Raw genomic sequence first — 54,700 nt, 5'->3', positions numbered from 1 at the left:
CTCCCAAGGGGATCCCGGCGAAAGAAAGCCGCTGGCGCGACCGGAGGGAGAAACTTGACCAGATGGCGGGCCGCGTCAACCATTAGAGCGCCGGGCGCAACCCCGAACGCGCAAAGGGCGCCCCAGCACCTAGATTTTGCGAAGAACAAATGCGTGGCGGCGGCAGCCGTGCGGGTGCTGCGCAAACTCCGGCTTTGACAATTTCCGCCGACTTGATATCATTTGCATACGAATGAATTTAAGCCGGGCCCGGACGCCGGCAAGTTCCCTCGGAAAGGCCCTTTTTCTGGGAAGGCAAAGCGTGATCCGTTACGCGAAACCCACCACGGTCGACGAGGCGCTCGCCCTGCTTGGCGAAGCTTCGTGGCGCATCCTTGCCGGCGGCACCGACTTCTACCCGGCGCAAGGCAACAAGCCTTTCCGCGACAATGTGCTCGACGTCAACGGGCTGGCCGCGCTGCGCGGCATTGCGGAAACGGAAACGCACTGGCAGATCGGGGCGCGCACCAGCTGGACCGATATCGTTCGCCATCCCTTGCCGCCGGCCTTCGATGCGCTGAAAGCGGCCGCGCGGGAGGTCGGGTCCGTTCAGATCCAGAATGTCGCCTCGATCGCCGGCAATCTCTGCAACGCTTCGCCGGCCGCGGATGGCGTGCCGGCGCTGCTGGTGCTCGACGCCGAGATAGAACTGCGCTCGGCGCAAGCGGTGCGCCACCTGCCGCTCCGGGAATTCATCCTCGGCAATCGCCGCACGGACCTGCGGCCCGGCGAGATGGTAACCGCCATCCGCGTGCCGAAAGCGGCCGGCGCGGGTATGTCGGCTTTCGTCAAGCTCGGCGCGCGGCGCTATCTCGTCATCTCGATCGCCATGGTGGGGGCACGCCTAGTCGTGCAGGACGGCATCGTCGAGCAAGCGGCGGTCGCCGTCGGTTCCTGCTCGGCTGTTGCAAAGCGGCTCGGCGGGGTCGAGGCGGCCCTGCGCGGACTGGCGGCGGATCATGGGCTGGCTACAGCGGTCCTCGCCGCGCCGATGGAAGAGCTGTCGCCGATCGGCGACGTGCGCGGCAGCGCCGAATACCGGCAGGACGCGGCGCGCGAAATCGTTGTCCGCGCCGTGCTTGCGGCGGCGGGGCCGATGAGCGGTGACAGGGTGGCGGCATGAACAAAGCTCAGCCTCACATCAGCCAGGCTCGACCCGGCGGGGCCCTATCCGGCAGTGATGCAGTTGGCCTGGCACGCGCGGAGATCACCTTCGCGGTCAACGGCGCCGCCGTCTCGGTCAACGTGCCGCCGCTGCGCCGGCTGTCTGCGGTGCTGCGCGATGAATTGCTGCTGACCGGGACCAAGGTCGGCTGCGACGCCGGCGACTGCGGCGCCTGCACGGTGCTGGTCGATGGCGATCCGGTCTGCGCCTGCCTGATGCCTGCGGCGTCGGCCGCCGGAGCGTCGGTAACGACGGTCGAAGGGCTCGCCAATGGCCGGCTGTCGGCACTACAGGCCTCCTTCCTGGCGCATGGTGCGGCGCAGTGCGGCATCTGCACGCCGGGCCTGCTGGTGGCGGCGACGGCCCTGCTGGAGAAGAAAGCCAGGCCGAGCGAGATCGAAGTGCAGGACGCGCTTGGTGGTGTCCTCTGCCGTTGCACCGGGTACCGGAAGATCGTCGCTGCTGTGATGGATGCGTCCGCCCAGGCTGCAAGCCTGGATTTCCGTCTGCCTCGGTCCGGTCACGCCATTGGTTCCTCCCCGATCCGGCTCGATGGCGTGCCGAAGGTGACCGGCGGTGAGAAATTCGGCGGCGATTCGTTCCCGGCCGATGCGCTGGCGGTGCTGGTAATCCGCTCGCCGCACTACCATGCCAGCTTCGCCTTCGGCGACCTCGATGGCTGGGCAAAAGCTCGTCCCGGCATCGCCGGTATCTTCACGGCGGCCGATATCCCGGGAAAGAACTGTTTCGGCGTCATCGGTCCGTTCGCCGACCAGCCGGCTCTCGCCGAAGGCTTGGCGCGGTTTCGCGGCGAGGCGGTGGCGCTTGTTGCCGGCGAGCGCGAGGCGATGCTCGATCTCGACCTGTCGGATTTCCCGATCCGCTGGACCGAATTGCCACACCTGTTGCAGCCTTGCGAGGCACAGGCCGAAGGAGCGGCGCTGATCCATGCGAACCGTCCGGCCAACCTTCTGACCAAGGGCTTCGTCGAACGCGGCGATCCCGAGACGGCGCTTGCCGATGCCGCTGTCACCGTGACCGGTGCGATCGAGACGTCCTATGTCGAGCATGCCTATATCGAGCCGGAAGCCGGCCATGCCTATATGGATGGCGACACGCTGGTCGTCGTCGCCTGCACGCAGGCGCCCTATATGGACCGCGACGACACGGCGAAGGTGCTGGGCCTGCCCGTCGACAAGGTGCGCATCGTGCCGACCGCGACGGGCGGCGGTTTTGGTTCCAAACTCGACGTGTCCCTGCAACCGCTGGTCGGCCTGGTGGCGATGAGGACCGGGCGGCCGGCGGCGCTTGCCTACACGCGCAATGAATCGATGATGTCGACCACCAAGCGCCACCCGGCGCAGATGCAAGCGACCATTGGCGCCGACGCCGAGGGCCATGTCACGGGCATGATTTTCTCAGGCGATTTCAACACCGGGGCGTACGCGAGCTGGGGACCGACCGTCGCCAACCGCGTGCCGGTGCATGCCTCGGGTCCCTATGCCACCCCGAACTACCGCGCGGAAGGCCGCGCCGTGCATACGCATGGGCCGATTTCCGGCGCTTTCCGGGGCTTCGGCGTGCCGCAGGCGACGATCATGCAGGAGACCTTGTACGACGAGCTGGCCGGCAAGCTCGGCATCGACCGGCTCGACTTCCGCTTGAGAAACTGCCTTCGTAACGGATCCGAAACAGTCACCGGACAGAGACTGGAATCGGGCGTCGGCATTGCCGAATGCCTCGATGCCCTGCGGCCGCATTGGGCGCGTGCAGTGGCTGACGCGGATGCCTTCAACAGTGCCAACGTGGATAAAAAGCGCGGCGTCGGCATCGCCTCCTGCTGGTATGGCTGCGGCAACACCTCGCTGCCCAATCCGTCGACCATCCGGGTCGGCATCGCGGCTTCAGGCGAGATCATCCTGCACCAGGGCGCGGTCGATATCGGCCAGGGCTCCAACACCGTCATCACGCAAATCTGCGCCGACGCGCTCGGCCTGCCCCTGGAAAGGTTCCGGCTGAAAAACGCCGACACCGCGATTACTCCCGATGCCGGCAAGACCTCGGCCTCGCGCCAGACCTTCGTCACCGGCAAGGCGGCCGAGAAGGCCGGCCGCGCCTTGCGCGAAAAAATCCTGCGCTTTGCCAATGTCTCGGAAAAAGCGTCGCTTCAGCTCGAAGGTCCGGCGATCGTCATCCGTGAGGGCGAGGCGGTCCGCCGTGTCGATCTTGGCACACTCGAAGCGGATATCCACGGCTTCGTCTTCCGCGCCGAGGAGACCTACGACCCGCCGACGCTGCCGCTCGACGCCAAGGGCCAGGGCAAGCCCTATGCGGTCTATGGTTACGGCGCGCAGATCGCCGAGCTCGAGGTCGACCTCAAGCTCGGCACGGTCAAGCTGGTCAAGATCACAGCCGCGCACGATGTCGGCAAGGCGATCAACCCGCTGCTGGTCGAGGGTCAGATCGAGGGCGGCATCGCGCAAGGCATCGGCATGGCGCTGATGGAAGAGTACATTCCCGGCCGCACCGAGAATTTGCACGATTATCTCATTCCGACCATCGGCGACGTGCCGCCGATCGAGACGATATTGATCGAGGTGCCAGACCCGGAAGGGCCATTCGGCGCCAAGGGCCTGGGCGAACATGTGCTGATCCCGACGGCGCCGGCGATCCTCAACGCCATCCGCCATGCCACTGGTGTGCTGGTCACCAAAGTTCCGGCGACGCCGACTCGCATCCGCGCCGCCATCCGCGAGAAGGAGGCATGCCGATGAGCGAGCTTGCCGAACGCTTCGAAACCCATGATCCCGGCGAGAAGCTGGTGGCGGAGAAGATCCGCTGCGATGCCTGCCCTGTGATGTGCTACATATCAGATGGCCGCACCGGCGCTTGCGACCGCTACGGCAATGCCGGCGGCCGGATCGTGCGCATGGACCCGCTGACCATTCTCGATCATACCGCCGAGATCGGCGGCGCTGTCGTGCCCTTCGTCGCCGAGGGCGAGGCCTGGGACGGCGAACTGGTCAACACCGGCCGCCGCTTCGTCACGGCGATCGGGGCAGGAACCACCTATCCCGACTACAAGCCGGCGCCCTTCATCGTCAGCCAGCAGGTCGAGGGCGTCGATCTCGTCACCGTCGTCACGGAGGGCATCTTCTCCTATTGCGGCGTCAAGGTGAAGATCGACACCGACCGTCATATCGGACCCGAAACGGCTGTCGTGCGGTCGCAAGGCGAGGCGATCGGTCATGTCACGACAGGCGAATATGGCTCGCAGATGCTGTCGCTGGGCGGCGTGCATCATCTGACCGGCGGCTCCAAGGCCGAAGGCCGCGCCACCTGCGATGCGCTGCTCGATCTGTGCAACCGCAAGCCAGTAGAACTGAGCATCGACGGCGGAGCCACGATAACAGTCGAAGCCGGCAAACCGCCTGTCATCGACGGCAAGCAGGAGCACCGCATGCGGGTCGGCTGCGGGTCGGCGACCATCGGCATGTTCGCCACCCAATGGCGCGGCCTGGTCGACGAGGTGGTGGTGGTCGACGACCACATCACCGGCGTCATCTCCGAGCATCAGGCCGGCAAGGTGCTGGGCTGGCAGGACACGGGGATAAAGATCATCGGCCGCCGCTCGACGCCCGGCCGCTACTTCAAGGTGTCCGAGCCCGGCCCCGGCTGGGGCGGCACCAGCATATCCGACCCGCTGTCGATCCTGGGCGAATGGAACGCCAAGAAGGGCGCGCGGCCCGGCCTGTCGCTGCTGATGGTTTCGACCACCGGCGAACAGTTCGCCTATTACGAACTCGACGACCAGTTGAAGCCTGTCGAAAAGCCGTTCCCGGAACGGTTGCAAAAGTCGGTCAGGCTGATCGAGGATAATTGCGAACCGGCGCTGTGCACCGTGCTGTTCATCGGCGGCGCCGGCGGTTCGCTGCGCGCCGGCGTCACCGAAAACCCCGTCAACCTGACGCGTTCCGTGCAGGGCCTGACCACTTATGTGACGGTCGGCGGCGCGCCGGTCTATGTCTGGCCGGGCGGCGGCATCACGCTGATGGTGGATGTGACGCGCGTGCCGGAAGGCGCCTTCGGCTATGTGCCTACGCCGGCGCTGGTGGCGCCCATCGAATTCACGCTGCGCCGCGACGACTATGTCAGGCTCGGCGGCTACGACGCCGAGATCCGCAGCGTCGAGGATGTCGTTGCCAAGGGTGGCGAGTACCTGAACGCGCGTCGGGGCGACGGTGCGCCGGCCGGCAACCCATGGCCGCCGCTGGCGCAATTGCGGCGCACGCCCGCGAACGGGGCCGCGTGACGATGAACGGCCCGCAAGCGCATTGGCTCGGGGATGGCAAGCGGCTGCACCTCAATCACGGGCCGATCGACCTGATCGTCGAGGCCTTTGGGACGCCAGGCGAATGCCGGCGAGCTTATGAGCAGGCCGTGGCGCGATTCCAGACCATCCTGCCGGAACTGGTGGAGGAATTGCCCGAGTTGCGCCGGCCGGCCACGTTGCGCCCCCGCGCCTTCGCCGGCTCGACGGCGCGGCGCATGGAAGCGGCAGTTACCCCATTGGCGGACGACTTCATCACGCCGATGGCAGCCGTCGCCGGTTCGGTAGCCGACGAAATACTTGCCGCACTGATTGCCGGGCGAAAACTCGATCGCGCCTATGCCAACAACGGTGGCGACAGCGCGCTTCATCTCGGTGCCGGCCAATCGATCACTCTTGCCATTGCCGGCACCGGCCATGGCCTTGCCGACCGCATCGTCATCAGCGCCGAGGACGGCGTGCAAGGCGTTGCCACCAGTGGCTGGCGCGGGCGCTCGTTTTCGCTCGGCATCGCCGACGCCGTCACCGTGCTGGCGAGGACCGGCGCAGAGGCCGATGCCGCGGCGACGCTGATCGCCAATGCCGTCGACTTGGCCAACCATCCCGCTATTCGGCGTGTGCCCGCGCATGATCTGGCGCCGGACAACGACCTTGGCGACAGACTGGTGACGCAGGAGGTCGGGCCGCTTTCTGCCGAAGAGATTGCCACGGCGCTGGACAGCGGACTTGCCGTCGCCGAAGATTTCCGCCGCAGGGGGCTGATCGCCGCGTCGGCGCTGTTCCTCGCCGGCAAGACCCGCATCGAGGGCTCCATGGCGCTTGCCGCGCCCGACAAAAGTCCAGGGAAGGAAGTTGCCCATGCCTGAGTTTCCGCTCCGCAAGATCGTGGTGCTGACCGAAGAGATCTTTCATGAGGGCGGGCCGGCGCCCAAGGTGCCGCGCCGCCGTGCCGCCGCCATGGCGCTCGTGAAGAACCCGTTCGCCGGGCGCTATGTCGAGGAATTGCAGAGCGCCATGGACGATCTGAAGCCGCTTGGCCTCCTGCTCGCCGACCGGCTGATCGCGGCATTGGGTGGCGACGTGAAGCAGATCGACGGCTATGGCAAAGGCGCCATCGTCGGCACATCGGGCGAGCTCGAGCATGGCGCGCTTTGGCATGTGCCGGGCGGCTACGCCATGCGCGAGCGGCTCGGCGACGCCAAGGCGATCGTGCCGTCGGCCAAGAAGGTCGGCGCCTTCGGCTCGCGGCTGGATGTGCCTCTCGGCCACATCAACGCCGCCTATGTGCGCAGCCATTTCGATGCGATGGAAGTCGGCGTCAGCGACGGACCGCGTCCCGACGAGATCCTGTTCTGCCTCGCCATGACCTGCGGTCCGCGCGTGCACAATCGCATGGGCGGCCTGGCCGCCGACGACATCAAGGCATGGGACGGGCTGCGGTGAGCGGCGAAGACAATCTGCTGAAGCTGGTCGAGGTCGAGGAGGCGGACGATCAGGACTACCACCTGCAGGAGCAGGTCGGCTTCATCCTGCGCAAGGCGCATCAGCGCCACGTCTCGATCTTCGCTGCCCATATCGGCGACCTGACGCCACCGCAATTCGCGGCATTGGCCAAGCTGCGCGATGTCGGCGAGACTTCGCAGAACCAGCTCGGCACGCTGATCGCCATGGATGCGGCGACGGTGAAGGGCGTGATCGACCGGCTGAAGGCGCGCGGCCTTGTCGAGCTTTCCAAGCACGAGGGCGACAAGAGGCGGCTGCTGGTCAATTTGACCGCCGAAGGGCGCGAGGCGATCGAACGCCTGATCCCGCTGGCGCGCGAGATTACCGAGGAAACCTTGGCACCGCTCACGGCCAGGGAGATCGCCACCTTCATGAGGCTGCTGGCGAAATTGGCGTAGGGGCCGACGACGAGGTCCTTTCCTCTCCCTCCGGAGGGGAACCACCTGGCCACCGCCGACGACGGATATTGAGAGGGGACCAGGGCGCAAGAATCTTCCTGCACCGCGCCAAGGGTCGACCCCACTCCGTCGAGCTTCGCTCGACACCTCTCCCCCGATCGACGGGGGAGAGGAAGGCGCTAAGCTGTCCTGGGACGAAGAACCTGGACCTTGGGCCGGCGCTTATCTCCGGCGAAATCTCAGAGGCCGTTGTCCTTCAGCACCTGGGCGGCGTTTTCCTTGGTGATCTTCTGCGTCGGCAAGGTGATGGTCTTTTCGACCTTCTCGCCATTGAGGAACTTGATCGCCTGCCGAAGGCCCTCGGCGCCCGGGGTGACATAGGTGAAGGTCGCCGTCAGCTCGCCCTTGTTCACCATCTGCACGCCTTCGTTGGGCAGGCCGTCGATGCCGATGAACTTGATGTCCTTCTCGCGGCCGACATCCTTGGCGGCAAGATAGGCGCCATAGGCCATCGGGTCGTTGTGGCCGTAGACGAGATCGATCTTCTCGTTGCTCTTCAGCGCGTTGGCCATCAGATTATAGGCCTGGTCCTGCTTCCAGTCGCCCGACTGCTGGTCGAGCAGGTACTTGATGCCCGGCTCCTTGTCGGTGAACTCATGGAAGCCGTCATGGCGGTCATGCGCCGGCTGGGTGCCCATGCCGCCCCAGATCTCGACGACATTGCCCGATGCCTTGCCCTTGCCGCCGAGCAGCTCGACGGCATATTCGCCGGCCGCGCGGCCGATCAGCTTGTTGTCGCCGCCGACGAACTGGGTGTAGTCCTTGGTGTCGACATTGCGGTCGAGCACGAAGACCGGGATCTTGGCGTCGATCGCCTGCTGCACGACGCCGGTCAGGCCGGCCGATTCCTTCGGCGACACCAAGAGCGCATCGACCTCCTGGCGGATCAGGTTCTCGACATCGGCAACCTGCTTCTCGGTCTTGTCCTCGCCGTCGGTGATGATCAGCTCGACCTCGGGGTGCTTGGCGGCCTCGGCCAGTATGTCCTTGTTGAACTGCGCGCGCCAAGGCTCGATGGTCGTCACCTGCGAGAAGCCGATCTTCCACTTCTTGTCCTGGGCCATGGCGTGGCCGGTGGAGAGCAGCGCGGTGGTGGTCAGCAATGCCGCGCCAAGGGCGGCAAGCTTCAGCGTGTCACGTCGTTTCATTTCTTGTTTCCTCCGAGATTGAGAGACCGGGTCTCTTGCGACGGCCGTTTTGCCGCGGCCGTTTCCTTGTGCGCCGCTCCGGGCAGGCGCAGATAGGCTAGGAGATCACCGGCATTGCGCTCCTGCACGAGCACTGTGCCGATGATGATCATCCCCTTCAGCACCAGCTGAAGGTTCGAATTGATGTTGTGGAGCTGCAATATGTTGGACAGCAGCCCGAAGATCAGCACGCCGCAGAATGTCCCCGTGAGGCTGCCGCGCCCACCCATCAGGCTGGTGCCGCCGATGACCACGGCGGCGATGGCGTCGAGCTCCAGGCCGGCGCCGGCATCGGGCTTGCCTTGCCGGTACTGCGCGACATAGAGCACCGCGGCAATGCCGGCGAGCAGGCCCGAAACGGCGTAGGTGACGATCTTGACCCGGCCGGCGGCGATGCCGGAAAGCCTGGCCGCCTCCTCATTGCCGCCGATGGCGTAGACATAGCGGCCGAACGGCGTGAAGCGCAGCACCGCGCCATAGATCAGGATGGCGCCGAGGAAGAACAGGCCGGGCATCGGAATGACGCCGAACACCATCGAGCGCAGCAGCTCGAAATCCTCGGTGGCGTTCGAGCCGGTATAGACCGGCAGCACAGCATTGTTCTGGCCGGCGGTCAGCCGGGCGATGCCCAACGCCGTCACCATCATCGCCAGGGTGACGATGAAGGGCTGCAGCCGCCCGGCAACGATGATGAAGCCGTTGAGCGCACCGAACAGCAGGCCCACGCATGGCGCGACCAGCAGCACGCCGAGGACGCCGAATTTGGGCTCGACCTGCGGCAGCAGGTACCACAGGGAAAGACAGCACAGGACCACGCCGACGATTGCCGGCGTGACCAGGCCGCGGGCGCGGTCCAGCCTTGCGTCGCGCGAGGCATCGGCGCCGGCGCGCGACTTTTCGATATTGAGGAAGATGAAGCGGGTGACGATGAAGCCGAGACAGAGCGCCACCACGGCGACGGTGGGCACGCCAAGCACCACTCCCGGCGTCACGCCCGGAACCGTCAGCAGCATGGCGCAGACCACCGAACAGATGGCCATCAGCGAACCGACGGAAAGATCGATGCCGCCGGTGATGATCACCGCCGTCATGCCGGTGGCGATCAGGCCGGTGGTCGACACCTGGCGCAGCACGTCGAGCAGATTGCCGTAGGACAGGAAGATGTTGTTGCCCTTGGAGCTGACCGGCGAGCCCAGCACGCCGATCAGGAAAATGGCGATCAGGCCCCAGTAGAGCTTGGTGCGGGACAGGAGTTTCAAGGCGGTCATGCGGCAGGTCTCGAAATCGTGCGGCGCGGCGCGGCGAGACGCATGATGGCCTCCTCGCTCGCCGCATCGCGGGAAAGGATGCCGGTCTGGCGGCCATCGGCCATCACCAGAATGCGGTCGGAGAGGTGCAGCAGTTCCGGCAATTCGGAGCTGATGACGGCAATGGCCAGCCCGTCGCGCGCAAGCTTGAAGATGAGATCGTAGATCTCGCGCTTGGCGCCGACGTCGATGCCGCGCGTCGGCTCGTCGAGAAGAAGCACGCGCGGCCGTGTCGCCAGCCATTTGCCGATGACGACCTTCTGCTGGTTGCCGCCCGACAGCGTGCCGGCTGGCTGGTCGATGTCCTCGCAGCGTATGCCGAGCGCCCGGACCGCGTGGCGCGCCAGCTCCTGTTCGCCGGCCAGCGAACGGATGCCGAAACGCGCCAGCGATCCGACCAGCGGCAATGCGACGTTGTCTGTAATGGAAGCCTGGAGATGCAGGCCTTGGGTCTTGCGGTCCTCGGTCACCAGCGCAATGCCGAGGCGCCTGGCATCGCGCGGCGAGCGGATCTCGACCGGCGCGCCGTCGAGCCGGATCTCGCCGCCGGTGCGGCCATCGCTCGAGCCGAAGATCGCCTCCAGGATTTCGGTGCGCCCTGAACCCAGCAGCCCGCCAATGCCAAGGATCTCGCCTTCGGCGAGTTCGAGGCTGACTCCGTCGATCACGGTGCGCCAGCCATGGGCGTCGGGTTTCGTCAGCGACAGGTTCTCGACGGAAAGCACGATTTCGCCGCCGGAACGGCGCTCCTCTTCCGAGGAGGCCAGCAGGTCTCGCCCGACCATTGCCGAAATGATGGCGTTCTCGTCGAGCTCGCCCATCGGCCGCGTCAGCACGTGGCGTCCGTCGCGAAACACAGTGACCCTGCCCGCCAGGTGCATGACCTCGTCGATGCGGTGCGAGATGTAGACGATGGCGACGCCGCTGTCGGCAAGCTGGCGGATGATGCGGAACAGCCTCTGGCATTCGGCTGGAGAAAGCGCCGAGGTCGGCTCGTCCATGATCAGGATGCGCGCCGACATCGACAGCGCCTTGGCGATCTCGACCAGTTGCTGTTCGCCGACGCGCAAGGTGCCGACACGGGCTTCCGGGTCGAGCTCGATGCCCAGCCGCTGCAGAAGGGCGCTGGCGGCGCGGCTGCTCGCCTTGCGGTCGACGATCAGCCCGGCGATCAGCTTCTCGCGTCCGAGAAAGATGTTGTCGGCGACGCTGAGTTCGGGAACCAGATTGAGCTCCTGGTGGATGATGGCAATGCCGGCGGCCTCGGCGTCGCGCACGCCGGCAAAATTCGCGGCTACGCCGTCGACGCGAACCGTGCCGTCGTAGCCGGTGTAGACACCGGAAAGGATTTTCATCAGCGTCGACTTGCCGGCGCCGTTCTCGCCCATCAAGGCGTGGACTTCGCCGCGCCGCAGCTCGAAACCGACGTCGACCAAGGCGGCAATGCCGCCGAAGCTCTTGGATACGTGCTCAGCGCTTAGGACGACATCCGAACGATCCGCCGCAACATCCCGACGCGCGATGGAATTTCCGTGCTCCATGACAAAGGCGGCCTCCCTTCCGTCGTCGTCTGACCCTCATGAACGCTATTCTAAACGTTTCGATCCTGTCAAGCTTCTATCTGGTGACGTGAGATTGGCTCATTTCAATTCTTGCGAAAAACCGCGATATTCCGTAGGTATGATGCATAGAGAGGCGGCGAAACGTTTCGAAAATGGCAGGGCCAAGCAAGACAAGGCAGCGAAAATCGACGGCGCCGACCATGCTTCACGTGGCCGAAGCGGCGCGCGTGTCGGTCGCCACGGTTTCGGCGCTGATCAACGGCACGGCGACCGTCAGTCCGGAGCTCAGCCAGCGCATCGAGCAGGCGATCCGCGATATCGGCTACAAGCGCAATGCGATCGCCCGCAGCCTGAAAATGGGCACCACGCGCACCATCGGATTGACTGTCCCGCACATCACCAATCCGTTCTTCACCGATGTCGTGTCAGTCATCCAGCAGGCCTTCGACCGCGCCGGCTATGCGGTCATGCTGTGCTGCACGGACGAGGACCTCAACACCCAGGACGACCAGATCAGGCTGCTGCTCGACCGTATGGTCGACGGGCTGATCGTGGCGCGCGTCGGCGATGGGACGATCCTCAAGCGCATCGTCGACGACGCCAACGTGCCGGTCGTCCTGCTTGACCGCATCTGCGACGGTGTCGACACGGATGCCGTGGTGCTCGACAACCAGCGCGCCGTGTTCGACGCCATCACCTACCTGATACATCTCGGGCACCGGCGCATCGGCTACATCACCGGAACGTCGGATATCTCACCGATGCATGATCGCATGGCCGGATATCGCGAAGCGCTTCAGGCAGCCGGCCTGCCGGTCGCCGAGGAGCTGGTACGTTCCGGCAATTTTCACGAGATCGACGGCTATAACGCGGCCATGCAGCTGTTGTCGCTGCACGACAGGCCGAGCGCGATCTTCTCCGCCAACAATCCGATGGTGATCGGCACCATGAAGGCGATCCGCGATATCGGCCTGTCCTGCCCGGAAGATGTTTCGATCGCCTGTTTCGACGATTTTCCGTGGTCGGACGTGTTTGTCCCGCAACTGACCACGGTGGCACAGCCGGTGCAGGCGATCGGCGAACAGGCGGCCAATTTGCTGCTCGACCGCCTTGCCGGAAATCGCGACGCGCCGCCGCGCAAGCTGGTGCTCAAGGGCCGGTTGATGATCCGCAATTCATGCCGACCGCTGGGAGCGGTGGCGCAGAGCGTGAGTGCGTAGAGCGGTTCAGTGGTTGAATCGCTATCGGCAAGCGCCGAGCTGGAAATCTCACGCCGCTTGCGACAGCGATTTGTGGGCGTCGGCCAGGATTTCGAAGGACCTCACCCGAGCCGCATGATCGAATATCTGCGCGGTGACCATCAATTCGTCGGCGCCGGTGCGGCGAACGAAGGCGTCGATGCCTTGCCGCACCGTTTCCGGCGAGCCGACGACGGCGCAGGACAGCGCTTGGCCGAGCATGGACTTGGCCATCGGATCGAGATCGCGGTCATAGTTCTCGACCGGTGGCGGCAATTTTCCGGGGCGGCCGGTGCGCAGATTGACGAAAGCCTGCTGCAGCGAGGTGAACAGCAGTCGTGCCTCAGTGTCGGTGGGCGCCGCAAAGACGTTGAGGCCGAGCATGACATAGGGCTTGTCGAGCTGTTCCGACGGCTGGAAGCGGGAGCGGTAGATGTCCAGCGCATGGTCTAGCTCGGCCGGCGCGAAATGCGAAGCGAAGGCGTAGGGCAGGCCGAGCATGGCGGCAAGCTGGGCGCCATACAGGCTGGAGCCGAGGATCCAGACCGGCACGGTCTGGCCTTCACCCGGCACGGCGCGCAGCCGCTGGCCCTCTTCCGCCGGCAGGAAATAGCCCATCAGCTCGACGACGTCCTGCGGAAAATTGTCGGCACCGGCCTCGAGATTGCGGCGCAAGGCGCGCGCCGTGTTCATGTCCGTGCCGGGCGCCCTGCCGAGGCCGAGATCGATGCGGCCGGGGAACAAGGCGGCCAGCGTGCCGAACTGCTCGGCGATGACCAGCGGCGAGTGATTGGGCAACATGATGCCGCCGGCGCCGACGCGAATGGTCTTGGTGCCGCCCGCGACATGGGCAATGACGACCGAGGTGGCGGCACTTGCGATGCCCGGCATGTTATGATGCTCGGCCAGCCAATAGCGCTTGTAGCCCAGCCGCTCGGCATGGCGGGCAAGATCGAGCGAATTGGCCAGCGACTGCGAGGCATCGCTGCCTTCGACGATCGGCGACAGGTCGAGGACGGAAAGGGCTGCCATGTCAGGTCTCCACGAGGTTTATCTCAAGCACCCTGCCTCGAAGGCCGTGCGGTCGGGAATGAGGATGCCAAGCCGCCCCCGAGCGCATCGGCAAATCCGCTGGCCGCGGCTATGCGTTTCTGCTCGGCGGGGCTGCCGCGATGATGGACAGGAAATGCAAGCCCGGATCTGTCGACGCCAAATGTTGGCGACGCGCCCAGCCGCGCATCGCGCAAGCCGGCATGGCCGATGCGAGCGAAACAGTCGTCGAGGTCGAAGGAAGCATCGCTCATGGGAAGGGCACCGGCCATTGGACCGGCCGGATATAGGCATTCGAGCCAGGCGCCGCAAACCAGACGCGCGGCTTTATGCCGGAGCCTTACCTTCCTCGGTGGCCTCATCTTCCACCGCCGAGAGATGTTGTGCCGCCAGGAAGTTGCCGACATGGCTCAGACCATCGAAGTGATCGCAGAACACCTTGATGAGGACCAGCAGCGGCACCGCCATCAGCGCGCCGACAAAGCCCCATAGCCATGACCAGAAGGCAATGGCGATGAAGATCGCCACGGCGTTGATCTCGAGCCGCCGGCCGACAACCATCGGCGTTACGAATTGGCCTTCGACGATGTCGCACAAAAGCAGGAAGGCAGGCGCCAACAACGCATAGGAGATCGTGTCGAAGCTGATCAGCGCGATGATCGTGACCACGATGAGCGTGATCATGGCGCCGACATAGGGCAGGAAATTAAGCAGAGCGGCCGTGGCGCCCCAGACGAGCGGGTTGGGCATACCGAGTGCCCACAGACCAAGGCCAATGATCGTGCCGAGGCCGATATTGATGATGGTGACGGTGAGCAGATAGTGCGAGATTTCCCGTTCCACGTCGTAAACGACCCGCAGCGCCCGCTTCTTCTCGGTGAGGCTGGCGAAGGACTGGATGATCTTTTCATAGAACATCGTGCCTGAAGCAAGCAGGAACAGCGACAGCACGAAGATGATGGTCAGGCTTGTTCCCGCCGAAAGAATGTTCGAGGCCGCCGACGACAGGAAGCCAGACTGGGCTACCGCGACTTTCTGTATGCCCGGCTCCTGCGACGTCTCGGTGAGGCCTTCGATCTGATGTGTAACCTCCATCATCCTCTCGAGCGGAGGTCGCAAATGCGCCAGCCGCTCGGTCAGCCGCTGGCCGATCGACGAAGTGTTGTTGATGAGATCGATCACCGGGCCGCTCAGCAGGTAGCCGGCGCTGGCGAAGAGGCAGAGGGACAGAAGCACCAGAAGCGTCGCCGAAATCACCTCGGGTATGCCGCGCTTGCGCAGAAGCCTGACGATCGGCGTCAGCGTCAATGCCAGCAGAAAGGCCAGTATGACCGGCATGAAGAAGGCACGGGCGAAATAGAGCGCGTAGATGGCCATGAAGATGAAGATGCCGACGAGCAGCGAGCGTATCAGATGCGTGTCGGCGCGGGCGGCGATGCGCGCCTCTTCTGCTTCGGAAACGCCCGCGACCGAAGCGGTGGGGTCAGCTTTCATCACGGTCCCTCGGCGGCGCACCGCAATTGGCGCAACCGCTGAGAAAACGCCCCTGCCGGTCCAAGGTTCCGTGAGCCGGCGTTGACGGCGAGCCCACGAGGCCCGCCGTCGCGGTTATTGTTCCCGCGCAATTTTTCGCGGAAGTGCAACACTACGCGGCAGGCGCCGGGGCCGGGACGGCGTCAGCCGTTTCCTTGCGCACGATCGGCGCCACCCTGGTGCCGTAGAGTTCAATCGCCTTCATGACCTTGGCATGCGGCATGATGCCGATCGCCATCTGCAGCAAAAAGCGGTCATTGCCGAAGATCTTGTGCTGGGCGACGATCTTCTCGGCCACCTGCTCGGGATTGCCGACGAACAAGGCGCCGCCCGGGCCGCGTGACTGGTCGAAATGCGCCCGCGAGGTCTGACCCCAGCCGCGCTCGCGGCCGATGCGGTTCATCACCTCGGCCTGTGGGCCATAGAAATCGTCGGCCGCCTTCTCGGTCGTGTCGGCGATGAAGCCGTGGACGTTGATGCTGGTGGCAAGACCCTTCGGATCGACGCCCGCGCGCCTGGCGGCCTCGCGATAGAGGTCAAACAGCGGCGCGAACCGCGCCGGCTCGCCGCCGATGATGGCGAGCGCCAGCGGCAGGCCGAGCGCGCCCGCGCGGGCGGCGGACTGCGGCGTGCCGCCGATGGCGATCCAGATCGGCAGTTTTTCCTGCAAGGGGCGCGGGTAGACGCCGCGATCGTTGATCGGCGCGCGCAGATTGCCCGACCAGGTGATCTTCACCTGATCGCGAATGGCGAGCAGCAGGTCGAGCTTTTCGGCGAACAGCTCGTCATAATCCTCAAGATTGTAGCCGAACAGCGGAAAGGACTCGATGAACGAGCCGCGCCCGGCCATGATTTCGGCCCGGCCGCCGGAAAGAAGGTCGAGCGTGGCGAATTGCTGGAAGACGCGGACCGGATCGTCCGAGGACAGGACAGTGACGGCGCTGGTCAGTTTTATGCGTTTGGTGTGCTCGGCCGCCGCGGCCAGAGCCACGACAGGCGCGGACGCGGCATAGTCCGGCCGGTGATGCTCGCCGAGGCCGAAAACGTCAAGGCCGACCTGATCGGCCAGTTCGATCTCCTCGATCAGGTTGCGCAGCCGCTCGTGCGGGCCGATTGCGCCGGGGCCCGGCTGCGGGCTGACGTCGGCGAAAGTGTAGAGACCGAGTTCCATCTGGTGTCATCCTGGCGTTTGATTTTCGCGCTAGAGGTAGCGATCAGCCCGTATCACCACCAGAGGGTCTGACTGCGAACAGTGCGTGTCCGTTTCGGCCGCGAAGGCGTCTCCCGGCTGCAACAGCACGGAATTTCATGGCTGGCATACCGTTTTGGCGCTTGAACTCCCGGTTTTCGCGCGTATGTAAGCGTCGCGAATTGACTTCAGGGAAGTGGACTTGGCTATCTACAGGGAAAAAGACATTTTCGAGCGGCGCAACGCCGCGAACGAGGCAAAGAAGGCGCTTCTGGAGCGCTTCAAGTCGAAGCCGGCGGCGGACGATCCCGCGGTGCTGGCGCGACAGGCCGAACGCAAGGCTATCCTTGCGGCGCGTGAGATACGCGAGGCCGAGAAGGCGAGGCTGAAGCAGGAAAGGCTGGCACGCGAGGCAATCGAGAAGGCCGAGCGCGAGGCCGCAGCCGAAGCCGCACGGGTCGCGGCCGAAGAGGCGGCGCAGGCGGAAGCCAGGATTCGGGAAGCCGAAGAGGCCGAGCGCATCGCGCGTCTGCTGGCCGACGAGGCCGAGCGCAAGGCGAAGCGCGACGCGCGCTATGCGGCGCGCAAGGCGCGCACCGGCAGGACACCGCCAGGCTTTACCGGCCGCTAGCCTCAGACCGCCGGAGCAACCTGCTTCGAGGATCAGGGTCGCTGCGAAGCGGCCCTGCATGCGTTTGTCCGCGCGCCAATTCGTGCGATTGCCGACGCCGTTCGTGATGCGACTTTCGCAAAATTGCTCTGTTTGCTTCGACGCAATTTCGGATGGAAAACCGCTTCGCTTCCTGGATTGCTTTATGCCGCGAATTTCAGCCCCATAATGCCGCAGACGATGAGCGCGATGCAGGCGAGCCTGATGACGGTCGCCGGCTCGCCGAGCAGCCAGATACCGAGCAGCGCCGTGCCGACCGTGCCGATGCCGGTCCACACCGCATAGGCGGTGCCGACGGGCAGCGCTTTCAGCGCCAGTCCAAGCAGCGTGAGGCTGACGATCATCGAGGCGACCGTGAGCACGGTCGGGACGAGGCGGGTGAATCCGTCGGTATATTTGAGGCCGATTGCCCAGCCGATCTCGAACAGGCCGGCGAAAAACAGAAAAATCCATGACATGGGGAACGCTCCATCCAAGCATCGCACCGACGTCCGTTCAGGACGATGCAATGCGCGATCGACCGAGCACCGCGGCAGCCGATGCCCTGTCAGACAGTGGGCGGGTCGTCCCGACCGGATTTCAGGAGATGTGGGGTCGTCCCCGCACCAGATATAGGGTGTCTTAACGCCCGATCAACAAACTGCCGGCGGTGTTCCGAACGCCGCCGGCGAACTCCATCCGAGGCACGCGACTATTTTTCCTTGAGCCTCGTTGCCTTGACCGGCGGCGCCTTGAGCGTGGGAGCAGCGGCCGGCTTCTTGGCGTCCTTCTTCGGCTTGCGGGCCTCCTTGCCTGCCTTCATCGCACCTTTTGCCATGATTCGTTCCTCCAGTTGCGGGAAGTGAAGTGAAACAAGAGAAATGCCTGTAGGCAAGGGCCGTTCGCGGTCACGGCCGCGAAAACCGGCAACCTGTTTCGGCGGCCTTATGAATCCGAACCGGCGCGCAGCGACTTGAACGGACGGGGTGTTGGTGCGTCGCGATGGCCGCGGAATTTCGGCGGGCCCGCAGCATGATCTCAAGGAAATCGGCTCCCACTTTTCCTGCAATTACTCTAGACTTCGCGTGTCGGACAGGACGACAGGGAAGCAATGGCGGGGCATGGCGGCTCTCGAACGGTCATTTACGCGGCGCTCGCCGGTAATCTCGCGATCGCGCTGACCAAATTCGTCGCAGCCTTCTTCACCGGCAGTTCGGCGATGTTTTCGGAAGGCGTGCATTCGCTGGTCGATACCGGCAATGGCAGCCTGCTGCTTTATGGCATGCATCGCGCCGCACGCCCGGCCACCCGCGCGCATCCGCTCGGCCATGGCCGCGAGCTCTACTTCTGGAGCTTCATCGTGGCGCTTCTCGTCTTCGCGCTCGGCGCCGGCGTGTCGTTCTACGAAGGCGTGACGCACATCATTGCGCCCGAACCGGCCGCCAATGTCAGGGTCAATTACATCGTGCTCGGCCTGTCGTTTCTGTTCGAGGGCAGCTCATGGCTGGTGGCGCTGAGGGAATTCCGCCGGCAGAAGGGCCAGCAGGGCTGGCTGCAGGCCGTGCAATCGAGCAAGGATCCAAGCGTCTACACAGTGCTGTTCGAGGACAGTGCCGCGCTTCTCGGCCTGATCGTCGCCTTTGCCGGCATATTGGCGGCGGAGATTTTCGAGATGCCGGAACTGGACGGCGCCGCCTCGATCGGCATTGCGCTGATCCTGGGTGCGACCGCGGCCTTCCTGGCGCGCGAGAGCAAGGGGCTGCTCATCGGCGAGCCTGCTTCGCCTGCGGTGCAGAAAGAAGTGCTGGCGATCGCGCAGCAGGATCCGGCGGTGCAGCGGGCGAACGGCGTCCTGACGGTCCACCTGGGGCCGGAAGAAATCGTTGCCGGCCTGAGCATCGAATTCGAGGACCATCTGTCCGCGCCGGAAATCGAAGCCTGCGTCGAGCGCCTCGAAGCGCGGCTAAGGAAGGAAATGCCCGAGATCACCCGGCTGTTCGTCAAGCCGCAGACGACAGGCACCTGGGAACAGCGGCGCAAGCTGATCGAATCGGCATCCGAGTAGAGTTTTGAGCAGGTCTCGAAACACATTCCACTCCTCGGGATTATGTCTTGGACCAGCGTCGCGTCGTTGCCTTGCGACGCTGCGCCGCTAAAATCAGCCGATCGAGTTTTGGAGGACTGATTATGAAGATCGACGGCGGCTGTCATTGTGGTGCCATCACCTATGAGGCGGAGGTCGAACCGGAAAAGACCTCGATCTGCCATTGTACCGATTGCCAACAGTTGACCGGTACGGCCTTTCGCGTCACCGTTCCGGCGCCTGAAGATCACTACCGGATCACAAAGGGTACACCGAAGGTCTACATCAAGACCGTGGCAAGCGGCGCCAAGCGCGTCCAGGCCTTTTGCGCCGACTGCGGTTCGCACCTTTACGCCACGTCGGTCGGAGATGGCCCAAAGGTCTACGGCATTCGAGTGGGAACCGCGCGGCAACGCCAGGATTTGATTCCGACACTGCAAAAATGGCACCGCTCGGCGCTTCACTGGCTACCTGAATTTCACGGCATGACCACAGTGGAGGAGCAGTAGCGCCGTCCGGTGCGGCGCCTCATTCGTCGCCTTCGACGACCCTCAGCCTGAGCTGGCCGGTCTTTGAATCGGCAACGCGTGGGGAATCGACAACGCGCGGGCCGGGTTCCGGCTTCGCAGGGGCTGGTGACGCCATGTCAGGGTCGGCATCGCCTCCGGGCTGCGCCCCAAACTCCAGAGCTTCGATCTTCTGGCCGCGTTTGGTCACCTTCGACGTCGAGACGAGGATGTCGTCTATATCCTTGGCCGATTGGGCAAAATGGCCCTGCAATTTGCGCACCCGCTCGTCGACGCGCGAAACATCCTCCATCAGCCGGATCACCTCGCCCTGGATCAGGTGTGCCTGCTCGCGCATACGGGCATCCTTCAGGATCGCCTGGATGACCTGGATCGACAGCATCAGGAGCGACGGCGAGACGATGACGACGCGGGCGCGGTGCGCCTTCTGCACCACCGCCTCGAAATTTTCGTGGATCTCGGCAAACACCGATTCCGACGGCACGAACATGAAGGCGGTATCCTGCGTCTCGCCCTGGATCAGATATTTATCCGCGATATCGCGGACATGCACCTCGATGTCGCGGCGGAAGGCCTGCGACGCGACCTTCTGCTGTTCGGCGCCTTCGGCGGCGCGGATGGCGTTCCAGGCTTCCAGCGGAAACTTGGCGTCGACGGCAAGCGCCGGCGCGCCGTTGGGCATCTTCACCAGGCAATCGGGACGGCTGCCGTTGGACAAGGTCGCCTGGAACTCGTAGGCGCCGTGCGGCAGACCGTCGGCGACGATCGCTTCCATGCGCGACTGGCCGAAGGCGCCGCGCGTCTGCTTGTTGGAGAGGATCGCCTGCAATTGCACGACCTGGCCGGCGAGCGACTGGATGTTGCCTTGCGCGGTGTCGATGACGGCCAGCCGCTCCTGCAATTTGGCCAGGCTCTCATGAGTGGATTTGGTTTGCTCGGTCATGGTCTGGCCGAGGCGGCCGGTCATGGCATCGAGGCGCTGGCCGATCGATTGCGTCAGTTCCGCCTGCCGCGCGCCGAAGACTTCCGCGATGGCGCCCATGCGGCCCTGCATCTCGGCTTGGCTTTGCAATATGCCGGCCATCCGCGCCTCGGCGTCGCGGGCATGGTCGGCGGCTTCGGCAGCGGCCACGGCGCGCGCCTTGGCCGAGCGCCACAGCGCGACGACAAGCGCCACGAACAGGCCAAGAAACACAAAGGCCCCGAACGCCAGCGCATGGCCGAGCGTGATCGTGGTCGCGCCAAGCCGGGCGACAGGTTCCGAAAGGATGGATGTCAGGTCGTTCATGCACACAGCATAGACGATTCGGCCGGCCAGCACAGATCAAAACGTGAACGATCCCCCGGCGTACCGGTTGACGCCCTTTATTCAAGGTCTTAGGTGAGACGCCATGCCGATCAAGCCGCTCATCATCCTTCCCGACCCCATCCTGCGCCAGGTTTCCAAGCCGGTGGAGCGCGTCGACGCGCCCTTGCGCAAACTGGCCGACGACATGCTGGCGACCATGTATGACGCGCCCGGCATCGGGCTGGCCGCGATCCAGATCGGCGAGCCGCTGCGCATGCTGGTGATCGACCTCGCCAAGGAGGACGAGACGCCGGCGCCGCATGTCTTCATCAATCCCGAAATCCTGGAAAGCGCCGACCAGCGCTCCGTCTACGAGGAAGGTTGCCTGTCGATTCCCGACTATTATGCCGAGGTCGAACGCCCGGCTTCCGTGCGGGTCAAGTATCTCGACCGCGATGGCAAGCTGCAGGAAATGGAGGCCGAGGGGCTGATGGCAACCTGCCTGCAGCATGAGATCGACCATCTCAACGGCGTGCTGTTCATCGACCACATTTCGAAGCTGAAGCGCGACATGGTGGTGAAGAAGTTCAAGAAGCTGGCCAAGGACAAGGCTCCGGGCAAGCTGGTGGGATAGGGGACAATGCCCCTTCGCGTCATTTTCATGGGGACGCCGGAGTTTTCGGTGCCGACATTGCGCGCGATTGCCGATGCCGGACATGAGGTCGCGGCCGTCTACACCCAGCCGCCGCGAGCCGCCGGCCGGCGCGGCCTTGAGCTGACACTGTCGCCGGTACAGCGCGAGGCGGAACGGCTGGGCATCGAGACGCGCACGCCGACGTCGCTCAAGGGCGGGGCCGAACAGGCAGCTTTTCGCGCGCTGCAAGCCGATATCGGCGTGGTCGTGGCTTATGGCCTGCTTTTGCCCAGGGCGGTTCTTGAGGCGCCGCAACTGGGCTGCATCAACGGCCATGCCTCGCTGTTGCCGCGGTGGCGCGGTGCGGCGCCCATCCAGCGGGCGATCATGGCGGGAGACAGCGAAACCGGCATGATGGTCATGCGCATGGAAGAAGGCCTCGACACCGGCCCGGTGGGGCTGGTTGAAAAATGCGTCATCGAACCCGATATGACCGCCGGCGATCTGCATGATCGATTGATGAGCGTCAGCGCCGCACTGATCGTGGAAGCGCTGGCGCGGCTGGAAAGGAATGGCCTGGCCTTCACCGCCCAAGCGATTGAGGGGGTGACCTATGCCAAAAAGATCGGTAAATCCGAGACGCACGTGGATTGGACGCGACCCGCGGCCGAAGTCCACAATAACATTCGCGGCCTGTCGCCCTTCCCCGGCGCCTGGTGCGAGGTTGAAATTGGTGGCCGGGTGGAACGGCTGAAACTGCTTCGCTCGACGCTTGCGCAAGGTGTGGGCGAACCGGGAGGAATTCTCGACGACCGCCTGACGATCGCCTGCGGAGCGGGCGCGATCCGGCTGGTCGAAGTTCAACGGGCGGGCGGAAGGCCCGCCGCCGCGCAAGAATTCCTGCGCGGGACCAAGATCGAAAAAGGAATGAAATTGTCATGAGCATGATGTCGATACGCGCGGCGACGCCGCGGGATCGCGAGGCCATCCGCCTCGTCGAGGAACACGCTTTCGGCCAGCAGGCGGAGGCCGGGCTGGTTGACGCGCTGGTTTCCGGCGGCGACGCCGTTGTCGAACTGGTGGCGGAAGAAGACGGGCAAGTGGTTGGCCACATCCTGTTTTCGCGGCTTTTCGCCCGCACCGGCGGCAAGGATTTCCCGGCGGTGGCACTGGCGCCGCTGGCGGTGGAGCCCTCCTTTCACGGCACCGGCATTGGCGGCGCGCTGATCCGCGAGGCTCACATTCGCCTGCGCGACGCCGGCGAGATGCTGGCCGTGGTGCTGGGCGACCCCACCTACTACGGCCGTTTCGGCTACAGCCACGCGCGCGCCGAAGGATTCGAGAGCGAATACCAGGGCGAGGCGCTGCAGGCGCTGGCCTGGGGCGACGCTCCCGAAACCGGCCGGCTGGTCTACGCCTCAGCCTTCACCGCACTCGCCGCCTAGGCGTATAGCCGCCCGGCATGCCGCGTTTTCGCCTCGACATCGAATATGACGGCAGCCTGTTTGCCGGCTGGCAGCACCAGGCGGACCAGCCTTCGGTGCAGCAGGCGATCGAGCAGGCGATCGAAAAATTCTGCGGCCAACAGGTCCGCTTGCGCGCTGCCGGCCGTACCGATGCGGGCGTGCATGCGACGGCCCAGGTGGCGCATGTCGACCTGGCCAAGGCCTGGCCGGACGACAAGGTGCGCGACGCCGTCAACGCGCATCTGCAGGCCGCCGGCAACCGCATCGCGATCTTGAAAGCAACGACCGTCGTCGACGGCTTCGATGCCCGCTTCTCGGCCATCGGCCGTCACTACCTCTACCGCATCCTCAACCGGCGCGCGCCCTCGGCGCTGGAAAAGGGCAAGGTATGGTGGGTGCCGAAGCAGCTCGACGCCACTGCCATGCACGAAGCCGCCAAAGTGCTGCTTGGACGGCACGATTTCACCACCTTCCGTTCCACGCAATGCCAGGCCGAGAGCCCGGTGCGCACGCTCGACCGTCTTGACGTCAGCCGTTCGGGCGACATGATCGAAGTCAGAGCCTCGGCGCGTTCCTTCCTGCACAACCAGGTGCGCTCGATGGTCGGCTCGCTCAAGCGCGTCGGCGAAGGCGCATGGACGGCCGGCGATCTCAAGGCGGCGCTCGAGGCGCACGACCGCGCCGCCTGCGGCCAGGTGGCGCCGCCCGACGGGCTTTTTCTGGTCGGCGTCGATTATCCCGGATAGAGTCTCGAAAGGCTCTGAGCTCCGGTGTCCGGAACCGTGATGCCAAGCAGCGCCTGCAGCCCGAACAGCACGATCAGCGAAGCGATGAACATGCCAACGAAGACAGCGGTCCCGATTGCGGCCCCCCTGCCGATGGTCGCGTTGGTCATGCGCCAGGTCAGCACCATCGACAGCGCGAACAACAGCAGCGACACAAGGCTGGAGATCTGGCTTGCCGAGGTCAGGAAAAGCCTGATCAGCGCGGACGGCAGCATCAGCCAGGCGGTGATGGCCGAAGCCCAGTTCGAGGCCACCACATAGTGGACGAAGCGGCCGCCGATGCCGGCGCGCGGCGCGACCAGAGCGAGTGCGACCAGAGGCAGCACCCAGGAACCGATATCGACTGTCGCCAGCCGCAACAGCATGCTGAAGCGGCCCGCGAAGGCATCGGGATCGCCGATCTCGTTGGCGATGCCGACCCAGCCGACGATCAATGCCGGCGCCGCGACGACGATGGCGAAAAAGGAATTCCAGAAACCATCGGCAGACAGGTCGAGCAGACGCAGGCCATCGGCCCTGCCGAGCATCAGTCGCCAGGCGCCGGTCAGCGAAACTTGGGTCTCGTCCGCCGAAAGCATGCTGCTCAGTCCTGTCCGAACCAGTCTTCGATGAAGCGCTGATAGATTTGCGTCAGCGTCTCGAGATCGGCAAGGGCAACGCGCTCGTCGACCATGTGCATGGTCTTGCCGACCAGGCCGAATTCGACCACCGGGCAATAGTCCTTGATGAAGCGCGCATCCGAGGTGCCGCCGGAGGTGGATAGCGCCGGTTCTCTGCCTACCACCGCCTTGACCGAGCCGCTCAACGTCTCGATCAGCCTGTCGTCGCGGGTCAGGAAGACATGGCTCGGCCGGTCGCGCCAGACGAGTTCGTAGTCGACCGGCATCTCCTTGCCGGGCCGATATTTCCTGCGGCCCGCCGCCTGGTCGAGACGGTTGTGGATTTCGGCCTGTATGGTCTCGGCGGTCCAGCTGTCATTGAAGCGGATGTTGAAGGTGGCGGTTGCCTTGGCTGGAATGACGTTGGTGGCCGGGTTGCCTACGTCGATGGATGTCACCTCCAGATTGGTCGGCTGGAAATCCTTCGTGCCCTCATCGAAGACGGGATGCAGCAAAGCATCGACCAGGCTCATCAGCCCGCGTACCGGATTGTCGGCAAGCAAGGGATAAGCGACATGGCCCTGGCGGCCATTGACGATGACGTCGCCCGACAGCGAGCCGCGCCGGCCGATTTTTATCATGTCGCCGAGCGCAGCCGGGTTGGTCGGCTCGCCGACGATCGATGCATCCCATTTCTCGCCCCTGGAAGCCGCCCATTCGAGCAGCTTCGTGGTACCGTTGATGGCCGGGCCTTCCTCGTCGCCGGTGATCAGCAGCGAGACCGAGCCCTTCGGGCCGCCATTCGTCTCGACATGGCGCGCTATCGCGGCGATGAAACAGGCGATGCCGCCCTTCATGTCGACCGCACCCCGGCCATACATCTCGCCATTGGCGATCTCGGCGCCGAAGGGCGGATGCGTCCAGGCGGCTTCGTCGCCGACCGGCACCACGTCGGTGTGTCCGGCGAACATCAGATGCGGGCCATTGCCTGAGCGCCTGGCATAAAGGTTTTCGATATCGGGCGTGCCGTCTTCCGAAAAAATCGGGCGATCGACGAGGAAGCCGAGCGGTTCCAGCATCGTCTGCAACGCGGTCAGCGCACCGCCTTCGGCCGGCGTCACGGAGGCGCAACGGATGAGGGCGGCGAGGTTTGCGGCGGGATCGGTCGGCAGCGTCATGGCAAAAGCGATAGTCGAAAGCTGAAGGCCTGTCACGGCCAGACGTAGGGGCCAGTCCTATGACCGGCGATACCGCCGACATTATGGTTTTCATGTCGTATAGTCGTGGGCCCGGTGCGGAGCGACTGGATGGCAAACGGGGACAAGAGAATCGTCATTGCCGGCGCCGGCAGCATCGGCTGCTATGCCGGCGGCTGCCTGGCGCTCGCCGGGCGCCAGGTGATTCTGCTTGCCCGGCCGCGCATCGAGGCGGCTCTGCGGCAAGGCGGATTGCGGGTCAGCGACCTTGAGGGCCGCGACCGGGGCCTCGAGCGGCAAGCGCTTGCCGTCACCACAGATCCAGCCGCCGCCTTGCCGCAGGCGGACGTGATCCTGGTCACCGTCAAGAGCGGCGCGACGCGGGAGATGGCTGCGCTCATCGCCGCACATGCCCCGCCGGACGCCGTGGTGGTGAGCCTGCAGAACGGCATCGACAATGCCGACAGGCTGCGCGCCGGTGTCGACGGGCGAACAGTGCTGGCGGGCATGGTGCCGTTCAATGTCGTGCAATCGGCCGACGGCGAATTGCCGCTTCGTGTCCACCGCGCCAGCGACGGCAAGGTCATGATCGAGGACAGCGATGCCGGTCTGATCAGCCTTCTCGGCGTCGAAGGGTTCCGGGTTGAAGTCCATGCCGACATGAAAGCCGTGCTGTGGGGCAAGCTTTTGATGAATTTGAACAATGCGCTGGTGGCGCTTTCGGGCCTGCCGCTGGCGAGCGAGCTTGCCGACCGGCGCTGGCGGCTGATCCTGGCAAGACAGATCGACGAGGCGCTCCAGGCCATGAAGGCGTCGGGCATCGAGCCGGCGCGGATCGCCGGCTTGCGGCCGGCGCTGTTGCCGATAGTGCTCCGCCTCCCCGATTGGCTATTCAGGCTGCTGGCGCGGCGGATGCTGGCCATCGACCCGGAGGCGCGTTCCTCCATGTGGGACGATCTGCAGCGCGGCCGGCCGACGGAGATCGGCGATTTGCAAGGCGCCGTTCTTCGCCTGGCGCAAGAAGCGGGCACGCCGGCGCCGACGGTCCGACGAATCATCGCCCTGGTGCGTGAAGCGGAAGCGGCCGGCCGCGGATCGCCCGGTTTCGGCGCGGATCAGGTCGCCGCGCCTGAAGCGCGTCGCGTCTGAATGAATTCAGGCGACGCGGATCAGGCCTTCATTTTCATGCATACCGTCAGTAGCGCATCGCGATGATGGGCGCTCAGGGTTCGGCCGGTGCATTGGTGCGCTTGCCATAGCGGTTGGGTCCGGGCTTGCCCGGAAACAGGCAAAGCACGACGAAGGCGACGATCGAGACGACCGGCACGAACAGGATCAACGCCGCGATGCCGGGCTTGTCGAGGTCGTGCAGCCGCTTCACCGCCAGTGCGATGTTCGACCACAGCGAGGCGACGAAGGCGATGAAGAAGACGAACGACCACATGTTGCTCTCGGGCGAGCCTTCCGGCACCAGCGTGAAACGATAGAGCGGGAAGGCCTGGATGATGGCCACGAGCAGCCCACCAAGAAAATAGGCCGCGCGGCTGACGCGGCCCGATGTCTTGAAGAAAAGCCAAGTAAGGTTGGATCTGTCAGGCAAGCGGGTCCCGTCCATATTGATTGACACCCTGGGCGCCTTCGAGAACGCTGAGACCGATCAGCGTCCACCAGCCCGACTTGTCGCGGTCGTGCCAGCGTTTTCCATAGAGAGCAATCGCGAAATAGATCGACGCCAGCGCGACGAGCATGCCGATGATGCCGATCCTGCCGCCGCCTGCGGTCGTGAAGCGCGTGCCGAGAATCGCATCGAGAATGAAGGCAACAATACCGATGACGATGAATATATCGATGCCGGCCCAGAACTTGGCGTGATCGATGCGGCCGTCGAAGCTCGTCAGCAGACATCTCCAGTCCATGCCACCCTCCATGTTGAACCGGCGCGACCGATCGTCGCGCCGGCGGAAGGTGCGCCCGCTTTCCAAAAAGATCAATCGCGCAGCAATTCGTTGATCGAGGTCTTGGACCGGGTCCTGGCATCGACCCGCTTGACGATGACCGCGCAATAGAGGCTTGGGCCCGGCTCATTGTTCGGAAACGGCTTGCCCGGCAGCGAACCGGCTACGACGACGGAATTCGGCGGCACTTCGCCGTAGAAGATCTCGCCGGTGGCGCGGTCGACGATCTTGGTCGACTGGCCAATGAAGACGCCCATGCCGAGCACAGAGCCCTCGCGCACGATGCAGCCTTCGACCACTTCCGAGCGCGCGCCGATGAAGCAATTGTCCTCGATGATGGTGGGACCGGCCTGCATCGGCTCCAGCACGCCGCCGATGCCGACGCCGCCCGACAGGTGCACATTCTTGCCGATCTGGGCGCAGGAGCCCACCGAAGCCCAGGTATCGACCATGGTGCCCGAATCGACATAGGCGCCGACATTGACGAAGGACGGCATCAGCACGGCGCCCGGCGCGACATAGGCCGAGCGGCGCACGATCGACGATGGCACGGCGCGGAAACCGGCCTTCTCGAAATCGACGGCGCTCCAGCCGTCGAACTTCGACGGCACCTTGTCCCACCACACGGCCTGGCCGGGACCGCCCTTGATGATCTCCATCGGGTTCAGCCGGAAGGACAAAAGGACGGCTTTCTTCAGCCATTGGTTGACATGCCACTGGCCATCGGCCTGGCGCTCGGCAACGCGGGCGGTGCCGCGGTCGAGCAGATCGAGCGCCGACTGGATGGCGTCGCGTGTCTCGCCTCTGGTCGCCGTCGAAATCGCGTCACGTTCCTCGAAGGCCTTGTCGATGGTCTTTTCGAGGCTCGCCAGATCCGGCTTCGACATGAATTCGCTCCATTACCAGGCTGTTAAGGGGCTGAGCCTTAACCTGTTTTGAAAATCGCGCGGACCCTATGTGAAGGCAGAGTAGGGGTCAATCGCGACTGCGCCATGGGACGGCGCAAGTGAATGAAATGGACGGACCTGACATCATGACACCCATGGAAAAGGCGGGCTGGACGCCACTGCCGCATTCGGACGAGGATCTGGAGCGGGCCAGGAGCGTGCCGGACACGCCGCAGACGCGCGCCGAGACCTACCGCCTGGCGTGGAACGATCCCGACTTCATGACGCGGCGCGAATTGCGCGCGGTCAGGCTGCAGCTCGAACTCCTGAAGCCGGAGATGATCCTGGCCGAGCGCGGTATCCGCTCGACCGTGGTCCTGTTCGGGGGCGCGCGGCTGCCGGAACCCGGCGGCGAGGCCTGGGCGGCCAAAAACGAGACGCAGAAGAAGAACCTTGAGGAAAACAGCAAATATTACGAGGAAGCGCGCAAATTCGCCCGCCTCTGCTCGCAGCAATCGGCCGGTTCATACTACCGCGAATATGTCGTGGTGACCGGCGGCGGGCCCGGCGTGATGGAAGCGGGCAATCGCGGCGCCGACGATGTCGGCGCGCCCTCTATCGGCCTTAACATCGTTCTGCCGCACGAGCAGGCGCCCAATGCCTACGTGACGCCGGAACTCTGTTTCAACTTCCACTATTTCGCCATCCGCAAGATGCATTTCGTCATGCGCGCGAAGGCCGTCGCGGTGTTTCCCGGCGGCTTCGGCACGATGGACGAATTCTTCGAGACGCTGACGCTGATCCAGACCGGGCGCATGGAGCGCGTGCCGGTGATCCTGTTCGGCAAATCCTTCTGGAAACGGGCGATCGATCTCGACTTCCTCGCCGAGCAAGGCACGATCAGTCCCGGCGACCAGGACATCATCGATTTCGTCGACACCGCCGACGAGGCCTGGGGCATCGTCAGCCGGTTCTATAAGTTAGGGGAGTAAGGGAGTAGGGCAGTAAGGCAGTATATCTAGAATCAAGGGCTGAGAGCGCCCCTCATCTTCCTACTGCCCTACTGCCCTACTGCCTTATCCCCACGACTATCTCCGTCAGAAACCCGGCCAAATCGTCGGTGACGAAGTCGACATCATCTTCCTGCGCCGGATCGCGCTCCCAGATTTCGGAGAATGTCGGCTCGAAATTGCGCGGCACCACCAGGACCGTCGTCATGCCCAGTGACTTCGGCACGGACAGGTTGCGCGCGAGATCCTCGAACATCACCGCATTGTGGCCGGTGACGGCGTGAAGTTCGGCGAATTTCTCGTAGGTCTGGCGCGCAGGCTTGGGGTTGAGCCCGGCAGCGACGATATCGAAGATGTCGTCGAAATGATCAAGGATGCCAAGCTGGCGCGCAGTGCGCTCGGCATGCCTGCGGTCGCCGTTGGTGAAGATGAACTTGCGGCCGGGAAGCTGGCGAATGGCGGTGCCGAGGACGGGATCCGGCACCAGCCAGGAATAGTCGATGTCGTGGACCTTCTCGAGGAAATCGTCGGGGTCTATGCCATGGCGCGTCATCAGCCCGTTCAGTGTCGTGCCATATTCCCGATAAAGTTCCTTTTGCAGCTTGCGCGCGTCCTCGCGCGGCAGCGACAGCAGTTCCCCGACATAGGCGGTCATCTTGACGTCGATCTGCGAGAACAGATTCGAATGATGCGGATAGAGCGTGTTGTCCAGGTCGAACACCCAGTCGGTGACATGGGCGAAGCGAGCGGGGTCGGGGTGTGTAGCCATGCGCCCCTTATGGCACGAAACGGACGATCTTGAAGGGGCTTTATCCACAACTTCTACGCGCCGAAAGTGGCAGAACAGTCTCACCGTTCAAATTTTAGGCATCTTGGAAAGGTGGCCTTCAGGGCTTGCTGGCACAGAGGCGGTCCAGTGGGAGCCAGCGATGAGCAGTATAATTCTGAAGTCCGCCACCATTGCTTTCGTCTCCGTCGCGGTTTCGCTCCTTCTGACCCTGATCATCGTCCCCGCCATGGGATTCCCGGTCAACCGCATGATCTGGCTGACCTCGACATTGTGTCCGCTGGTTCTTGCATGGGCGGCCTGCGCAAGCACGTTCTGGCACAGCGACAGGCTGAAGTCGGCGCATCGCGACCTTGCCCGCACGCACGCCCAGCTTGCCGCAGCGCATCGCCGGCTGGCGGAAAAGGCCAGCCGCGACGACATGACGGGCATGCTCAACCGGGAAAGCTTCTTTGCCGTGCTCAACGGCTCCCGGCACAAGCCCGATCGCGGCGCCTTGCTGATCATCGATGCCGACCATTTCAAGATGATCAATGACAGCTTCGGCCATCTGACCGGCGACGACGCGCTGCTCCTGATCGCCAGCGCCATCAAGCGCGGGGTGCGCGACGGCGACGTCCTCGGCCGCATCGGCGGCGAGGAGTTCGGCGCATTGCTGGTCGGAGCCACGGAACGGGAAGCCAAGCGCGTCGCCGAACACATCCGCCGCGAGGTCGAGCTAATCCGCTTCCGGCCCGTGGACGAGCGGACCATTCCGCTGACCGTCAGCATCGGCGGAACCCTCTGCGACGAAAGCGCCAGCGTGTCGGAGCTGATGCGGGCCGCCGACCGGCGCCTCTACCAGGCCAAACATCGGGGACGCAACCTGGTGATCCTCGACACCGACATCTCCGAGGCGGCCTGAACGGGCCGATCCAGCATATCGGCCTGTTAAGGAGTCTCTAACCCTGTTTGCACTCGGCTGCGCATTGTTCCGGCTTGCAACCAGTTTTGGCACGCTTCTGGCTTCGATGATGAAGCATGTGCCGTTCAGGGACCATGCCTGGATGTTCAGGGAACATGCCTGGATGTTCAGGGAACATGCCTGGATAGAGACCCCGTCGAGAGACCTGTCATGAGTTTCCTTATCAAGAAGATATCGCGCCGAATGATCATGCAGACGCTGATCGCGGTGCCTGCCCTGTCGCTGTTCCGCAAATTGCCCGATGCGGGTTCTTCCGAAGCCGCCCCCGATGAGATCGTCGAGGTCAATGGCTGGATCCTGAAGCGGAGCGACCTGGCATGATCTTCGACAGTTATGAGGCGTTTCGCGCCGCGAATTTCACGCCCAGGGTCTGCGTTCTCGGCTCCGGCCCGGCCGGCACCACGATCGCCAGAAAGCTCGGCGCCGCCGGCATACCGGTCGTGGTGCTGGAGGCCGGCGGCAGGGAGTTCAGCGACACCTCGCAGGATTTCTACCGCGGCACCACGGTCGGCGATTTCTATTTCGATCTCGATATCACCCGGCTGCGGTTCATGGGCGGCAGCTCGAACCACTGGGCCGGCTGGTGCCGCGTGCTCGACAAACAGGATTTCGAGCCGAAGGCGTGGGTGCCGGACACGGGCTGGCCGATCCGGCGCAGTGACATCGAACCCTATCTGCGCGAAGTGCGCGAAATCCTGGAACTGCCGGATTTCCGGCCGGACGCGCCGATCTCGGACGACATCCGCTGGGTGCAGCTGATCAAGAGCGGTGCGGTGCGCTTCGCTGAAAAATACGCCGACGAGCTCGACAAGAGCAGGAACATCGCTGTCGTGCTCAACACCTGTGCCACCGAGCTTGCCGGCGACGGCAGACGCGTGACCGGCGCCAGGCTGCGGTCGCAGGGGCAGGATGCCGGCTTCTTCAGCGCCGACTACTTCATCGTCTGTACCGGCGGGCTGGAGAATTCGCGGCTGCTTTTGTGGTCGAACCAGCGCTCCAATGGCGGCGTCGTGCCGAACGCGACGGCACTTGGCCGCTACTGGATGGAACACCCGACCTTCCAGGGCGGCAACGCCATCCTGGCCGACTATGGCGCATTCGAGGTCGATGCGGTGAACGAGGCCTTCTTCTCGCCGATGCCGGCCGCGATGGAGCGGCTGCGGATCATGAATTTCGGCATCAGGCTGATCGAGACGCCTTATCCCGGCGTCAAGGACCTGATCGCGGATCTCGCCTGTACGGCGCCCAACATGGCGGAGTGGCTATCGGGCAGGCTCAACCAGAACCTGCGCTGCGCGGCCCAGCTCTATGTCGCCTGGGAGCAGGCGCCGCTGGCCTCGAATCGGGTCGAGCTGTCGAAGACCGTGGTCGACCACGCCGGCGTGCCGCGCATCGAGCTGCACTGGAAGAAATCGGACCTGGAACGCCGCACGCTGCTCGAAGGGCTGAGGCTTTTCGGGACGACGCTAGCCCAGAAGAATCTGGGCCGGGTGCGTATAGCCGACTGGATTTCGAATGGCGGCGACTACCCGACGGACGAGGAGACGGCCGGTCACCATCACATGGGCGGTACGCGCATGGGCACCGATGTCGCCACGAGCGTCGTGGATGCCAATTGCAAGGTGCACGGGATGGACAATCTCTATGTCGGCGGCTCCTCGGTGTTCTGCACCTCGGGCCAATGCAACCCGACGACGACGATCACGGCGTTGGCCTGCCGGCTCGGCGAGCATCTCGGCAAGGTGGTCGCCGCCTGATCGTTCCGCAGCCCCGCGAAATCACCTCATCCCGGCAAGGCCGCGTCACATGATGGCGCCGGAGCGGCTTAAAAGCCGTTTATGGCGATGCGCACCAGCACCACGGCGGCAGCCAGCGAGCGCTTCAGCGCTTGAGGGATCGCCGAGCTCCCAGCTCTTTGCCTCACGCTATTCTGGACGGAAAACCGTGAGCAGTTTTCCTGGTATTGCTCCTACGCCCGCCGCTCCGACCGGCCGAAACGCCGTTCGAGATAGGCCTGGCCGAACTCCAGCGTGATCGACAGGATCCAGTAGATCATCGAGGCGGTGATCAACATCTCGATATGGCGGAACTCCGTCTGGCCCATGGTGCGGGCGAGATACATGATCTCCCAGACGCCGACGACCGACACCAGGGACGAGTCCTTCAGCATGGCGATGAACTGGTTGCCGGTCGGCGGGATGATGACGCGCATGGCCTGCGGCAGGATGACCAGCGCCATGGTCTGGCCGGGGCTCAGTCCAAGCGCGGTGGCGCCTTCGCTCTGTCCGCGCGGAATGCTTTCGATGCCGGCGCGGAAGATCTCGGTCATGTAGGCGCCATAACACAGCGACAACGCCAGAATGCCGGCCGGCACCGCGCCGATCACGTAACCGACCTGCGGCAGGCCGAGATAGATGATGTAGATCTGCATCAGCAAAGGAAGGCCGCGGAACAACGAGGTGTAGAAAGTGGCCAGCCCGTACACAATGCCGTTTCCGGTCAGTTTGGCGATCGCGCCGACAAGTGCGATGGCTGTCGCGATCAGGATCGAGATCGCCGAAATGTAGAGCGTGGTGGTGACGCCCTGGGTGATCAGGAAGCCGATCTTCCTGGCGATGAAGGCAAGCGACAGGTCGAAGGAATAGAAGAACAGCATCAGGAGCACGAACAGTTCGATCCAGACGCCGACGATCTGCTGCCGTCGGGGCAAAAGCAGCAGCAGCTTGCAATTCACCAGCACAACGAGCGCGATCAGCACTGCGGAAAGCGCGCGCGACAGGGCAGGGTTGGCCTGCAGCCAGCCGGATGCGACTGGAATCACCGAGCCGATCCAGCTTGACTTGATGCCCATCGCGTAAAGGCCGGCGGCCAACAGCGCCAGCACGAGCCCCGCCGCTGCGCGGCGGGTGATCCCCGGATAGAAGAGCATCAGCCTGCCGATCATGCCGTCACCTTGTCTTTCGTGGCGGCATGACGTTCTCGCCACCAGTCCTGCGCCTGCAATTTCCAGTAGGTGAGCTGCGCGGCCGCCAGGCCGGCGGCGCCGCCGGCCCAGCTCAATCCGAATGGCGCGAACTGCCGGTACCGGTCCGAAACGCCCAGAATGCCTTCCGCAACGACTTTTCCGGCGATGGCCGTGGTGTTGAGACCATGGCCGCCGAAAGCCGTGCAATACCAGACGCCCGGCTGCAATTCGCCGATCTGGGGCATCAGGTGACGGGCATAGGACATCAATCCGGACCAGGCCAGTTCGGTCTTGAGGTCCGCAAGCTGCGGATAGGTACCGACCATCTCGCGGCGCAATTCGCGCGCCAGCGCGTAGGCAGAAGCGGCGCGCGTGGTGATGCGCCCGCCCCACAAAAGGCGATTGCCGCCATCGACCAGCCGATAATAGTCGCCGGCCCGCCGGTTGTCGCCGACCGCGTCCGTGGTCGCAACGGCTTGCGCGATCAGGCGCGGCGCCGGCTCGGAAACCATCACATAGGTCGCGATGGGCAGGAAGGCGCGGTGGAGCTGGGTGAATACCGGGCCGGTGTAGCCGCCGGTAGCCACCACGACGCGAGTTACCCGAAGCGTGCCCTCTCGAGTGCGCAGCATCTTTTGCGGCCCCGACAGATCACATTGCACGACTTCGGAGCTCTCATGGATGCTGCCGCCAAGCCGCTCGATCTCATCGGCCACGGAACGCAGATAATTAAGCGGATGGATGTGAAAGGCTTTCGGGTCGCGCAGGCCCTGATAGTAGCGAGCCGATTTAAGCACCGAACGGACGTCTTCTCTGCGCAGATATTGAAGCTCGTATCCGTGGTCGCGCGCCGCCTGGTCGGCATAGGCCTTGAGCGCGTCGCCATCGTCGTAGCGCAGGACGCTGACCAGCCCGTCGCGCGGCGTGGCGGCCGATATGTCGAGCGCCTCGATGGTGTGACGCACGAATTCGACGCCCTCGATCGACAGCTGGTGCAGTTGCCGCGCGGCCTCCTTGCCGACGCGTGCGGCAATGGTGTCGCCGCCGGTGGCGAAGCCAGGCGTGACGAAGCCGCCATTGCGGCCGGAGGCGCCGAAACCGACGACCTGGGCCTCCAGCACGGCGACGCGCAGCCCGGAACGCGACAGCTGCAGCGCCGTGGTCAGGCCGGCCAGTCCCCCGCCGACGATGGCCACGTCACAGTGCGCCTCGCCGCGGAGCGGGGGCCTGATCTTCCGGTCGATCATGGTGCGGGCGTAATAGGTATCCGGATAGGCCATCGGCGACTTTCAACTGCATCCCGCTCGTCAGGAAAAGCGCGTAGCGCTTTTCCCTGGGGAATTGCGCAAGAACAAAGGTTTGGAGAGGGGTGGCGATTGTTTTAAACGCTGCACCGCTCCGGCATCTGACACGTGATGCCCGCCGGTCGCCGAGCGGTGGCCGGCGGGCAATCCAACGTCATTTGGCGCTGTAGTCCTTGCCGTACCATTTCGTGGTCAGCGCGGCGAGCGTGCCGTCCTTCTTCAGCTCAGCGATGATGCCCGAAACCTTTGCGGTCCACTCGGGATCGTTCTTCTCGGCGATGACCACGAGCGGTTCCCGGAAGGCATATTCCCCTTCGAGGATCTTCACGGGATAGCCGTTCTTGATGGCGTTCTGCGCCGTCTGCTCCGGCGCGATCACGGCATTCAGGCGGACGCCGTCGCCAAGCCGCAGGTCATCGAAGGGAAGCATGGAATCGGCGAAGGTGCGGATCTCGCCGGGCTCCAGCTTGTATTCGACGGGAGGCAGGCCGGGCGCGTCGATCTCAAGCTTGCGGCGGATGAAATCCTCCGAGGTGGTGGCCGTCTCGACGCCGATCACCTTGCCGTTGAGATCGGCGACCGACTTCGCGGTGCTGTCCTTGTGCACGACGTAGACATAGGGGCTGTAGTAATAGATGCCGACAAAATCGATCACCTTGGAACGGGCCTTGGTCGGCGTGACCGAGCCGACGCCGAGGTCGTAGCGCCCTTGCCAGCGGCCGCCGGTCAGGGTCGCCCAGTCGGGCGTCTCGAACGAGACCTCGACCCCCAGCCGTTTGCCGATCTCGCGCGAGACGTCGATGTCGAAGCCGGCGAGCTCGTTGCTGTCATTGAGAAAGCTTTGCGGCGGCCAGGCGGCGTTGGTGGCGACGACCATCGCCTTCTTCGACGTGACGCGATCCAAAGTTTCTCCGGCCATGGCCGCCGTCGTGATCGCGAATGTCGCGACGGCAAGAATGGCGAAATCGAGCAGTTTTTTCAAAGTTATCCTCCCTTATGGATGCAGCTGAAATGACGGTACCTGCGTCGGGCACCAGTGGTTGTTTCGATCGGCCTCGTCCGCGACGTCTCCGCGGCGTACCGTGGCGTTCGGCTTGCGGATGCAAGTCCAACGCGGCTCGGTGTCGATTTGCGTCCATCGCAGCCGAAGCTGTTCCCCCTCATGGACTGGCGTTTGTGACAGTTGACACTCAGGTCGCGAAAAGCAGGGTTCCACCCGGCGAAATGCCGGATAATGGCAGCCATGCAGTCATTACGTGCCGTGAGGCGGCAAAATGCCGGATATTTGCGCCTTGCGCAGCCTGCACCGGCGGTTCCTGAGGATTGTCGCGGCGGTGGTTCAGCCGATAGGATCGCGCCGAGCGATTGGACGGGTTCCAGGGCGGATCGAAGGAGAGGATTGATTGTGGAATTGACCGAAAAAGATCGCCAGCTGCTCGCGCTGATGCAGAAGAACGCGCGTGAGCCGGTCGCATCACTGGCGCGTCAGCTCGGCGTATCCCGGACTGCCTTGCAGGAGCGCATACAAAAGCTCGAGGCGGGCGGGGTCATCGAAGGCTACGCGGTGCGGCTGACCAAGGAGGCGGCACAGAATTCCGTCCACTGTTTCACCTTCGCCGCCCTGAACAACAAGAGCTACCCTGACGTCTCCAGGAAGATCAAGGCGATGCCTTCGATCCAGGCGGTCTATGCCATAACCGGCGAGTGGGACCTGATCATCCATGTCGCGGCCGAGACGCTCGAGAAGCTGAACCGGGAAGTGAATGCGCTGAATGAAATCAGCGGCATCGTCAAAACCGCATCGCATGTGGTGATGGAGACGAAGTTCAATCGCAACATCTATGCCGCACTGTAGGAAGGGCGAGGTTTCGCTCGCCCCTGCCCATCCAAATCCGGCTACACAGTCGCCGGGTCGAGTGCGGGCTCGCCCATGCGGCGAGCGACGATCGCCCCGAAATCAGCGGTCTGGAATGTGTCGCGCAGCGCGTCGAAGGACGGCAGCACGAAATAGACGCGCTGGAACTTGTCGATTTCGTAGCCCGTGCGCATCACCGTTTCCAGGTCGAAAGGCGCATGGTGCGCATCCTTGCTTTCGACCGCGAACTGCAACTCCGTGAAGGATGACATCAGACCGGCGCCGAAGGCCTTCAGCGGATGACCACTCTCCTGCATGAGGCCGTATTCGGCCGTGTACCAGTAGAGCCGGCTGATCATTTCGTCGCCGCCGAGCGCGATGATGTCGCCGGCCTTCTGGCCATACATCTGCATGAAGTCGGCGAAGACCGGCTGCGACAGCACCGGCACATGGCCGAAGAAATCATGGAACATGTCGGGTTCGACGATGTAGTCGAGCTCCTGCTGCGTCCGCAGCCAGTTGGTGACGGGGAAACGGCGGCTGGCGAGATGGTCGAAGAAGGGCGCGGCCGGGATGAGCCCTGGCACGGCGACGATCTCCCAGCCAGTGAGCTTGCGCAACTTGGCACTGACTTCGTCGAAGTCCGGGATGCGGTCGAGCAGGCCGAGCTTGTCGACGCCGTCGAGATAGGAATGGTGGGCGAGCTTGCGCGTCAGTTTCGTCTGGCGGTCGCACAGCGTGCGCCACACCGCCTGTTCCTCGGCGCTGTAGTCATAGCCTTGCGCCACGGTGAAATCGGCACGGCAGACCGAGTAGTCGCCGCGCAACCCTTGAGCCGCGCAGTCGCGGGCATATTCGGCAACGCTCATCGTCGTCATGGTTTTCTCCTCGCCAATCTTGAATTCCGGATGTCCCCGAAGTTAACCGGACTTGCGGAGGCAAATCGGTTTTGGTGATGGCCGGAATGAGGATTTTTGGATAACATCCACTCGGAATGGGCCATAGCGGAGTGAAAATGCCTCAATTCGACGATTTCGAGATCAAGATGCTCGATATCCTCCAGCGCGACGGACGCAAGCCGGTCTCCGAACTGGCGCAGGAGATCGGCCTGTCGACGACACCTTGCGCGCGGCGCTTCGAGGCGCTGCAGGAGGCCGGCATCATCAAGGGCTTTGCCGCCGTGCTCAGCCGCCGTGCCGTCGGCCTGACGGTCGAGGTGTTCATCCAGGTGCGGCTGGTCAGCCACAGCGACGGTTCGCCCGAGAGTTTCATCGCCGCGGTCCAGCGCATGGACGAGGTATCATCCTGCTGGACGATGACCGGCGACCACGACTTCCTGCTGCATGTCATGGTGCCGTCGGTCGACGAACTCAACGCCTTCGTCATGCACCGGCTGATGCGGCTTGACGGTGTGCGCGACGTCCACACGCAGCTCGTGCTGCAGAACATCAAGGGACCCGGCCACGTGCCGCTCGGACATCTGCGGCGGTGATGGCGCCGGCCAGCATGGGCGGATCACCCATGAAGAGGTCCCGCCATGAAGCTCGTTCTCCATGCGCTGGTATACGCAGATGGACGGCGGCTCTGGTCCGCGAGTCTGGGGATTTCTGACGCGCGATGGCCGGATGAAAGATGGCCGATTTCCGGAGCGCGCCACAGACGCGGAAGAGCAATCGATGGTGTTCGAACGGACGGCATGGAAACCTGCCGTGCTCGCGGCCATGCATTCGCACCGCGCCTGACTTTTTCACGCTGGCCGTTACCAGGCTGCGCGCTACTTCCTGGAAGCAGAGGGTGTCCGGCAGGAGGAAGCGATGGAGCTTGTCACCCATAAAAAGATGAAAGAGGGCCGGCTGATGCCTTGGGGAAAAGGCACCGTCGTCAGCGGCGCCAGGGGCTATGTCTTTCTCGCCGGCAATACGGGCACGGCCGAAAATTACGACCCGTCGACGGGCAAAGGTGGCGCCGTCGGGGACGCGGCGACGCAATGGCGCTCCATTTTGACGACCATCAAATCGGACCTGGAGGAGCTTGGCAGCTCGCTCGAGCATCTCGTCAAGATCACCCAATATGTCAAAGGACCATTTCCGGACGGCGGCGTTCTGAGTTCCCCCAATTTCCGGCTGGACGTCATGGACGAATTCTTCGCCGCGCACTGCCCGAAGCACTGCAGCTACAACAATCCGCCGCCCTCGGAGGTAATCGGGGTTGCCGCACTTGCGCATCCCGATCTCGTCATCGAGATCGTGGCGGTCGCCGCTCTGCCGGATTAGCGCCGGGCGCGACAGCCCACAAATATCAGGGCACGATCAGCGTGCCGGCGCCGTGCTCGGTGAACAGTTCAAGCAGCACCGAATGCGGCGTCTTGCCGTTGAGGATGACGACGCCTTCGACGCCGCGCTCGATCGCCTCGATGCAGGTCTCGACCTTCGGGATCATGCCGCCCGACACCGTGCCGTCCTTGATCAGCGCCTTGGCCTCGGCGACCGTCAGCTCGTCGATCAGCTTCTTGTCCTTGTCGAGCACGCCCGGCACATCGGTGAGGAACAGAAGACGCGAGGCCTTGCAGGCGCCGGCGATGGCGCCGGCGAAGGTATCGGCATTGATGTTGTAGGTGTGACCATCGCGGCCGGGCGCCACAGGTGCCAGCACCGGGATCATCTCGGAGCGCGCCAGAAGGTCGAGCAGCGTGCGGTCGACCTCGACCGGCTCGCCGACGAAGCCGAGATCGAGCACGCGCTCGATGTTGGAGTCCGGGTCGATCATGGTCTTGCGCGCCTTTTCGGCGAACACCATGTTGCCGTCCTTGCCGCACAGGCCGATCGCCCATTCGCCCTCGGCGTTGATGAGCGCGACGATCTCCTTGTTGATAGAGCCCGCCAGCACCATCTCGACGATCTCGACCGTCTTCTGGTCGGTGACGCGCAGGCCGCCCTCGAATTTGGATTCAATGCCCATCTTGTTGAGCATGGCGCCGATCTGCGGCCCGCCGCCATGGACGACGATCGGGTTGACGCCGGACTGTTTCAACAGCGCGATGTCGCGCGCGAAGGCTTTGCCGAGTTCGCTGTCGCCCATGGCGTGGCCGCCATATTTCACCACCACCGTCTTGTTCTCGTAGCGCTGCATGTAGGGCAGCGCCCGCGACAGCAGGGCGGCCTGCATTTCGGCGGTGGCGGCGATGTCCGTCATCGGCGTGGTTCCCTGGCTTTTGATTTCATGCCTGTCGTTGCCCCAAAACCGCTGCGCATTTTTGGCGACATGCATCAGGTAAAGACGGCGGCGTCTTAGCGGGAATTGACGCGGGCCGCAAACGGCTTTGCTGTCATATTCGGGCGGCTCACGACCTCGTCATCACTTAAGGCACCATAAGCGGCGCCCTGCGGCCAAGCCAACCGGAGATCTTCTCCATCTGCGCGGCCAGGGACAAAAGCGTCTCCTCGTCACCGGGGCGGCCCGCGGCCTGGACGCCGAGCGGCAGGCCGGCTTCGGTGACGTAAACAGGGAGCGCGATGGAAGGCTGGCCGCTGACATTCTGGATCGCCGGCCAGTGAGTGAACCACAGGCTCTTGTCCATCAACTGGCCGAACAGCGGTTCGATCCTGAGCAGCGCCGTGAGGCGAAGCTTGTCGAGCATATTCTCGATGAGCTCGTCGGCACCCTTCGGGTCCATCGCACCGCAAGCGAGCGGCGGGTGGGCGATAACAGGCATCAGCACGGCGTCGTAACGCGCCGTCTCCGCAATCAGTTGCCGCGAGGCGGCATGCAGCCGCTGCAAGCCGGCATAGGTCTCGCCGGCCGAGACCATTTCGCCCAGTCGGCCGAGCACCCGCGTCGCGCGCTCGATGTCGCCGGTGACGGTGCGGCCGACGCGCACCGCCTCGGCCCGCAACATGCCTGCGACAGCCGAGGCAACCGTTCTGCAGAAATCGGCGAAGAAGTCGCGACCGATGGAGGGCAAATCGATTTCCTCGACGCTGTGGCCGCCCTCGCGGGCGAGCGCCACCGCGGTATCGAGCGCTTTCAGCGTCTCGGCCGAAATCGGCAGGCCGAGCGGAGAGTTCCGGTACATTGCGAGCTTGAGCTTGCCGGGATCGCGGGCGGCAGCCGCGGCGAACGCACCCTTCGGCGGCGGCGCGACATAGGGTGCGAGCGGGTCGGGGCCATGGGTGAGGTCAAGCAGCAGGGCGCAATCGCGCACCGAGCGGGTGACGGCATGGTCGACCACCATGCCGTACCAGCTTTCGCTCACCAATGGCGACAGCGGGACGCGGCCGCGCGAGGTCTTGAGACCGACCAGCCCGGTGCAGGCAGAAGGCACGCGGATCGAGCCGCCGCCATCTGAGGCATGCGCCACCGGCACGACGCCGGCGGCGACCAGTGCCGCAGCGCCGCCGGACGAGCCGCCGCTGGTGTGGCCGGTGTTCCAGGGATTGCGGGTGATGCCGAAGGCTTTTGATTCGGTCATCAGCCGCAGCCCGTGTTCGGGCGATGTCGAGGTGACGATGGGTGTCAGTCCGGCGGCGAGATAGCGTTCGGTCAGCACCGAACTGACCTCGGGCATCCAGGCGGGGATGCGGCTGCCGCCATGCGACGGCACGCCCTTGATGGCGATGCCGAGATCCTTGATGGCGAAGGGCACGCCGGCCAGCGGTAGGGAACGATCGATGCCCTTCGCCCGGCTGCGCGCCGCATCGTAGAGTGTCTCGGCCGTGGCATTGATTTCAGGCCGGCTGGCCTCGGCGCGCGCGATCGCCGCGTCGACCAGTTCGACCGGCGAAACCTCGCCCTTGCGCACCAACGTGGCAAGGCCGGTGGCGTCTTCTTCCCACAGCACTCGTTCGACCGACATGCGCGCTCCCCCGATCCAGGCAAGGTAACCAGCGGCCAATCCGTTGGCAATCGAGCGATGGAACGAGTGCGGCGCGGTGCGGAAAGCTTTGGGTGTACGGAAATTTGCGCCGTTGCAAATACATCGCAATCCCCTAATTTGCCGACATGACGCCACAGGAGATCAGCAATCTGATTGTCCGGACTTCGATGAAGGACCGGGCTTCGTTCGATCTGTTGTACCGGCAGACCAGCGCGAAACTTTTCGGTGTTTGCCTTCGTGTATTGAAGGACCGGGGAGATGCCGAAGAGGCGCTTCAGGAGGTCTTCGTCAAGATATGGACGAAGGCGGACCGTTTCGCCGTCTCGGATCTAAGCCCGATTTCCTGGCTGGTGGCCATCGCGCGCAACCATGCGATCGATCGTATCAGGGCGCGGCGGGAACCTGCCGCCTATATCGATGCCGCGCTCGATGTGGCCGATCCGGCGCCGGGACCGGAGGCCATGACCGTGGCAGGTGGCGAGTCCGAGCGCATCTACCATTGTCTCGAGGAATTGGAGAAGGGCCGGGCAGCGGCTGTCCGGGGCGCCTATCTGAACGGCGAGAGCTATGCCGAACTGGCGGAGCGCCATGGCGTGCCGCTGAACACGATGCGAACCTGGCTGCGGCGCAGCCTGCTGAAGCTCAGAGAGTGTCTGGAAAGATGACGCTGGTAGACGACGACGGACCGGAACGTGGAGGCGACGACCTGTTCGCCGCCGAATATGTTCTTGGCGTCCTGACAGCGGAAGAACGCCAGATCGCGTCCCGCCGCATCGATGGCGACGCCGCATTCGCTCGGCTTGTCGATGCCTGGGAGGCCCATTTTTCGCCCTTGGCCGTCGCCTATCCCGGGACAGAACCTCCGATCAGGGTCAAGGAGGCGATCGATCGCCGGCTGTTCGCCTCGCAGCCTCGCGCCGGCCTATGGTCGAGCCTTGCCTTCTGGCGCGGCCTTGCCGCCGCCGCCATCGCGGCGCTGGCGATCTACATCGCCTTGCCTTTCATCAACCCGCCGCTCCAACAACCACAGCTTGTCGCCTCGCTGGCCGCCGAAGGCAGCGACGTCAGATACCTCGTCGTCTATGACGCGGCGCATCATGAAGTCGGCCTGTCGCACGTTTCCGGTGAGCGGGCCTCCGGCAAGGACTTCGAACTGTGGGTGATCGTGGGCAAGAACGCGCCGGTTTCGATGGGCGTCATCCCGGCCGGGAAGGCTGCGCATGTGGCGGTTTCGCCGGCCGTGCAGCAGAAACTTGCGCAGGGCGCCGTGCTGGCGGTCAGCCTCGAGCCTTCAGGCGGTTCGCCGACCGGCCAGCCGACGGGACCGGTGGTCGCGGCAGGCGACCTGAAGGGCATCTGATGGCTCCCCGCCCGGACCGTCGCCTTACAAAATAGTGAAGTCTATTTTTGCATAACCGCGGACCAAATTCCCGCGGTTGGATCAGCCTATCTACTGAAATCACCGGGCGTCATTCGGAATAAAAGAATTCTTTCATAGAAAGCGAAACTAAGTTCTTCATGGGCCGTATCTCCTCGCGTTCCCAATGATGGGGAAAACAACCCGAGGAGACTTACATCATGCGTAAACTCGCCACCCTTTTGCTCGCCGGTACGATCGGCCTCTCAGCGCTCGGCACCATCGCCTACGCCGCCAATCCGATGGTCGGGGGCGCACCCATGTACGCCAAGAAGAACATCATCGAGAACGCCGTCAATTCGAAGGACCACACGACGCTGGTCGCTGCCGTCAAGGCAGCGGGCCTGGTCGACACGCTGCAGGGTGCCGGGCCCTTCACCGTCTTCGCTCCCACCAACGAGGCCTTTGCAGCACTTCCGGCCGGCACGGTCGAAACGCTGCTCAAGCCCGAGAACAAGGACAAGCTGACCAAGGTCCTGACGTGCCATGTGATCGCGGCGAAAGCGATGGCCGCCGACGTCGCCAAGATGGCCAGGGCCGATGGCGGCGCGCATGTGGTCAAGACCGCCGGCGGCTGCGAGCTGACGCTCAAGGCCGACAAGGGCAAGGTCACCGTCACGGACGAGAACGGCAATGTCGCCCATGTGACGATTGCCGACGTCAGGCAGTCCAATGGCGTCATCCACGTCATCGACAAGGTTCTTTTGCCGAAGATGTAACAAACAGCTCGCTGCCGGCGAACAGGCAGCAGGGCTCTCCTGCCGGTGCGCGGCTTCGTACACGCGTTGCGCCGGCAGGCGTCCGCTACGCACTGTGGCTCCATCCAGGAGGCTGGTGCGGGTAACGTTCGGCCCTCAACGGCTTTTGATTTTCAGCCGAGCGTCGAATGTGGCAAACAGACAGCAGGAGGATAGGCCATGAACCGTCGCGACTTTCTCTTGAGCGGCGCCGCCGCCATCGGCGTGGTGGCCGGCACGGCATCTCTGCTGCGCATGGGCGGATCGCAGGATGCACGTGCGGCGGAGACCTTCGAAGTCACCAAGACCGATGCCGAATGGCGCGCGATCCTGTCTCCCGCGGCCTTCGACGTGCTGCGCAAGGAAGGCACCGAATATCCCGGCACCAGCCCATTGCTCAACGAGCACCGCAAGGGCGTCTTCGCCTGCGCCGGCTGCGACCTGCCGGTTTACTCCTCCGAGACGAAGTTCGATTCCGGCACCGGCTGGCCGAGTTTCTGGCAGGAGATCGCCAATGCCGTCGGCAAGACGCAGGACCGGTCGCTCGGCATGACTCGCACCGAGGTCCACTGCCGCCGCTGCGGCGGCCATCTGGGCCATGTCTTCGACGACGGCCCGCCGCCGACCGGGCTGCGTCACTGCATCAACGGCGTGGCGCTGAGCTTCAAGCCCGCCACAGCCTGAGACCATGCGGCCGCGATATGAAAAAACTCCGGGCTTGCGACCCGGAGTTTTTTAGCGGTCAGTCATTTCGGGCGTGGACTGGAGGAGCTTCCCGAAACGGCTGCCCGTGTTTCCTTGCTTCCAGCGCGATTCAGGACGCAAATCGTTTCTCCGGTATTGCCCTGGTGTCAGTGCCCGCCGCCACCACCGCCGGCGGCCGCCGGTTTGCGGATCATCATGGTGAACAGGCCAAGCGTCGCGAACAGCACCGTCAGCATGTAGAACACGTCCATGAAGGACAGCAGCGCCGCCTGCTGCTGGACCATGCCCGACAATTTCGAGATCGCCGCGCTGGCGGCGTCCAGGCCGGTGGTCTGCTCGAAACTGAGCGTCATGTTCTGAAGCTTCTGCTGCGCGGCCGCACTTCCCCACTGCACGTGCTCGGAGAGCCTTGCATAGTGGAAGGCGTTGCGGTCGATCAGCACCGTGTTGATCAGGGCGAGGCCGACGGCACCGCCGAGATTACGGGTCAGGTTGAACAGGCCCGATGCATTCTTCAGCCGCTCGGGCGGCAGCGTGCCGAGCGCGATGTTGTTGATCGGCACCATGCACAGCATCATCGAACAGCCGCGCAGGATCTGCGGGATGAGCAGCTCGTAGAAATCCCAGTCGGCGGTCAGGTGCGTCATCCACCATGTTCCGGTGGCAAAGCCGAAGAAGCCGATCATCATCATCAGGCGCGGGTCCATCTTGTTCGACAGGATGCCCGAGACCGGCGCGGTGAAGAACATCGCCAGGCCGCTGACGAACAGCGCCTCGCCGATCATCATCGAATCGTAGCCGCGGATGCGCCCGAGGAACACGGGGTAGAGATAGGTGAGGCCGTAGAGGCCGATGCCGATCACGAAGGAGAACAGCGAGCCGAAGGCGAAGTTGATATTGCTGAACGCCTTGAGATCGACGATCGGCTCCTCGGCGGTGAACACCCGCCAGAAGAACAGCACCGCGCCGAAGGTCATGACGACGGCACAGATGAACACCGCCTGATCCTGCAGCCAATCATTGTTCGGGCCTTCCTCGAGCACATATTCCATGCAGCCGAGGAACGCCGCCATGCCGGCAAGGCCCCACCAGTCGAACTTCGAGAACAGCTTGAGGTTGGGCTTGTCGAAATCGATCAGCGACCAGGCCGCCGTCGTCACCAGGATGCCGGGCACGACATTGACGAGGAACAACCAGTGCCAGGACATTGCGTGGCTGATATAGCCGCCGACGGTCGGACCGATGGTGGGCGCCAGGGTGGCCACCAGGCCGATCATCGGCGACACGACGGCACGGCGCGACGGCGGGAAGATGGTGAAGGCGGCCGCGAAGACGCTGGGGATCATGCCGCCGCCGATAAAACCCTGGATGGCGCGGTAAACGATCATCTGGTCGATGTTGGTGGCGGTCGCGGCGAGCGCGCTTGCGGCGGTAAAACCCGCCGCCGAAATTGTGAACAGAACACGCGTCGACAGCATCCGGCTGAGAAAGCCGGACAGGGGGATCATGACCACCTCGGCGATCAGATAGGCCGTCTGCACCCAAGGGATCTCGTCGGAACTGGCGCTCAGGCCAGCCTGGATCTCGGCCAGCGAGGCCGAGACGATCTGGATGTCCAGGATGGCCATGAACATGCCGAACACCATCGCCAGGAAGGCTATGACGCGCCGCGTCGAGATGGTGTCAGGCACAGCCGCCCTCGCCGGCGGCGCTCCTGTGGTCAGGGTTGCGGTGGCCATGGCGTTGCTCCCCGGAGCGCGCTCAGTTGATCGCGGCCGGCGCGGTGCGGCTGTCGACGGCGACAACGACGCTCAAGCCGGCGCGCAGCCTGCCGCTCTTCAGCGCATCGGCCGGCACGTCGATGCGGACCGGGACGCGCTGCACCACTTTGGTGAAATTGCCGGTGGCGTTTTCCGGCGGCAGCAGCGAGAACACGGCGCCCGAGGCCGGCGCCAGCGAGGAGACAGTGCCCTCGATGGGCTCGCCGTCGATGGCATCGACCGAAATCCTGACCTTTTCGCCGGGCACCAGCCGGGCAAGCTGGGTCTCCTTGAAGTTGGCGACGATGTAGAGCTTGTTCATCGGGACGATGACGGCGAGCTTCTGGCCGGGGCTCACGAGGTCGCCCTGCTCGACGGAACGGTTGCCGACGACGCCGTCATAGGGCGCCTTGAGCACCGTGAAGGAAAGGTCGCGCGCGGCCTTGTCGCGGCTGAGCTGCAAGGATGCCAGCGTGCTTGCCGATTCAGCACGCTGCGCCTCCAGCACGCCGATATTGGCTTGTGCTGCGGCGATCTGCGCGTCGGCGCCGACGAGAGCGGCGTTGGCCTGGTCGAGCGCCGTCTGGGCGTCGTCGAGTTGCGCCTGCGTACCGACATGGGTCTTGAGCAGTTGCGCGGCGCGCTGCTGGGCGCGCGCGGCATTGGCCGCAGCGGCCTGATCGGCGGTCTTGGCGGCCTGCGCCTGCTGCAAGGAGGCCTGTGCCGCCTTGGTCTGCGCATCGATGCGATCGAGCGTTTTGGCCAGCGTGGCGATCTGCGCCTCGGCCTGGGCGACCGCTATTTTATAGTCGCCGTCATCGACCGTCAGCAGCGGATCGCCGGCCTTGACCTGCTGGTTCTCGCTGACCTTGACCTGATCGACATAGCCGGAGATCTTGGGCGAAATGAAAGCCATGTCGGCCTGGACATAGGCGTCGTCGGTCGAAATCATGAAACGGCCGGTGGTCCAGTAATCATAGCCGTACCAGGCGCCGGCGCCGAGCAGGGCGACGCCGATGATCGGCAGCAGGAAGGAGCGCACGGAACGCTTTTTCTTCGGCGGAGTTTCCGCCAGAGGCGGCGCGGCGACTGGCTGGACGGGAACTTCCGGTGCTTCCGTCGCCGGGGCGATCTTGGCGTTGGGGAAAGGACGGACTTCGGCGGTGGACGGCGCGTTCGAGGACATGACATCTCTCTAAGTTATAATACTGAACCGTTCGGTTCGATCCGGCCGTTGACATAGCGCCTAAAGAGGGCCATATCAAGAGGCAATCGAACCGCTTGGTTCGAATTATTTTCGAGGTGTGACTTTAATGGCCGACACAACGCCCGACGTCGAAAACGACAATTGCGGCGACCTGCTGGACGGCTTGCGCCGCGGCCGCCCGGCTGCTGGACAGGATCCGGTCAAGCGCAGCCAGATCATCGATGGCGCCCGCCGGGTCTTCATCGACAAGGGCTTCGAGGCGGCCTCGATGAACGACATCACGCGGGAAGCCGGCGTGTCGAAAGGCACCATCTATGTCTACTTCGCCAACAAGGAAGAGCTGTTCGAGGCGCTGATCGAGGAAGAGCGCGGCACGATCTTCAAGAACATGTATGACGTGCTCGACCGTGCCGACGACCTGCGCGAGACGCTGGTGAAATTCGGCAAGGTCCTGTCCATGAAGATCACCTCGGCCAAGGTCATCCAGGCCCAGCGCACGGTGATCGGCGCCTCCGACAGGATACCCGACATGGGCGCGCGGTTTTACGAACGCGGCCCCAAACGCGGCCACGACAAGGTCGTGACCTTCCTCAATGCCGCCATCGACCGTGGCCTGCTCAAGATCGACGATGTCGACCTTGCCGCCTATCAGTTCACCGAACTCTGCCTGGCCGGTCTTTTCCGGCAGTGCATCTTCGCCTATCGCGCCAAGGCGCCGAACCAGGACGAAATCGACCATATCGTCAGGTCGGGCGTCGACATGTTCCTGAAGGCCTATGGCACCGAAATGCTTGCCGCGGAGGAAAGCCACAAGATGATCGCCCTGGAGGCGAAGGCTTAACCCGGCTTTTGTGCCGCTAACCGCCATTGGCCGCGAGCACGATCGCGGCGCGCAGCTCCTCCAGGCCCTCGGCCTTTTCCGATGACGTCGCCAGCACGAAAGGAAACGCCGCCGGTCGCTTCTTGATCTTGGCAAGCGTCTCCTCAATCAGCCGCGGCACGCCGGCGGCCTTGATCTTGTCGGTCTTGGTCAGCACGACCTGGTACGAAACCGCCGCCTTGTCGAGCAGCGACAGCACCTCGTCGTCCTTGGCCTTGATGCCGTGGCGGGCGTCGATCAGCACATAAACCCGCTTCAGCGTGACACGGCCCTTGAGATAGTCGAAGACCAGCTTCGTCCAATCGTCGACCTTTTCCTTGGGCGCGGTGGCATAGCCGTAGCCCGGCATGTCGACCAATGCCATTGGCGGCAGGTCGGCGCCCTCCCCCGAAAATCCGTCCGGCACGAAATAATTGAGTTCCTGCGTGCGCCCCGGCGTGTTGGAGGTGCGCGCCAGGCCCTTCTGGTTGACCAGAGCGTTGATCAGCGACGACTTGCCGACGTTGGAGCGGCCGGCAAAGGCGATTTCCGGCGGCCCTTCCGGCGGCAGGAACTTCATGGCGGGCACACCGCGGATGAAGATCCACCCGCGGGTAAACAGGTCCGTGCCGATCGTGGTGCTGTATTGAGCGTTCAAGCTGCTGTCTCCAGAAGAGAAATATCGGCGCCCCTGATGGCATCGAGGTTGCGGCTGATCTTGTCCACCGGCCAATCCCACCAAGCCACCGCCAGCAGCCGCCGGATCGTCCTGTCGTCGAAACGCATCTTGACGACCTTGGCCGCGTTGCCGGCGACGATGGCATAGGGACGCACGTCGTGCGTGACCACGGACTTCGCCGCGACGATGGCGCCATGGCCGATTTGCACCCCCGGCAGGATCACTGCCTCCATGCCGATCCAGACATCGTTGCCGACCACCGTGTCGCCGCGCACCTCCTTCGACCATGTGGCGGGGTCGAAACCCTTTTCCCAGCCATGGCCGAAAATGTTGAACGGATAGGTCGAAAAACCGGACATGGCGTGGTTGGCGCCGTTCATGATGAAGCGGGCACCTTCGGCGATGGCGCAGAACTTGCCGATGATCAGCCTGTCGCCGATGAAGGGATAGTGGTGCAGCACGCATTTCTCGGCGAATTTATCCGGCCCTTCCGGATCGTCATAATAGGTGAAGTCGCCGATCTCGATGTTGGGCGCGCTCACCAGCGCCTTGAGGAAGCCGACGCGCGTGTGCATCGGGATCGGGTGCTTGATGTCGGGATTGGGTCCGGTCATGGCGGTTCGTCCGGGAATTGGCTGGCGGACGCGTCCCGCGTCGGCGCACACCTCGTCAAAGTAGCGTAATCCGCCGTATAGCACCAATCGCCCCGGTAGCGAGTCTTCGATGGTGGACAAGCGCATTTGCCGGATCGGACGGTGCCGCGCGTTTGCAGTTTCGCCCATCGCGGGCGGACGTGGACCGATGCCGGCGCACAAGAAAAAACCCGGACGAGCCGGGTTTTTTGAATCGTGAGCCGGCGCCTCTATTCCGCTGGCGACGGTTTCTTGCGGAACAGCGCTAGCAGATTGTCCCACAGTTCGATCTTGGCGCCCTGGCGCTTCATGATCACGCCTTGCTGGAGGATCGACAGCGTGTTGTTCCAGGCCCAGTAGATGACCAGGCCTGCCGGGAACCCAGCCATCATGAAGGTGAAGATGACGGGCATCCAGGTGAAGATGGCTGCCTGCGTCGGATCCGGCGGCGTCGGGTTCATGCGCATCTGCAGGAACATGGTGACGCCCATGATCAGCGGCCAGACGCCGATCATCAGCATGTGGGGAAGCGTGATCGGGATCAGCCCGAACAGGTTGAAGATCGAGGTCGGATCGGGCGCGGCCAGATCCTGGATCCAGCCGAAGAACGGCGCATGGCGCATCTCGATGGTGATGTAGAGCACCTTGTAGAGCGAGAAGAAGACCGGGATCTGCAGCGCCACCGGCCAGCAGCCGGCGAGCGGATTGATCTTCTCGGTCTTGTACAGCTCCATCATCGCCTGCTGCTGCTTCATCTTGTCGTCCGCGTATTTCTCGCGGATCTCGAGCATCTTGGGCTGCACCTTCTTCATGTTCGCCATCGACGCGTAGGACTTGTTGGCGAGCGGGAAGAAGATGGCCTTGACGATGACGGTGGTGGCGAGGATCGCCAGGCCGAAATTGCCGAGGAATTTGTAGAGCGTGTCGATCAGCCAGAACATCGGCTTGGTGATGAAGTGGAACCAACCCCAGTCGATCAGCAGGTCGAACCGCTTGATGTGGCGGTCTTCGGCATAGGCATTGATCTTGGCGACTTCCTTGGCGCCGGCGAAGACCTCGGTCTCGACGGTTGCCGACTGGCCGGCCTCGACATTGATCGGGTCGGTGAGGAAGTCGGACTGGTAGCGGTGGCGGCCGTCCACGAAATAGCCGAAGCGCGGCTGGAACGGCTGCTTCTCGCTCGGAACCACCGTCACCGCCCAGTATTTGTCGGTGATGCCAAGCCAGCCGTCCGTCGACTTGCCCGGCTTGACTTCCTTGTCCTTCTCGATGGACGCGTATTTGTGTTCCTGCAGGCCTTCCGCACCGGTGAAGCCGATCAGGCCTTCATGCAGCACGTAGGTGCTGGCGACTGCCGGCTTGTCGTAGCGCGTGACGCGGCCGTAATTCGACAGCGTAACCGGGGCCGAACCCGAGTTGCGCACCTCGTCGGAAACGGTGAACATGTAGTCGCTGTCCACAGAGAAGGTGCGCTTGAAGGTCAACCCCTTGTCACTGGTGTAAGTCAGCGTCACCGGCGTCGACGGGGTCAGCGTCGGATTGCCTTCGACGTTCCACACCGTATCCGCGCCCGGTACCGTGCCCGTCTTGTCGTTGCCGACGAAGCCGATCTCGGCGAAGTAGCCGCTGGGCAGCTCCGAAGGGTTGAGCAGTTCGATCTTGGGCGAATTCTTGTCGACGGTTTCGGTGTAGTGCTTGAGCTTGAGGTCGTCGAGACGGCCGCCGGTCAGGTTGATCGAGCCTTCCAGGCTCGGCGTATCGATCTTGACGCGCTTCGAAGCCGCCAGCGCCTGGTCGCGGCTGGCCGCGGTGACGGTGTCGCCGCCCGGCGCGTTGGGGATGGCACCGGGAGCGGTGCCGGCCGGCGCCGGCGTTGCCGCGCCCGGATTGGCTGTCTCCGCCGCCTTCTTCTGCTCTTCCACGCGCTGCTGCTCGACGCGCGCCGCCTCGCGCTGCTGTTCGACGCGCGGGTTCATGTAGAAGACCTGCCACAGGGTCAGGATCAGCACCGACAGCGCGATGGTGATGAAGAAGTTTCGGTTGTTTTCCATCGAGAGCCCTTGGCCTATCGTGTTCCGCGAAGTCGGCGGGAGAGTTCGACCTTCAACTGGCCGAACGGGGCGCGGAGCGCATCATCGCGCCCGACGATGACATAATCATTGCCGGGCATCATGTCATCGGCCGCATGGGTGCGCACGGCCTCTTTCAGCCGCCGCCTGACGCGGTTGCGCACGACCGCGTTGCCGACCTTCTTGGTGACGGTGTAGCCGACGCGCGGCGCGCCGCCGTCGCCGCGGTCGAGGACCTCGACGAGGAAAAACCGCCCGCGACGTTTTTCACCACGGCGGACGGCCAGGAATTCCGCGCGTTTCAGAAGCCGCTTGGGATTTTGTCCCACTGGCTTGCCGGTTGCGGGCAACGATCTTGTCTCGCTCAGGCGCTGAGCCGCTTGCGGCCGCGGTTGCGGCGAGCTGCGACGACGCCGCGACCACCCTTGGTGGCCATGCGGGCACGGAAACCGTGCCGGCGTTTGCGGACGAGTTTGGACGGTTGGTAGGTACGCTTCATTTGTTTTAATACCGCGGGGTGCGGCCCTTCTTGATTCTGTCACTCTGTAACAGGAGCTTTGCCGGGCCGGCTTTGGCGCGATCGAAACCGCGCCGGGACGAATGGCCCGAGCGTGAGCGGGCTTATAGAAAGAAGGGTTTTGGAAGTCAATCCGGTGCCGGGCCGGTGCCGGGCCGGTGCCGGGCCGGTGTCGCCGGGCCCGGGATGCGCACTTTCGGCGGCAATTATATCTCTCCGACCAAGGGGGAAATTGGCAAAAAAGCCGCAATCGCCTAATCTGGGCTGATCAAGCGATTGTGAAGACAGGACCGCATGAGCGAAACCACGCACGCCGAGGAAGGGACAGGACCAGCGCCAGCCGCCGTCCGCAGCGTACCCTTGTCGCGCGGCCTGTCGACAAAACTGCTGCTGTTGACCATCGTTTTCGTGCTTTTGGCAGAAGTGCTCATCTTCCTGCCCTGGATCGCCAGCTACCGGCTGGCCTGGCTCAAGGAGCGGCTGAGCACCGCCGCGGCCGTATCGATCGTGCTGGTGCAGGGCGAACCGACCTCGCTGTCGCGCACGGCGCAGAACGACGTGCTTATGGCGATCGGCGCCAAGGCGATCGCGGTGCGCGACGGCGGCGTGTCGCGGCTGCTTGTGGTGGCCGATATGCCGCCGCAGGTCGACGAGCACATCGACCTCGCCAGCGTCGGCATGGTCAAGGGCATGACCGGCGCGCTCGACACGCTGTTTTTCGGCGGCAACCGGATGCTGCGCGTCTTCGGGCCGGTCGGCGACAGCGACAAGGAGTTCGAGCTGATCATGCCGGACTACAGCCTGCGCAAGGCGATGCTTATCTATTCGCGCAACGTCGCCTTCGTCTCGCTGCTGATCTCGCTGTTCACGGCCATGCTGGTCTATGCCGCGATCGACCTGATCATGATCGGACCGATCCGCAACATGACGCGCTCCATGCTGTCCTTCTCGCAGGCCCCCGACGACCCCAGCCGGATCATTCATCCCGCCGCTCGCGCCGATGAGATCGGGGTGGCCGAGCGCGAGCTGTCGCAGATGCAGGAGCGGTTACAGAAGATGCTGACCGAGCAGAAGCACCTGGCCGACCTCGGCCTCGCCGTGTCGAAGATCAACCACGACATGCGCAACATCCTGGCCTCGGCGCAGCTCATTTCGGACCGCCTGCGCCAGGTCAAGGATCCGACCGTGCAGGCCTTCGCGCCGAAGCTCCTGCGTGCGCTCGACCGTGCGGTCTCCTACTCGGAAGGCGTGCTTCATTACGGCCGTACGCAGGAGCCGCCGCCTTCGCGCCGGCGCGTGCGGCTGCGCCAGCTGGTCGAGGACGTGCACGGGCTGCTCGACATCGAGGAAGGCATCGAGTTCATCAACGCGGTCGAAAAGGCGTTCGAGGTGGACGCCGATTCCGACCAGTTGTTCCGCGTGCTCACCAATCTGTGCCGCAACGCCGTGCAGGCGATGGCGGCGGACACGGAGAGCGCCGTGGTGCGCCGGCTGGCGGTTTCGGCCGAGCGCATGGGCAGCGTCAGCCGCATCGTCGTGACCGACACCGGTCCCGGCCTGCCGCCGAAGGCGCGTGAGAACCTGTTCGCGGCGTTCCGCGGCTCTGCGCGCAGCGGCGGCACCGGGCTTGGCCTGGCGATCGCGCATGAACTGATCCGCGCGCATGGCGGCACGGTGGAGCTGGTCGAATCGATTGGCGGGCGCACCACCTTCGCCGTCACCATTCCCGA

58 protein-coding genes (1 of these 58 cut by a window edge) are annotated in these 54,700 nt (G+C 64.1%); 29 read left to right on the top strand and 29 right to left on the bottom strand.

Annotation, left to right across the window (positions count from 1 at the left end; all coding sequences use genetic code 11):
* The first annotated feature begins 301 nt into the window (after positions 1-301).
* From LB541_RS11805 to LB541_RS11780, 6 genes are read left to right on the top strand one after another with little or no spacing between them, the layout of a single operon-like run.
* Positions 302-1,162: an FAD binding domain-containing protein gene (locus LB541_RS11805; protein WP_140491394.1), complete on the top strand. Its 861-nt coding sequence runs from the start codon at positions 302-304 to the stop codon at positions 1,160-1,162.
* Complete coding sequence (locus LB541_RS11800; RefSeq protein ID WP_140738896.1) at positions 1,159-3,978, top strand: molybdopterin-dependent oxidoreductase; 2,820 nt, start codon at positions 1,159-1,161, stop codon at positions 3,976-3,978. The genes LB541_RS11805 and LB541_RS11800 overlap by 4 nt, the downstream gene beginning before the upstream one ends.
* The gene (locus LB541_RS11795; RefSeq protein ID WP_140649642.1) at positions 3,975-5,516 is read left to right on the top strand and encodes a 6-hydroxynicotinate reductase; all 1,542 of its coding nucleotides are present in this window, start codon (positions 3,975-3,977) and stop codon (positions 5,514-5,516) included. Before LB541_RS11800 ends, LB541_RS11795 begins: the two co-directional genes overlap by 4 nt.
* 2 nt (positions 5,517-5,518) lie before the next feature.
* A complete protein-coding gene (locus LB541_RS11790; protein ID WP_140662413.1) occupies positions 5,519-6,400 on the top strand; it encodes a UPF0280 family protein in 882 nt (293 codons plus the stop codon).
* A complete protein-coding gene (locus LB541_RS11785; protein WP_140662415.1) occupies positions 6,393-6,977 on the top strand; it encodes an amino acid synthesis family protein in 585 nt (194 codons plus the stop codon). Before LB541_RS11790 ends, LB541_RS11785 begins: the two co-directional genes overlap by 8 nt.
* The gene (locus LB541_RS11780) at positions 6,974-7,435 is read left to right on the top strand and encodes a MarR family winged helix-turn-helix transcriptional regulator (protein WP_140628830.1); all 462 of its coding nucleotides are present in this window, start codon (positions 6,974-6,976) and stop codon (positions 7,433-7,435) included. Before LB541_RS11785 ends, LB541_RS11780 begins: the two co-directional genes overlap by 4 nt.
* Positions 7,436-7,674: 239 nt before the next feature.
* Here the strand turns inward: LB541_RS11780 and LB541_RS11775 are convergent, their stop codons facing one another.
* From LB541_RS11775 to LB541_RS11765, 3 genes are read right to left on the bottom strand one after another with little or no spacing between them, the layout of a single operon-like run.
* The gene (locus tag LB541_RS11775; RefSeq protein WP_140491405.1) at positions 7,675-8,643 is read right to left on the bottom strand and encodes a substrate-binding domain-containing protein; all 969 of its coding nucleotides are present in this window, start codon (positions 8,641-8,643) and stop codon (positions 7,675-7,677) included.
* Positions 8,640-9,950 carry an ABC transporter permease gene (locus LB541_RS11770; protein WP_140554626.1) on the bottom strand — a complete coding sequence of 437 codons (1,311 nt, stop codon included), beginning with the start codon at positions 9,948-9,950 and terminating at the stop codon, positions 8,640-8,642. The genes LB541_RS11775 and LB541_RS11770 overlap by 4 nt, the downstream gene beginning before the upstream one ends.
* The gene (locus tag LB541_RS11765) at positions 9,947-11,530 is read right to left on the bottom strand and encodes a sugar ABC transporter ATP-binding protein (RefSeq protein WP_140655302.1); all 1,584 of its coding nucleotides are present in this window, start codon (positions 11,528-11,530) and stop codon (positions 9,947-9,949) included. Before LB541_RS11765 ends, LB541_RS11770 begins: the two co-directional genes overlap by 4 nt.
* A gap of 221 nt (positions 11,531-11,751) precedes the next feature.
* On the opposite strand from LB541_RS11765, the gene LB541_RS11760 reads away from it, so the two are divergent.
* A complete protein-coding gene (locus tag LB541_RS11760) occupies positions 11,752-12,771 on the top strand; it encodes a LacI family DNA-binding transcriptional regulator (protein WP_140491411.1) in 1,020 nt (339 codons plus the stop codon).
* A gap of 48 nt (positions 12,772-12,819) precedes the next feature.
* On the opposite strand, the gene LB541_RS11755 is transcribed toward LB541_RS11760, so the two are convergent.
* The 4 genes from LB541_RS11755 to LB541_RS11740 all read right to left on the bottom strand — a co-directional run bounded on the left by LB541_RS11755 (position 12,820) and on the right by LB541_RS11740 (position 16,543).
* Entirely contained in the window at positions 12,820-13,821 is a 1,002-nt protein-coding gene (locus LB541_RS11755; protein ID WP_140524214.1) for an LLM class flavin-dependent oxidoreductase, read from the bottom strand.
* Between the two features lie 23 nt (positions 13,822-13,844).
* On the bottom strand, positions 13,845-14,093 hold the full coding sequence (locus tag LB541_RS11750; RefSeq protein ID WP_224618469.1) for a hypothetical protein: 249 nt from the start codon (positions 14,091-14,093) through the stop codon (positions 13,845-13,847).
* A gap of 73 nt (positions 14,094-14,166) precedes the next feature.
* Positions 14,167-15,333, bottom strand: coding sequence for an AI-2E family transporter (locus tag LB541_RS11745; RefSeq protein WP_140491417.1), 1,167 nt, complete (start codon positions 15,331-15,333; stop codon positions 14,167-14,169).
* A 151-nt stretch (positions 15,334-15,484) separates the two neighbouring features.
* The gene (locus LB541_RS11740; RefSeq protein ID WP_224618466.1) at positions 15,485-16,543 is read right to left on the bottom strand and encodes an LLM class flavin-dependent oxidoreductase; all 1,059 of its coding nucleotides are present in this window, start codon (positions 16,541-16,543) and stop codon (positions 15,485-15,487) included.
* Positions 16,544-16,763: 220 nt separating this feature from the next.
* Here LB541_RS11740 and LB541_RS11735 point away from each other — a divergent pair, with 220 nt between their 5' ends.
* Complete coding sequence (locus LB541_RS11735) at positions 16,764-17,192, top strand: DUF6481 family protein (RefSeq protein ID WP_140491421.1); 429 nt, start codon at positions 16,764-16,766, stop codon at positions 17,190-17,192.
* 182 nt (positions 17,193-17,374) lie between these two features.
* On the opposite strand, the gene sugE is transcribed toward LB541_RS11735, so the two are convergent.
* Together sugE and LB541_RS28515 are read right to left on the bottom strand one after the other, a co-directional pair.
* Positions 17,375-17,689 (bottom strand): quaternary ammonium compound efflux SMR transporter SugE, encoded by a 315-nt coding sequence (sugE, locus tag LB541_RS11730; RefSeq protein ID WP_140491423.1) that lies wholly within the window; start codon positions 17,687-17,689, stop codon positions 17,375-17,377.
* 233 nt (positions 17,690-17,922) lie between these two features.
* Positions 17,923-18,048: a hypothetical protein gene (locus LB541_RS28515; protein ID WP_140491427.1), complete on the bottom strand. Its 126-nt coding sequence runs from the start codon at positions 18,046-18,048 to the stop codon at positions 17,923-17,925.
* Positions 18,049-18,321: 273 nt separating this feature from the next.
* On the opposite strand from LB541_RS28515, the gene LB541_RS11725 reads away from it, so the two are divergent.
* A complete protein-coding gene (locus LB541_RS11725; protein ID WP_140524219.1) occupies positions 18,322-19,275 on the top strand; it encodes a cation diffusion facilitator family transporter in 954 nt (317 codons plus the stop codon).
* A gap of 122 nt (positions 19,276-19,397) precedes the next feature.
* A complete protein-coding gene (locus tag LB541_RS11720) occupies positions 19,398-19,802 on the top strand; it encodes a GFA family protein (protein WP_140491431.1) in 405 nt (134 codons plus the stop codon).
* Between the two features lie 19 nt (positions 19,803-19,821).
* Here the strand turns inward: LB541_RS11720 and LB541_RS11715 are convergent, their stop codons facing one another.
* A complete protein-coding gene (locus tag LB541_RS11715; protein WP_140491433.1) occupies positions 19,822-21,108 on the bottom strand; it encodes a DNA recombination protein RmuC in 1,287 nt (428 codons plus the stop codon).
* A 103-nt stretch (positions 21,109-21,211) separates the two neighbouring features.
* Here LB541_RS11715 and def point away from each other — a divergent pair, with 103 nt between their 5' ends.
* Genes def through truA form a run of 4 tightly spaced genes read left to right on the top strand, consistent with a single transcriptional unit; the run spans position 21,212 to position 23,954 of the window.
* On the top strand, positions 21,212-21,742 hold the full coding sequence (def, locus tag LB541_RS11710) for a peptide deformylase (protein WP_056573548.1): 531 nt from the start codon (positions 21,212-21,214) through the stop codon (positions 21,740-21,742).
* A gap of 6 nt (positions 21,743-21,748) precedes the next feature.
* Positions 21,749-22,684, top strand: coding sequence for a methionyl-tRNA formyltransferase (gene fmt / locus LB541_RS11705; protein WP_140559062.1), 936 nt, complete (start codon positions 21,749-21,751; stop codon positions 22,682-22,684).
* Positions 22,681-23,187, top strand: a complete 507-nt coding sequence (locus LB541_RS11700) for a GNAT family N-acetyltransferase (RefSeq protein WP_140514323.1) — start codon at positions 22,681-22,683, stop codon at positions 23,185-23,187. The genes fmt and LB541_RS11700 overlap by 4 nt, the downstream gene beginning before the upstream one ends.
* 17 nt (positions 23,188-23,204) lie before the next feature.
* Complete coding sequence (truA, locus tag LB541_RS11695) at positions 23,205-23,954, top strand: tRNA pseudouridine(38-40) synthase TruA (protein ID WP_140559063.1); 750 nt, start codon at positions 23,205-23,207, stop codon at positions 23,952-23,954.
* On the opposite strand, the gene LB541_RS11690 is transcribed toward truA, so the two are convergent.
* Both LB541_RS11690 and dapE read right to left on the bottom strand, forming a co-directional pair.
* Positions 23,942-24,571 carry a transporter gene (locus tag LB541_RS11690; RefSeq protein ID WP_140559064.1) on the bottom strand — a complete coding sequence of 210 codons (630 nt, stop codon included), beginning with the start codon at positions 24,569-24,571 and terminating at the stop codon, positions 23,942-23,944. The two genes, truA and LB541_RS11690, sit on opposite strands and share 13 nt — an antisense overlap.
* A gap of 5 nt (positions 24,572-24,576) precedes the next feature.
* A complete protein-coding gene (gene dapE / locus LB541_RS11685) occupies positions 24,577-25,770 on the bottom strand; it encodes a succinyl-diaminopimelate desuccinylase (RefSeq protein WP_140559065.1) in 1,194 nt (397 codons plus the stop codon).
* 129 nt (positions 25,771-25,899) lie between these two features.
* On the opposite strand from dapE, the gene LB541_RS11680 reads away from it, so the two are divergent.
* Positions 25,900-26,937 (top strand): 2-dehydropantoate 2-reductase, encoded by a 1,038-nt coding sequence (locus LB541_RS11680; RefSeq protein ID WP_140655286.1) that lies wholly within the window; start codon positions 25,900-25,902, stop codon positions 26,935-26,937.
* Positions 26,938-27,010: 73 nt separating this feature from the next.
* Here LB541_RS11680 and LB541_RS11675 read toward each other — a convergent pair whose 3' ends face one another.
* The 3 genes from LB541_RS11675 to dapD all read right to left on the bottom strand — a co-directional run bounded on the left by LB541_RS11675 (position 27,011) and on the right by dapD (position 28,630).
* A complete protein-coding gene (locus LB541_RS11675) occupies positions 27,011-27,388 on the bottom strand; it encodes a DUF805 domain-containing protein (RefSeq protein ID WP_224519055.1) in 378 nt (125 codons plus the stop codon).
* Entirely contained in the window at positions 27,381-27,704 is a 324-nt protein-coding gene (locus LB541_RS11670; RefSeq protein WP_140559068.1) for a DUF805 domain-containing protein, read from the bottom strand. The genes LB541_RS11675 and LB541_RS11670 overlap by 8 nt, the downstream gene beginning before the upstream one ends.
* Before the next feature lie 71 nt (positions 27,705-27,775).
* On the bottom strand, positions 27,776-28,630 hold the full coding sequence (dapD, locus tag LB541_RS11665) for a 2,3,4,5-tetrahydropyridine-2,6-dicarboxylate N-succinyltransferase (protein ID WP_140491451.1): 855 nt from the start codon (positions 28,628-28,630) through the stop codon (positions 27,776-27,778).
* Between the two features lie 146 nt (positions 28,631-28,776).
* Here dapD and LB541_RS11660 point away from each other — a divergent pair, with 146 nt between their 5' ends.
* Complete coding sequence (locus tag LB541_RS11660) at positions 28,777-29,622, top strand: LOG family protein (RefSeq protein WP_224618463.1); 846 nt, start codon at positions 28,777-28,779, stop codon at positions 29,620-29,622.
* Between the two features lie 76 nt (positions 29,623-29,698).
* Here the strand turns inward: LB541_RS11660 and LB541_RS11655 are convergent, their stop codons facing one another.
* A complete protein-coding gene (locus LB541_RS11655; RefSeq protein ID WP_140491455.1) occupies positions 29,699-30,409 on the bottom strand; it encodes a pyrimidine 5'-nucleotidase in 711 nt (236 codons plus the stop codon).
* A 160-nt stretch (positions 30,410-30,569) separates the two neighbouring features.
* Here LB541_RS11655 and LB541_RS11650 point away from each other — a divergent pair, with 160 nt between their 5' ends.
* The 3 genes from LB541_RS11650 to LB541_RS11640 all read left to right on the top strand — a co-directional run bounded on the left by LB541_RS11650 (position 30,570) and on the right by LB541_RS11640 (position 33,148).
* Entirely contained in the window at positions 30,570-31,331 is a 762-nt protein-coding gene (locus LB541_RS11650) for a GGDEF domain-containing protein (RefSeq protein WP_140491457.1), read from the top strand.
* Positions 31,332-31,541: 210 nt separating this feature from the next.
* Positions 31,542-31,712, top strand: a complete 171-nt coding sequence (locus LB541_RS11645; RefSeq protein WP_181165184.1) for a hypothetical protein — start codon at positions 31,542-31,544, stop codon at positions 31,710-31,712.
* Complete coding sequence (locus LB541_RS11640; RefSeq protein WP_140491459.1) at positions 31,709-33,148, top strand: GMC oxidoreductase; 1,440 nt, start codon at positions 31,709-31,711, stop codon at positions 33,146-33,148. Before LB541_RS11645 ends, LB541_RS11640 begins: the two co-directional genes overlap by 4 nt.
* Positions 33,149-33,360: 212 nt before the next feature.
* Here the strand turns inward: LB541_RS11640 and LB541_RS11635 are convergent, their stop codons facing one another.
* The 3 genes from LB541_RS11635 to LB541_RS11625 form a co-directional block, all read right to left on the bottom strand.
* Complete coding sequence (locus LB541_RS11635) at positions 33,361-34,335, bottom strand: amino acid ABC transporter permease (protein ID WP_224618461.1); 975 nt, start codon at positions 34,333-34,335, stop codon at positions 33,361-33,363.
* Entirely contained in the window at positions 34,332-35,636 is a 1,305-nt protein-coding gene (locus LB541_RS11630) for an NAD(P)/FAD-dependent oxidoreductase (protein ID WP_140685599.1), read from the bottom strand. Before LB541_RS11630 ends, LB541_RS11635 begins: the two co-directional genes overlap by 4 nt.
* A gap of 178 nt (positions 35,637-35,814) precedes the next feature.
* Positions 35,815-36,579 carry a transporter substrate-binding domain-containing protein gene (locus LB541_RS11625; protein WP_224519058.1) on the bottom strand — a complete coding sequence of 255 codons (765 nt, stop codon included), beginning with the start codon at positions 36,577-36,579 and terminating at the stop codon, positions 35,815-35,817.
* Between the two features lie 315 nt (positions 36,580-36,894).
* Here LB541_RS11625 and LB541_RS11620 point away from each other — a divergent pair, with 315 nt between their 5' ends.
* Positions 36,895-37,515, top strand: coding sequence for an Lrp/AsnC family transcriptional regulator (locus LB541_RS11620; protein WP_224519054.1), 621 nt, complete (start codon positions 36,895-36,897; stop codon positions 37,513-37,515).
* Between the two features lie 41 nt (positions 37,516-37,556).
* Here LB541_RS11620 and phhA read toward each other — a convergent pair whose 3' ends face one another.
* Complete coding sequence (gene phhA / locus LB541_RS11615) at positions 37,557-38,393, bottom strand: phenylalanine 4-monooxygenase (RefSeq protein WP_140728795.1); 837 nt, start codon at positions 38,391-38,393, stop codon at positions 37,557-37,559.
* Between the two features lie 137 nt (positions 38,394-38,530).
* Between phhA and LB541_RS11610 the strand changes: the two genes are divergently transcribed.
* From LB541_RS11610 to LB541_RS11600, 3 genes are all read left to right on the top strand, one after another.
* Complete coding sequence (locus LB541_RS11610) at positions 38,531-39,007, top strand: Lrp/AsnC family transcriptional regulator (RefSeq protein ID WP_140491470.1); 477 nt, start codon at positions 38,531-38,533, stop codon at positions 39,005-39,007.
* 61 nt (positions 39,008-39,068) lie between these two features.
* The gene (locus LB541_RS11605; RefSeq protein ID WP_140628632.1) at positions 39,069-39,257 is read left to right on the top strand and encodes a hypothetical protein; all 189 of its coding nucleotides are present in this window, start codon (positions 39,069-39,071) and stop codon (positions 39,255-39,257) included.
* Positions 39,258-39,329: 72 nt separating this feature from the next.
* Positions 39,330-39,788, top strand: coding sequence for a RidA family protein (locus LB541_RS11600; RefSeq protein ID WP_224618460.1), 459 nt, complete (start codon positions 39,330-39,332; stop codon positions 39,786-39,788).
* Between the two features lie 25 nt (positions 39,789-39,813).
* On the opposite strand, the gene argB is transcribed toward LB541_RS11600, so the two are convergent.
* Positions 39,814-40,707, bottom strand: coding sequence for an acetylglutamate kinase (gene argB, locus LB541_RS11595; RefSeq protein ID WP_140491474.1), 894 nt, complete (start codon positions 40,705-40,707; stop codon positions 39,814-39,816).
* A gap of 166 nt (positions 40,708-40,873) precedes the next feature.
* A complete protein-coding gene (locus LB541_RS11590) occupies positions 40,874-42,367 on the bottom strand; it encodes an amidase (protein ID WP_140524235.1) in 1,494 nt (497 codons plus the stop codon).
* Positions 42,368-42,513: 146 nt separating this feature from the next.
* Between LB541_RS11590 and LB541_RS11585 the strand changes: the two genes are divergently transcribed.
* The 4 genes from LB541_RS11585 (at position 42,514) to msrB (ending at position 45,226) form a co-directional block, all read left to right on the top strand.
* Positions 42,514-43,053, top strand: coding sequence for a sigma-70 family RNA polymerase sigma factor (locus LB541_RS11585; RefSeq protein ID WP_140491478.1), 540 nt, complete (start codon positions 42,514-42,516; stop codon positions 43,051-43,053).
* Positions 43,050-43,748 (top strand): anti-sigma factor domain-containing protein, encoded by a 699-nt coding sequence (locus tag LB541_RS11580; RefSeq protein ID WP_140524237.1) that lies wholly within the window; start codon positions 43,050-43,052, stop codon positions 43,746-43,748. Before LB541_RS11585 ends, LB541_RS11580 begins: the two co-directional genes overlap by 4 nt.
* Positions 43,749-43,966: 218 nt before the next feature.
* The gene (locus LB541_RS11575; protein ID WP_140655264.1) at positions 43,967-44,524 is read left to right on the top strand and encodes a fasciclin domain-containing protein; all 558 of its coding nucleotides are present in this window, start codon (positions 43,967-43,969) and stop codon (positions 44,522-44,524) included.
* 198 nt (positions 44,525-44,722) lie between these two features.
* Entirely contained in the window at positions 44,723-45,226 is a 504-nt protein-coding gene (gene msrB / locus LB541_RS11570; RefSeq protein ID WP_140491485.1) for a peptide-methionine (R)-S-oxide reductase MsrB, read from the top strand.
* A 167-nt stretch (positions 45,227-45,393) separates the two neighbouring features.
* On the opposite strand, the gene LB541_RS11565 is transcribed toward msrB, so the two are convergent.
* Entirely contained in the window at positions 45,394-46,986 is a 1,593-nt protein-coding gene (locus LB541_RS11565) for a DHA2 family efflux MFS transporter permease subunit (protein WP_224618456.1), read from the bottom strand.
* A gap of 22 nt (positions 46,987-47,008) precedes the next feature.
* Positions 47,009-48,193 (bottom strand): HlyD family secretion protein, encoded by a 1,185-nt coding sequence (locus LB541_RS11560; protein WP_224618455.1) that lies wholly within the window; start codon positions 48,191-48,193, stop codon positions 47,009-47,011.
* 127 nt (positions 48,194-48,320) lie between these two features.
* On the opposite strand from LB541_RS11560, the gene LB541_RS11555 reads away from it, so the two are divergent.
* Positions 48,321-49,055, top strand: a complete 735-nt coding sequence (locus LB541_RS11555) for a TetR/AcrR family transcriptional regulator (RefSeq protein ID WP_140514299.1) — start codon at positions 48,321-48,323, stop codon at positions 49,053-49,055.
* Between the two features lie 16 nt (positions 49,056-49,071).
* On the opposite strand, the gene yihA is transcribed toward LB541_RS11555, so the two are convergent.
* The 5 genes from yihA to rpmH form a co-directional block, all read right to left on the bottom strand.
* On the bottom strand, positions 49,072-49,731 hold the full coding sequence (gene yihA, locus LB541_RS11550; RefSeq protein ID WP_140491494.1) for a ribosome biogenesis GTP-binding protein YihA/YsxC: 660 nt from the start codon (positions 49,729-49,731) through the stop codon (positions 49,072-49,074).
* Positions 49,728-50,366 carry a CatB-related O-acetyltransferase gene (locus tag LB541_RS11545; protein WP_140625223.1) on the bottom strand — a complete coding sequence of 213 codons (639 nt, stop codon included), beginning with the start codon at positions 50,364-50,366 and terminating at the stop codon, positions 49,728-49,730. Before LB541_RS11545 ends, yihA begins: the two co-directional genes overlap by 4 nt.
* Positions 50,367-50,614: 248 nt before the next feature.
* Positions 50,615-52,435 (bottom strand): membrane protein insertase YidC, encoded by a 1,821-nt coding sequence (gene yidC, locus LB541_RS11540; RefSeq protein WP_224618454.1) that lies wholly within the window; start codon positions 52,433-52,435, stop codon positions 50,615-50,617.
* 14 nt (positions 52,436-52,449) lie between these two features.
* Positions 52,450-52,803: a ribonuclease P protein component gene (rnpA, locus tag LB541_RS11535; RefSeq protein ID WP_140491500.1), complete on the bottom strand. Its 354-nt coding sequence runs from the start codon at positions 52,801-52,803 to the stop codon at positions 52,450-52,452.
* A 14-nt stretch (positions 52,804-52,817) separates the two neighbouring features.
* On the bottom strand, positions 52,818-52,952 hold the full coding sequence (rpmH, locus tag LB541_RS11530; protein ID WP_008833937.1) for a 50S ribosomal protein L34: 135 nt from the start codon (positions 52,950-52,952) through the stop codon (positions 52,818-52,820).
* 312 nt (positions 52,953-53,264) lie between these two features.
* On the opposite strand from rpmH, the gene LB541_RS11525 reads away from it, so the two are divergent.
* On the top strand, positions 53,265-54,700 hold the 5' portion of the coding sequence (locus LB541_RS11525; RefSeq protein WP_140551653.1) for an ATP-binding protein. It continues 52 nt past the right edge of the window; only the first 1,436 of its 1,488 coding nucleotides appear in the window; it begins with the start codon at positions 53,265-53,267; the stop codon falls past the right edge of the window.

Source organism: Mesorhizobium sp. BR1-1-15, from assembly GCF_020165475.1.
Classification (GTDB): Bacteria; Pseudomonadota; Alphaproteobacteria; order Rhizobiales; family Rhizobiaceae; genus Mesorhizobium.
This window is presented reverse-complemented; position numbering and strand designations above follow the sequence as displayed.

Bases quoted from the DNA above. Each gene is read 5' to 3' on its own strand.
- LB541_RS11800 (WP_140738896.1), top strand. From the start codon at position 1,159: ATGAACAAAGCTCAGCCTCACATCAGCCAGGCTCGACCCGGCGGGGCC.
- LB541_RS11795 (WP_140649642.1), top strand. From the start codon at position 3,975: ATGAGCGAGCTTGCCGAACGCTTCGAAACCCATGATCCCGGCGAGAAG.
- LB541_RS11790 (WP_140662413.1), top strand. From the start codon at position 5,519: ATGAACGGCCCGCAAGCGCATTGGCTCGGGGATGGCAAGCGGCTGCAC.
- LB541_RS11785 (WP_140662415.1), top strand. From the start codon at position 6,393: ATGCCTGAGTTTCCGCTCCGCAAGATCGTGGTGCTGACCGAAGAGATC.
- LB541_RS11775 (WP_140491405.1), bottom strand. From the start codon at position 8,643: ATGAAACGACGTGACACGCTGAAGCTTGCCGCCCTTGGCGCGGCATTG.
- LB541_RS11770 (WP_140554626.1), bottom strand. From the start codon at position 9,950: ATGACCGCCTTGAAACTCCTGTCCCGCACCAAGCTCTACTGGGGCCTG.
- LB541_RS11765 (WP_140655302.1), bottom strand. From the start codon at position 11,530: ATGGAGCACGGAAATTCCATCGCGCGTCGGGATGTTGCGGCGGATCGT.
- LB541_RS11760 (WP_140491411.1), top strand. From the start codon at position 11,752: ATGCTTCACGTGGCCGAAGCGGCGCGCGTGTCGGTCGCCACGGTTTCG.
- LB541_RS11755 (WP_140524214.1), bottom strand. From the start codon at position 13,821: ATGGCAGCCCTTTCCGTCCTCGACCTGTCGCCGATCGTCGAAGGCAGC.
- LB541_RS11750 (WP_224618469.1), bottom strand. From the start codon at position 14,093: ATGAGCGATGCTTCCTTCGACCTCGACGACTGTTTCGCTCGCATCGGC.
- LB541_RS11745 (WP_140491417.1), bottom strand. From the start codon at position 15,333: ATGAAAGCTGACCCCACCGCTTCGGTCGCGGGCGTTTCCGAAGCAGAA.
- LB541_RS11740 (WP_224618466.1), bottom strand. From the start codon at position 16,543: ATGGAACTCGGTCTCTACACTTTCGCCGACGTCAGCCCGCAGCCGGGC.
- sugE (WP_140491423.1), bottom strand. From the start codon at position 17,689: ATGTCATGGATTTTTCTGTTTTTCGCCGGCCTGTTCGAGATCGGCTGG.
- LB541_RS28515 (WP_140491427.1), bottom strand. From the start codon at position 18,048: ATGGCAAAAGGTGCGATGAAGGCAGGCAAGGAGGCCCGCAAGCCGAAG.
- LB541_RS11725 (WP_140524219.1), top strand. From the start codon at position 18,322: ATGGCGGGGCATGGCGGCTCTCGAACGGTCATTTACGCGGCGCTCGCC.
- LB541_RS11720 (WP_140491431.1), top strand. From the start codon at position 19,398: ATGAAGATCGACGGCGGCTGTCATTGTGGTGCCATCACCTATGAGGCG.
- LB541_RS11715 (WP_140491433.1), bottom strand. From the start codon at position 21,108: ATGAACGACCTGACATCCATCCTTTCGGAACCTGTCGCCCGGCTTGGC.
- def (WP_056573548.1), top strand. From the start codon at position 21,212: ATGCCGATCAAGCCGCTCATCATCCTTCCCGACCCCATCCTGCGCCAG.
- fmt (WP_140559062.1), top strand. From the start codon at position 21,749: ATGCCCCTTCGCGTCATTTTCATGGGGACGCCGGAGTTTTCGGTGCCG.
- LB541_RS11700 (WP_140514323.1), top strand. From the start codon at position 22,681: ATGAGCATGATGTCGATACGCGCGGCGACGCCGCGGGATCGCGAGGCC.
- truA (WP_140559063.1), top strand. From the start codon at position 23,205: ATGCCGCGTTTTCGCCTCGACATCGAATATGACGGCAGCCTGTTTGCC.
- LB541_RS11690 (WP_140559064.1), bottom strand. From the start codon at position 24,571: ATGCTTTCGGCGGACGAGACCCAAGTTTCGCTGACCGGCGCCTGGCGA.
- dapE (WP_140559065.1), bottom strand. From the start codon at position 25,770: ATGACGCTGCCGACCGATCCCGCCGCAAACCTCGCCGCCCTCATCCGT.
- LB541_RS11680 (WP_140655286.1), top strand. From the start codon at position 25,900: ATGGCAAACGGGGACAAGAGAATCGTCATTGCCGGCGCCGGCAGCATC.
- LB541_RS11670 (WP_140559068.1), bottom strand. From the start codon at position 27,704: ATGGACTGGAGATGTCTGCTGACGAGCTTCGACGGCCGCATCGATCAC.
- dapD (WP_140491451.1), bottom strand. From the start codon at position 28,630: ATGTCGAAGCCGGATCTGGCGAGCCTCGAAAAGACCATCGACAAGGCC.
- LB541_RS11660 (WP_224618463.1), top strand. From the start codon at position 28,777: ATGACACCCATGGAAAAGGCGGGCTGGACGCCACTGCCGCATTCGGAC.
- LB541_RS11655 (WP_140491455.1), bottom strand. From the start codon at position 30,409: ATGGCTACACACCCCGACCCCGCTCGCTTCGCCCATGTCACCGACTGG.
- LB541_RS11650 (WP_140491457.1), top strand. From the start codon at position 30,570: ATGAGCAGTATAATTCTGAAGTCCGCCACCATTGCTTTCGTCTCCGTC.
- LB541_RS11645 (WP_181165184.1), top strand. From the start codon at position 31,542: ATGAGTTTCCTTATCAAGAAGATATCGCGCCGAATGATCATGCAGACG.
- LB541_RS11640 (WP_140491459.1), top strand. From the start codon at position 31,709: ATGATCTTCGACAGTTATGAGGCGTTTCGCGCCGCGAATTTCACGCCC.
- LB541_RS11635 (WP_224618461.1), bottom strand. From the start codon at position 34,335: ATGATCGGCAGGCTGATGCTCTTCTATCCGGGGATCACCCGCCGCGCA.
- LB541_RS11630 (WP_140685599.1), bottom strand. From the start codon at position 35,636: ATGGCCTATCCGGATACCTATTACGCCCGCACCATGATCGACCGGAAG.
- LB541_RS11625 (WP_224519058.1), bottom strand. From the start codon at position 36,579: ATGGCCGGAGAAACTTTGGATCGCGTCACGTCGAAGAAGGCGATGGTC.
- LB541_RS11620 (WP_224519054.1), top strand. From the start codon at position 36,895: ATGGCAGCCATGCAGTCATTACGTGCCGTGAGGCGGCAAAATGCCGGA.
- phhA (WP_140728795.1), bottom strand. From the start codon at position 38,393: ATGACGACGATGAGCGTTGCCGAATATGCCCGCGACTGCGCGGCTCAA.
- LB541_RS11610 (WP_140491470.1), top strand. From the start codon at position 38,531: ATGCCTCAATTCGACGATTTCGAGATCAAGATGCTCGATATCCTCCAG.
- LB541_RS11605 (WP_140628632.1), top strand. From the start codon at position 39,069: ATGCGCTGGTATACGCAGATGGACGGCGGCTCTGGTCCGCGAGTCTGG.
- LB541_RS11600 (WP_224618460.1), top strand. From the start codon at position 39,330: ATGGAGCTTGTCACCCATAAAAAGATGAAAGAGGGCCGGCTGATGCCT.
- argB (WP_140491474.1), bottom strand. From the start codon at position 40,707: ATGACGGACATCGCCGCCACCGCCGAAATGCAGGCCGCCCTGCTGTCG.
- LB541_RS11590 (WP_140524235.1), bottom strand. From the start codon at position 42,367: ATGTCGGTCGAACGAGTGCTGTGGGAAGAAGACGCCACCGGCCTTGCC.
- LB541_RS11585 (WP_140491478.1), top strand. From the start codon at position 42,514: ATGACGCCACAGGAGATCAGCAATCTGATTGTCCGGACTTCGATGAAG.
- LB541_RS11580 (WP_140524237.1), top strand. From the start codon at position 43,050: ATGACGCTGGTAGACGACGACGGACCGGAACGTGGAGGCGACGACCTG.
- LB541_RS11575 (WP_140655264.1), top strand. From the start codon at position 43,967: ATGCGTAAACTCGCCACCCTTTTGCTCGCCGGTACGATCGGCCTCTCA.
- msrB (WP_140491485.1), top strand. From the start codon at position 44,723: ATGAACCGTCGCGACTTTCTCTTGAGCGGCGCCGCCGCCATCGGCGTG.
- LB541_RS11565 (WP_224618456.1), bottom strand. From the start codon at position 46,986: ATGGCCACCGCAACCCTGACCACAGGAGCGCCGCCGGCGAGGGCGGCT.
- LB541_RS11560 (WP_224618455.1), bottom strand. From the start codon at position 48,193: ATGTCCTCGAACGCGCCGTCCACCGCCGAAGTCCGTCCTTTCCCCAAC.
- LB541_RS11555 (WP_140514299.1), top strand. From the start codon at position 48,321: ATGGCCGACACAACGCCCGACGTCGAAAACGACAATTGCGGCGACCTG.
- LB541_RS11545 (WP_140625223.1), bottom strand. From the start codon at position 50,366: ATGACCGGACCCAATCCCGACATCAAGCACCCGATCCCGATGCACACG.
- yidC (WP_224618454.1), bottom strand. From the start codon at position 52,435: ATGGAAAACAACCGAAACTTCTTCATCACCATCGCGCTGTCGGTGCTG.
- rpmH (WP_008833937.1), bottom strand. From the start codon at position 52,952: ATGAAGCGTACCTACCAACCGTCCAAACTCGTCCGCAAACGCCGGCAC.